Consider the following 56,454-nt stretch of genomic DNA (forward strand, 5'->3'; position numbering starts at 1 on the left):
TCCGAATACCGCGTCAAGCCGGGTGACAGCCTGGGCCGCATCGCCGCCCAGCTCAAGCCGGTCGACGTCTCGCTCGACATGATGCTGGTGGCCCTGTACCGCGCCAATCCGGACGCCTTCATCGGCAACAACATGAACCGCCTCAAGTCGGGCCGCATCCTGTCGGTGCCGTCCGCCGACAGCGTGCAGGGGCTGAACGAAGGCGAAGCGCATGGCGTGGTGGTCGCGCATGCGGCCGACTTCAACGCCTACCGCAACAAGCTGGCCGGCCAGGTCGGCAATGCGGAACCGGTCAAGGCCCCGCAGGCCGGCCAGAGCGCCGGCGGCAAGATCACCGCCAAGGTCGAGGAACGCCCGACCGCCGCCAACGAGTCCCAGGACCAGCTGCGCCTGTCGAAGGCGCCGGCCGCCGGGCTTGCCACCGGCAAGGGGGCGACCACGAGCACCGAGGACACCATCGCCAAGCAGCGCGAGCTGGAAGAAGCCCAGCGCCGCGTGAAGGAACTGGAACGCAACGTCAGCGACCTCGAGCAGCTGGCCACCGTCAAGAGCAAGGGCGGCGCCGAGGCCCAGCAGAACGCCGCCGCATCGGCGCCGGCCGCGCCGGCCCCGGCCCCGGCCCAGGAAGCGCCGCACGACAAGCCGGCGCAGAAGAAGCTGGCGACCATCAAGCCGGCCGCCAAGCCGGCGCCCAAACCCGAGCCGGGCCTGCTCGACTTCATCATGGACAACCTGCCGCTGGTCGGCGGCGGCGCGGCCGTGCTGCTGCTCGGCGGCCTGCTGGCTGCCCAGCGCCGCAAGAAGAAGGTGGTCAAGACCGTCGCCGAACCTTCGGTCATGGGCGTGCCGACCGAACCGGCGCACTCGCTGTTCGCCGAGACCGGCGGCCAGAGCGTCGACACCAGCAACAGCGTGTTCAATTCCAGCTTCGCGCCATCGGCCAGCCAGCTCGATACCAACGAGGTCGATCCGGTGGCCGAAGCCGACGTCTACATCGCCTATGGCCGCGACGCCCAGGCCGAAGAGATCCTGAAGGAAGCCCTGCGCACCCATCCGGAACGCTATCCGGTGCGCCTGAAGCTGCTCGAGATCTACGCCGCCCGCAAGGACCAGCGCGCCTTCGAAACCCAGGCCGGAGAGCTGTACAGCATGACCCGCGGCCAGGGCGAGGAGTGGGCGCAGGCCGCCGCGCTGGGCCTGTCCATCGATCCGCTGAACCCGCTGTACGCGACCGGCGGCGCGCTGGTCGACACCGCCGCGGCGCCGGCCCCGGACGCCCACGTATCGCTGTCGAAGGACTTCGACGATGTCTTCGGCGCCGCCGACCTGACCGCCACCCCGGCGCCGGCGTCGGCCCATGAGCCGATGAGCTTCGAGCAGCACTTCGCCGGCGCGATGGGCACGGCGCAGCCGGCCGCCCAGCCCGACGCCTTCGCCCCGGCCGCCGCACCGGCAGCGGCCGAGGACGAGCACACGCTGGACTTCGACCTCGGCGGCCTGGCCTTCGAACCGGTCCAGGCCGAGGAGCCGAAGCCGGTCCAGGCGCACGACGACGGCCACGTGCTCGACTTCGACATGGGCGGCTTCGATGCCGCACCGGTGGAAGCCGCCGCAGCCGCCACAGCGGCCGAGCCCACCGCGGCTCCGGCGCCGGCCGAGGAGCCGCTCGACTTCTCCTTCGACATGGACTTCGGCGCTCCGGCCGCGAACCCGGTGCCGCAACCGGCAGTCAAGCCGCTCGAGACCGCGGACGACCTGCCGTTCGGCGACTTCGACCTGGGCGACACCATCCCGGGCGCCGCTGCGGCTTCCGAGACCGCCGCCGCGCCGAACAGCGACTTCGACATGGCCAACCTGGCCAAGGAATTCGACCTGCCGCCGCTGCCGGCCGCGCCGGAAGAGACCAGCCCGGCCACCGAGCTGAAGGACCCGCTGTTCGACCTCGACACCATGGACTTCGGCCTGGCCGACGAGGTCAAGCCGGCCGCGGTGGAATCCGCCGCGCCGGTTGCCGACCCGGCGCCCGCGCTGTCGCTGGAAGATGAGCTGTTCGGCCTGTCGGAGCTGTCGAATGAGCTGCCTGCCGCGACCCCGGCCCCGGTCGACACCGCCGAGTACGCGCCGCACGGCATGCTGGAGCCGGCAAAGGTCGAGCCGGCCTTCGACCTCGGCGGCTTCGACCTCGACCTGCCGGGAGAGGCTGCGTCGCCGGAGCTCGGGACGGTGGCGGCGCCGGCCGCGATGTCGGCCGCGCACATGGAGATGGAAACCAAGCTGGACCTGGCCATCGCCTACCAGGAAATCGGCGACAAGGAGGGTGCGCGTGAGCTGCTCGAAGAAGTCATCAAGGGCGGCAGCAGCGAACAGGTCTCCAAGGCCAACGCAATGCGCGCCCAGCTTGTGTGAGGCCTGCTGAGTGACAAGAATTGCCCTGGGTGTCCAGTACATCGGCACCGCCTGGAACGGTTATCAGAAACAGCCTTCGCGCGACACGGTCCAGGACCAGCTGGAGATCGCGCTCGAGAAGTTTGCCTGCACCAAACTCGCCACCACCTGCGCCGGCCGCACCGACGCCGGCGTGCACGCGATCGAGCAGGTCGTCCACTTCGACACGGAACTCGACCGCGCACCGCAATCCTGGGTGCGCGGCACCAACGCCTTCCTGCCGGATTCGATCGTGGTGCGCTGGGCGCACGTGGTCGAGCCCGACGCGGAGGGCCAGGATTTCCACGCGCGCTTCTCGGCCAGGTCCCGCACCTACCACTACGTGCTGTACAACAATCCGAACCCGTCGGCCCTGCTGGCCGGACGCGCCGGCTGGGTGTTCCGCCCGCTGGACGTCGAGCGCATGGTTGACGCCGCGCAGTACCTGATCGGCACCCACGACTTCAGCAGCTTCCGCGCTTCCGGCTGCCAGGCGAATTCGCCGGTCAAGCAGATGCACGAGGTGAACATCGTGCGCCACGGCGACGTCATCGTGTTCACGGTGCGCGCCTCCGCCTTCCTGCATCACATGGTCCGCAACATCGTCGGCTCGCTGATCTACGTGGGCACCGGCCGCAACGAGCCGGCCTGGATGGCCGAGGTCCTGGCCGCCCGCTCGCGCGACGCCGCGGCGCCGACCTTCATGCCGGACGGTTTGTATCTTGCTACAATCGACTACGATCCGAAGTGGGGGTTGCCGCAGGAGGCGACGCCACCTTTGCCCTGGCTCTGAATTTTTCCGACGTTGATAGGTTTTCCATGCAACGTACCCGCATCAAAATCTGCGGCATCACCCGCGAACAAGACCTGCGCGCCGCAGTCGCTGCCGGCGCCGACGCCATCGGTTTCGTCTTCTACCCGAAGAGCCCGCGCTACATCGCGCCCGCGCAGCTGGCCGCGCTGGCGTCCGCCATGCCGCCCTTCGTCAGCGGCGTCGGCCTGTTCGTGAACGCCGGCGTGGAGGAAGTACGCGAAGCCGTCGATGCCGGCCCGATCGCGCTGCTGCAATTCCACGGCGACGAAACCGCCGAGCAGTGCGCGGCGATCGCGGCCGCCGTCAAGCGTCCCTTCGTGCGGGCCTACCGCGTGAAACCTGACACCAGCGCCCTGGATTTGATAGAATCGGAAGCTCAATACCGCGCCGCCAGCGCCTGGTTCTCGGGCCTCCTGCTCGATACCTGGGTCGACGCCTACGGCGGCGCAGGAAAGGTCTTCGATTGGTCTCTTATCCCAAAAGAGCTCGCGCCTCGGGTCGTTTTGAGTGGTGGCTTGAGCGTGCAAAACGTGACTGGCGCGGTGATGCGCGTACGTCCCTTTGCGGTCGACATCAGTAGCGGTGTCGAGGAAAGCAAGGGGATCAAGGATGCCCGCAAGATAGCCGCGTTCGTCGACGCGGTGCGGGCTGCCGATGCATCACCCGAAACGAGCGAGTCACACCATGAAGGAAGCACCTCAAAAGGACAGCGCCAAGGCCCTGTTCAAGACCCCTGAATACCAACTGCCGGACGCCTCCGGCCACTTCGGTCCCTACGGCGGCAGCTTCGTCGCCGAGACCCTCAGCCACGCCCTGGCCGAGCTGAACGACGCCTATGCGCGCTACAGCCAGGATCCGGAATTCCTCGAAGAATTCCGCTACGAGCTGGCGCACTTCGTCGGCCGTCCGTCGCCCGTCTACCATGCGAAGCGCTGGTCGCAGCAGGGCGGCGGTGCACAGATCTTCTTCAAGCGCGAAGACCTGAACCACACCGGCGCCCACAAGATCAACAACGTGATCGGCCAGGCCTTGCTGGCCAGGCGCATGGGCAAGCCGCGCATCATCGCCGAGACCGGCGCCGGCCAGCACGGCGTCGCCACCGCCACCATCTGCGCGCGCTTCGGCCTCGAATGCGTGATCTACATGGGCAGCGAGGACGTCAAGCGCCAGGCCCAGAACGTCTACCGCATGAAGCTGCTGGGCGCGACCGTCGTCCCGGTCGAAAGCGGCTCGAAGACCCTCAAGGACGCGCTCAACGAAGCGATGCGCGACTGGGTCACCAACATCGAGAACACCTTCTACATCATCGGCACCGTGGCCGGGCCGCATCCCTATCCGATGATGGTGCGCGACTTCCAGTCCGTGATCGGCGAGGAATGCCGCGTGCAGATGCCGCAGATGACCGGCCGCCAGCCGGACTACGTGGTCGCCTGCATCGGCGGCGGCTCGAACGCGATGGGCATCTTCTATCCGTATATCGACGAAGCCGGCGTCAAGCTGGTCGGCGTCGAGGCGGCGGGCGAGGGACTCCAGTCCGGCAAGCACGCGGCTTCCCTCAGCGCCGGCTTCCCCGGCGTCCTGCACGGCAACCGCACCTACCTGCTGCAGGACGAGAACGGCCAGATCATCGAGACCCATTCCGTCTCGGCCGGCCTGGATTATCCGGGCGTCGGTCCCGAGCACGCCTGGCTGAAGGACATCGAGCGCGCCCAGTACGTCTCGATCACCGATGAGGAAGCGCTGCAGGCCTTCCACGACTGCTGCCGCATCGAGGGCATCATCCCGGCGCTGGAATCCTCGCACGCGATCGCGTACGCGGCCAAGCTGGCGCCGACGCTCCCTGCCGACCAGATCATCCTGGTGAACCTGTCCGGCCGCGGCGACAAGGACATGCACACGGTCGCGCAACGCGCCGGCCTGAACTTCGGTTGATGGGGAGACGAACATGTCCAGAATCGCACAGACTTTCGACACCCTGAAACAGCAGGGCAGGACCGGCCTCGTCACCTTCGTCACGGCCGGCGACCCAGGTCCCGACCTCACCGTCCCGATCATGCACGCCCTGGTGGCGGGCGGCGCCGACGTGCTGGAACTCGGCGTCCCGTTCTCCGACCCGATGGCCGAAGGCCCGGTGATCCAGCGCGCCTGCGAACGCGCGCTGACCTTCGGCGTCAGCATGAACGACGTCTTTAACTACGTGCTTGAATTCCGCAAGACCGACCAGCGCACGCCGGTGGTCCTGATGGGCTATGCCAACCCGATCGAGCGCATGGGTCCGTCGGAATTCATCCGCCGCGCGAAGGCCGCGGGTGCCGACGGCGCCATCGTGGTCGACTATCCGCCGGAAGAATGCGAAGCCTTCGCCGCCGAGATGAAGGCGAACGGCCTCGACCTGATCTTCCTGCTGGCCCCGACCTCGACGGTCGAGCGCGTGAAGCAGGTGGCGCGCCACGGCAGCGGTTTCAGCTACTACGTCTCGCTGAAGGGTGTGACGGGCGCCGGCGGCATCGACACGGAAGACGTCGCGCGCCGCGTGGCCGCGATCCGCGAGCACGTCAAGCTCCCGATCGGCGTCGGCTTCGGCATCCGCGATGCGGAGACGGCGAAGTCGGTGGCGGCGGTGGCGGACGCGGTGGTGATCGGCAGCCGCATCATTCAGGAGCTGGAGAACACGCCGAAGGAAAAGGGGCCGGCGGCCGTGCAAGCCTTCGTGGCCGGCATCCGCGCCGCGCTCGACGGCAAGTAATCACAAACAGCGTCAAACGGACCGGGGCCACGCGCCCCGGTTTTTCGTTCCGGCTCAGGCATCCCCGCCGGCCGTGAGTTCGCGGGTGCGCAGCCAGAACGCCAGCGCGGCCACGCTGACACCCGCGCCGAGCAGGCACACGCCGCGCCAGCCCGCGCTCGCATAGCTGGCCGTCGAGGCCAGGGCGCCGATTCCGCTTCCAACGGCATAGAACAGCATGTAGGCGCCGACGAGGCGGCTGTGCGCTTCCGGCGAGGCGCGGAAAATCAGGCTCTGGTTGGTGACGTGGATCGCCTGGCCGCCGAGGTCGAGCAGCACGATGCCGGCGATCAGGGCCCACAGCGAGCGGTCCATCCAGGCCAGCGGCAGCCAGGCGGCCGCCAGCAGCAGCAGGGCGGCGGCGCTGGCCGGCCGTTCGTGGCCCCGGTCCGCCAGCCGGCCCGCCCAGATCGCGGCGAGTGCGCCGGCCGCGCCCGCGAGCCCGAAAGCGCCGATGGCCGTGTGCGACAAGCCGTACGGCGGAGCGCTCAGCGGCAAGACGAGGGCGCTCCAGAAGATGTTAAGGACGGCGAACATCAGCAAGGCCAGCATGCCGCGGACCTGGAGTACCCGGTCGCGCCGCAGCAGCGTGAACATGGAGGCGATCAGGCTGCGGTAGCGCATCGTGCTGCGTGCCGCGCCGAGCGCCGGCAAGCCGCGCCACAGCAGGGCCGCCAGCACCAGGGTCAGCGCGGCCGAGAACAGGTAGACGCTGCGCCACCCCGCCAGGTCGCCGATGCCGCCGGCCAGCACGCGCGCCAGCAGCAGGCCGATGAAGACGCCGCCCTGGGCCGTGCCGACGACCCGTCCGCGTTCCTCGTCGGCCGCGGCGCTGGCGGCATAGGAAATCAGCCCTTGCGTCATGGCGGTGCCGAACAGGCCGGTCAGCAGCATCGCCGCCAGCAGGATCGCGCTCGACCTTGCCGTGCCGACGGCGACCAGGGCCGCGGCCAGCATCAGCGCCTGCGCCAGCATCAGGCGGCGCCGCTCGAGCAGGTCGCCCAGCGGGACGAGCAGCAGCAGGGCGAGGGCGCAACCGGCCTGGGTGGCGGTGACGATGCTGCCGATGGCCGCGTCGGGAATGGCGAACTCGCGCGCCAGCGCGTCCAGCAAGGGCTGGGCATAGTAGACGTTGGCCACGCTCAGGCCGGCGGCGCAGGCGAACAGCAGGACGGTGGCGCGCGGCAGGGTGATGTGGGGAAGGGAAGCGCCCATGGGTTTCTCCGAGTCGGGTCAATAACGGATCAATAAGTGGTTTCAAATTGAAACCATTTGCAGTTTAATCGCTATGGTTTTAAAATGCAACCAACATCAACCTTTCCCGGCCACCGAGATGGATAAACCGACTCCAGCCAATCCCGAGCCCTGTCCAGTGGCGCGCTCGGCCGGCATCGTCGCCGACCGCTGGTCGCTGCTGATCGTGCGCGATGCCTTCGACGGCGTGCGGCGCTTCAGCGACTTCCAGCGCAGCCTCGGCATCGCGCGAAATATCCTGTCCGACCGCCTGCACCGCCTGCTCGATGCCGGCATCCTCGCCATGCAGGCCGGCAGCGGCGGCGGCGCGCACCAGGAATACGTGTTGACGGCAAAGGGCCGCAGCTTGTTTCCGGTCGTGGTGGCCTTGCGCCAGTGGGGAGAGCACTACCTGTTCGGCGAAGGGGAGGCGCACTCCGAGCTGGTCGAAAAGAAGACCGGCAAGCCCCTGCGCGCCATGCTGCCCTTGGCCGACGATGGCCACGCGATTTCGGCCGACGAGACCGAGGTGCGCAAGCTGGGGGCGGCCGGCGTGCCGCAGGAACGATGAACAGGCGCAAACGCCTGACCTTCTGGGACGCAAACGAAGACGACGACACCGTCGAGGACTACTACAAGCCCTACGGCGAATACGGCGACGGCAGCTACCAAGCCATCAACCTTGCATAGAAGCTAAGGTCTTACCAGCAAGAATTCGACAAGCCGAACCTGAATCGGTACACTACGCGCAAATTGAGAATTGCCGCAAAGGAGAACACATGAGTTGGTTGGAAAAACTGCTGCCCCCCCGGATCCAGCGCTCCGATGCCGCCAAAAAGCAGACCATGCCCGAGGGCCTGTGGGTCAAGTGCCCGTCGTGCGAATCGGTGCTCTACCGTACCGACCTCGAATCGAACCTGCACGTCTGCCCGAAGTGCAGCCATCACATGCGCATCCGCGCCCGCGAGCGCCTCGACGCGTTGCTGGACGAAGGCGGCCGCTATGAGATCGGCCAGGACGCGCTGCCGGTCGATACCCTGAAGTTCAAGGACAGCAAGAAGTACCCAGACCGTCTCAAGCAGGCCATGGACGCCACCGGCGAGACCGATGCCCTGATCGTGCAGGGCGGTTCGATCATGAGCCTGCCGGTGGTCGTCGCCTGCTTCGAATTCGAATTCATGGGCGGCTCGATGGGTTCCGTGGTCGGCGAGCGTTTCGCCCGCGGCGCCCAGGTGGCCCTGGAGCAGAAAGTGCCTTTCATCTGCATCACCGCCACCGGCGGCGCCCGCATGCAGGAAGGCCTGCTGTCGCTGATGCAGATGGCCAAGACCACCGCGATGCTGACCAAGCTCTCCGAGAAGAAGCTGCCGTTCATCAGCGTGCTGACCGACCCGACCATGGGCGGCGTCTCCGCTTCCTTCGCCTTCATGGGCGACGTCGTGATCGCCGAACCGAGGGCCCTGATCGGCTTTGCCGGCCCGCGCGTGATCGAGAACACCGTGCGCGAAAAGCTGCCGGAAGGCTTCCAGCGCGCCGAGTTCCTGGTGCAGAAGGGCGCCGTCGACATGATCGTCGACCGCCGCAAGATGCGCGAAGAAATCGCCCACCTGCTCGCCCTGCTGCAAAGCCAGCCGGCCGACGTCATCGCCTGATACCTCTCCCAGCGCGGCCGGATAACCCCGGCCGCGCGCCGCACCTTTCCCCGCCATGTCCACATTCCCGACCACCTTGCCCGACTGGCTGGCGCTGCTCGAGTCGCGCCATGCCGAAATCCACATCGACATGGGCCTGGACCGCGTACGCGCCGTCAAGGAGCGCATGCAGCTCGCCTTTTCCTGCCCCGTGATCATGGTGGCCGGCACCAACGGCAAGGGTTCCACCTGCGCCATGCTGGAAGCCATGCTGCTGCAGAGCGGCTACCGTACCGGCCTGTATATCAAGCCGCACTTCCTCGACTTTAACGAGCGCGCCCGCATCAACGGCGAGATGGCCAGCGACGAAGCCCTGGTGTCCGCCTTCGACGTGGTCGAAGCGGCGCGCGGCGACGTCGACCTGACCTATTTCGAGTTCACCACGCTGGCCATCATGCAGCTACTGGCCACCAGCGAGATCGACGTCGCCATCCTCGAAGTCGGCCTCGGTGGACGCCTCGACGCCGTCAACGTGATCGATGCCGACGTCGCCATCGTCACCAGCATCGACATCGACCACAAGGACTACCTGGGCGAGACGCGCGAGGAGATCGGCTTCGAGAAGGCCGGCATCTTCAGGGCGGGCAAGCCGGCGATCTGCAGCGATCCGCAGCCGCCCGCTTCGCTGATCAAGCATGCGGAAGATATCGGTGCCGACCTGTGGCTGATCGGCCGCGACTTCAACTACCAGGGCGACAAGCAGCAGTGGGCCTATGGCGGCCGTTCGCAGCGCCGCAACTCGCTGGCCTATCCGGCCCTGCGCGGCGCCAACCAGCTGCTGAACGCCTCGGCCGCGCTGGCCGCGCTGGAGGTGCTGCGCCTGCGGCTGCCGGTGGGTGCGCAGGAAGTGCGCGCCGGCCTCGCGATGGTCGAGCTGCCGGGCCGCTTCCAGGTGCTGCCGGGCCGTCCGACCACGGTGCTGGACGTGGCCCACAATCCGCACGCCGCGGCGACCCTGGCCCAGAACCTGAGCAATATGGGCTACCACCGCTTCACCTACGCGGTGTTCGGCATCATGCAGGACAAGGACATCGACGCCGTCATCGAACACATGGCGCCCTACGTCGATCACTGGAATGTGGCGGCGCTGCCGTCGCCACGTTCCGCCGACCCCGCGGCGCTGGCGGCAAAGCTGGAGGCGAAGAAGCCGGCGGGCGTCAAACCGGACGAGTTTTCGGTAAAAACTTTCGCCGATCCGGCTGCGGCCTTCCAGGACGCAACGAGCCGGGCCGGACAGGATGATAGAATAGTGGTCTTTGGCTCGTTCTATACCGTGGCTGGCGTGATGGCAGCCCGTAAATCCTCTCTTCATTGACCTGACAACGCATGGGCTTGTTCTCGTTCTTCGGTAAAAACAAGCAAGGCCGCGCTGCCGAGGACAGCGGCCGTTTCTACAGCAAGGACGACGACGCCGCACTCGGCGAACGTGCCCGTTCCAAGCGTGCCTCCAGCGCGGGCGCCGTCGCCGGCAGCACGCGCGGACGCGGCACCGGCAACGACCCTCTGCTGCCCGAGAAGAAGCGCGCACGGCGCCGCCTGGTCGGGGCGATCGCGCTGGCGCTGGCGGCCGCCGTCGGCCTGCCGATGCTGCTCGACTCCCAGCCGAACAAGTCGCTGGCAGGCGACATCGCGATCCAGATCCCGTCCAAGGACAAGGCGGCGCCGCTGCCGGTGCCGGCCGATCCCTCGGCCCCCGCCGCGCAAGCCGGGCCGGCCACCGCGCGCGACAGGACCGTGGCTGCCGTGGCCGCCGAGGACAGCGTCGGCAGGGACGAGGAAATCGTCCAGATGCCGCCGGTGTCGAAATCCGCGCCGAAGCCGGCGCCGAAGCCCGCCGAGCCGCCGAAGCCCGAGCACAAGCCGGAGCCGCCCAAGGCCAGGCCGGAACCGAAGCCCGAGCACAGGCCGGAGCCGAAACCCGAACACAAGCCCGAACCGAAGCCCGAGCACAAGCCGGTCGAGAAGACCGAGAAGGCCGACAAACCGGTCAAGCCGAAGAGCGAAGACAGGCCGAAGCTCGAGGACAAGCCGGTCAAGCCGCGCGACGACGTGCGCGCCCTCGCCATCCTCGAGGGGAAGGGCGCGGACAAGGCCGAGAAGGACAAGCAGCCGGCCGACGCCGGTTCGCAGAAATTCGTGGTGCAGGTCGCCGCGCTGTCGAGCCAGGAAAAGGCCGCCGAGCTGCAGGCGAAACTGCATGGCGCCGGCATCAATTCGCACACCGAAAAGGCCGGCGAACTCATCAAGGTGAAGATCGGCCCGCTCCCCAAGGACGAGGCCGAGAAAGTGCGCGCCAAGCTGGGCCGCATCGGCCTGTCGGGCTTCATGACCCCTGTTTGAAGCCGTGACGATTTTCGATTACATCGTCCTGTTCATCCTGGTCTCGTCGGTCGTCATCAGCACCATGCGCGGGCTGGTGAAGGAAATCCTGTCCCTGGCGGGCTGGGTCGCGGCCTTCGTGGTGGCGAACGCCTTCGGTGCGCAGCTGGCGCCCATGCTACCATCGGTGGTTCCGGGCGAGTCGCTGAGGCTGATCCTTGCTTTCATTGCACTATTCCTGGGCGTACGTGTACTGATGGGCCTGCTGGCCCTGGCGATCGGCGCGCTGATCGAGGCTTCCGGCCTCTCGCTGGCCGACCGCGGACTCGGCGGCCTGTTCGGACTGGGCCGGGGGATTGTAATCGTGCTGGCCGGCGTCATATTGTGTGGGATGACTTCCATTCCCCAACAGGCTTTCTGGAAAAACGCGTTGCTCTCTCCCATGGCGGAAACCGGCGCGCGCACGGTCAAGCCTTTCTTGCCGGCTGCCTTCGCGCAGCACGTGCAGTATTAATTTTTCACTATCAGCTGTTTAGGAGCGCACCATGTGTGGCATCGTCGGCGTCGTCTCGCAAGCCCCCGTCAACCAGTTGCTGTATGACGCATTGCTGCTGCTGCAGCATCGCGGCCAGGATGCGGCCGGTATCGCAACCAACCATAGCAGCATGTTCTCGATGTACAAGGCCAACGGCCTCGTGCGCGACGTGTTCCGCACGCGTAACATGCGCTCGCTGATGGGTAATTCCGGCATCGGCCACTGCCGCTACCCGACCGCCGGCTCCTCCAGCGAAGAGGAAGCGCAGCCGTTCTACGTGAACGCGCCGTTCGGCATCACCCTGGCGCACAACGGCAACCTGACCAACCAGGCCCAGCTCAAGGACGAGCTGTTCCGCATCGACCGCCGCCACGTCAACACCGGTTCCGATTCGGAAGTGCTGCTGAACGTGCTGGCCCACGAAATCCAGACCGCCGCCGACGGCTACTCGCTGGATCCGGACGCCGTCTTCAAGGCGGTTGCCATGGTGCACAAGCGCGTGCGCGGCGCCTATGCCGTGATCGCCCAGATCGCCGGCCACGGCCTGCTGGCCTTCCGCGACCCCTTCGGCATCCGTCCGCTGTGCCTGGGCGTGAACGAGACCGAGAACGGTCCCGAATACCTGGTTGCCAGCGAATCGGTGGCGCTCGAGGGCCTCGGCTTCCGCTTCGTGCGCGACATCGCGCCGGGCGAGGCGGTCTTCATCGACGACGCCAGCCAGCTGCATTCGCGCCAGTGCGCCGAGAACCCGTCGCTGAATCCCTGCGCCTTCGAATACGTCTACCTGGCCCGTCCTGACTCCGTCATCGACGGCGCCTCGGTCTACGCGACCCGCCTGCGCATGGGTGAATACCTGGCCGACAAGATCCGCCAGGAAATCCCGGTCGAGGACATCGACGTCGTGATGCCGATCCCCGATTCCTCGCGTCCGGCCGCGATCCAGCTGGCACTGAAGCTGGGCGTCGAGTACCGTGAAGGCTTCATCAAGAACCGCTACATCGGCCGTACCTTCATCATGCCGGGCCAGGGCATGCGCAAGAAGTCGGTGCGCCAGAAACTGAACGCGATCGCGTCCGAGTTCAAGGACAAGAACGTGCTGCTGGTCGACGACTCGATCGTGCGCGGCACCACCAGCCGCGAGATCGTGCAGATGGCGCGTGAAGCCGGCGCCCGCAAGGTCTTCTTCGCCTCGGCCGCGCCGCCGGTGCTGTACCCGAACGTGTACGGCATCGACATGCCGACCCGCGACGAACTGATCGCCCACGGCCGCACCGTGGAAGAGGTGTGCCGCGAGATCACCGCCGACCGCCTGGTCTACCAGGACATCGAGGCGCTGAAGAAATCGATCATGGACGTGAACCCGGCGCTGACCAGCGTCGAGGCCTCCTGCTTCGACGGCGTCTACATCACCGGCGACATCTCGCCGGAGTACCTGGACCGGCTGGAAAGCCATCGCCACAAGAGCTCGGGCAAGTCGTCCGAGGACCTGGTGCGGACCCAGCTGAATCTGAACCCGCCCGTCGCCGCGGAGTAACAATGTGGACGTGGGCACTCCGTGCCCACGTTCACCATTCGGACACCAATCGATATAGCCCGATCATGAGCGACACGAACAACTACGGCTTCACCACCACCATCCTCCACAACGACCGCCGCAAGACCATCGAGCAGGGCTCGCTGCACAAGCCCATCCACACCTCGGTGGCCTTCGGCTACGGCGATGCGCGCCAGCTGGCCTCGGTCTTCCAGGGCAAGGAACCGGGCTTCCGCTACGGCCGCCAGGGCAACCCGACGGTGTCGGCGCTGGAAGACAAGATCAGCAAGATGGAAGACGGCGTCGCCACCCTGTGCTTCGCCACCGGCATGGCCGCGATCGGCGCGCTGGCCCAGGCGCTGCTGAAGGAAGGCGACCACGTGGTCTCGTCCAGCTTCCTGTTCGGGAATACCAACAGCCTGTGGAACACGGTGGCGGGGCAGGGCACCGAAGTCTCCTTCGTCGATGCCACCGACGTCGCCAACGTCGAGGCGGCGCTGCAGCCCAACACCCGCATGGTGTTCGTCGAGACCATCGCCAATCCGCGCACCCAGATCGCGGATCTGGCGCGCATCGGCGAGCTGTGCCGCGAGCGCGGCATCCTCTACGTGGTCGACAACACCATGACCACGCCCTGGCTGTTCCGCCCGAAGGCGGTGGGCGCCGGCCTGGTGGTCAATTCGCTGACCAAGTCGATCGGCGGCCACGGCATGGCGCTGGGCGGCGCCCTGACGGACACCGGCCTGTACGACTGGAGCGCCTATCCGAACATCGCGCCGAACTTCCGCAAGCAGCCGGCCAAGGCCCAGGGCATGGCCCAGCTGCGCGCCAAATCGCTGCGCGACTTCGGCGCCTCGCTGGCGCCGGAAGCGGCCCACCACATCGCCGTCGGCGCCGAGACCCTGGCGCTGCGCATGGACCGCACCTGCGCCAACGCGCTGGCGCTGGCCAGGATGCTGGAAGCGGATGAGCGCGTCGCCGCCGTCCACTACCCGGGCCTGGCTTCGCACCCCCAGCACGGCATCGCCACCGAGCTGTTCCGTGCCTACGGCTCGCTGTTCAGCTTCGAGCTGAAGGACGGCATCGACTGCTTCGACTACCTGAACCGCCTGCAGATAGCGATCCCGGCCAGCAACCTGGGCGACACCCGCACCCTGGTGATCCCGGTCGCGCACACGATCTTCTTCGAGATGGGGGCGGAGCGCCGCGCCAGCATGGGCATCGCCGAGTCGCTGATCCGGGTGTCGGTGGGCATCGAGGATACGGCCGACCTGCTGGCCGACTTCGGCAACGCGCTGGCCGGCTGAGCCCGGCATTTTATCCATAGCGAATTGTCATAATACAAAGGCAAGTCTATGATCGGCCTCACCAATCATTTGGAGAGAGACGATGAAACGACTTGCTTTTGCAGTGCTGATGCTGGCCGCCGGGATGGCCTGGGCCGACGATCTCGGCGATGCCGAAAAAGCCTTGCGCGCCAAGGAATACGACAAGGCCTTGCCGATCTACACGAAGCTGGCGAATGCCGGCAATGCCGAAGCGCAGTTCCGCCTGGGCGAGATGTACTGGTATGGCGACGGCACGGCGGTCGACATGGGCAAGTCGCAGGCCTGGCTGCAGAAGGCGGCCGCCTCCGGCCACGGCGGCGCGAAGGAGTCGCTGGCGGTGCTCAAGGAGCGCGAACAGCGTGCCGGCGACCTGGCTTACTGGACCGGCTACAAGGGCGATGACCTGGTGACCGGCAAATACGCCTGCCCGATGCCGAAGATCCCGCAGGTGTCGAAGACGAATGAGGAAATCAACCGGGTCAGCGCCGAGATCGCCCAATGGGAAACCTGCTACAACGACTTCGTGGCCGGCGTGAACCAGGCGCCGCCGGGCGTCAAGCGCATCCCGGCCGACATCCTCAAGCTGATGAGCCCGCACGAAGCCGAGCAGGCCGCCTCCCGCATCGATGACGTCACGGTGGCCGTGGTCACCCGCCGCCAGGCCGAGGCGCTGAACTTCACCTCGGAGCGCGACGCCTGGTACACGGCAACCCAGTCCTTCGTGGCGGAATCGAATGCCAAGAGCGAGGCGAACAAGCGCCAGCTCGACGTCGAGAACCGGCGCGCGGCCGACGCCAGCAACGAATACAACCGCAGGGTCACGCAGGGCGCCACCTTTGCCAAGCCTGCTTCGACCGGCAAATAGGCGGGGGCAACAAGCAAGGCTTGTTGAGCTGGCAGGGCTGTGGGGGTATGATAAATTTCTTTTTCACAGCCTTGCTTCACAGCTCTTTTCCATGAAGACACTCCTGTTATGCGTCGCACTGCTGGCGGCCGGTACCGTCCGTGCCGACGAGCTGGCCGATGCGGACGCCCTGTTCGCCAAGAAGGCCTATCCAGAAGCCCTGCAGAAGTACACCAAACTGGCGAATGCCGGCAACGTCACGGCCCAGCAGCATCTCGGCGAAATGTATTTTTACGGCGAAGCCGGCGCCGTCGACATGGACAAGGCCGCCGGCTGGTTCCGCAAGGCGGCCGCCAAGGGCAATGCCGTCGCCATCGCCTCGCTCGAGATGATGAAGCAGCGCGAGGTCCGCCGCGCCGACATCGACTACTGGATGACGAAATACGACGGCTCCGACGTCCGCACCGACGAGTACCGCTGCCCGGCGCCGCGCTTCCCGGCGGTCTCGCGCCAGACCGAGGAGATCGACCGCTACAGCGCGAAGATGAAGGCCTGGCAGGATTGCTACAACCGCTACGCCGAACACCTGAATGCCGTCACCCCGCTGAACAAGCGGATTCCCGAGGACGTCCGTAAATTGATGACCAAGGCCGAATACGAGACGGCAAGCAAGCACCTCGACGCGGTGCAGGAAGGGCTGTCGGAGGACGCCAGGATCAGCGCCAGGATGGTCGTGGCCGACTTCACGGTGTGGCGCGACGCCACCGACGCCTATGTCAGCCAGCACAACGAAATCGTCAAGAGCGGGCCGACGCCCGAGCGCGAGAAGGACCTGGAAGCGCGCAAGAACAACTATAACGGCGCAGGCACGAAGTAAGCCGTCCGCCGAATGAAGAACGCCCCGCCGGCGCAAGCCGGGCGGGGCGTTTTATTTTGCCAAGTGGCAAAACTTAGTGCAGGATCAGTGCCACGATCGCAGCAGGCCGACGGCCAGGCCTTCGAGCGCGAACTCGTCGGTGTGCGGATCGACCGTGATGACGGAGAAGTCCGGGTTTTCCGGCAGCAGTTCGATGGTGCCGCCGCTCTTGCGGTAGCGCTTGACGGTGACTTCATCGCCGATGCGGGCGACCACGATCTGGCCGTTCTTGGCCGAATCCACTTTCTTGACGGCCAGGAAGTCGCCATCGCAGATGCCGGCGTCGCGCATCGACCAGCCCTTGACCTTCAGCAGGAAGTCGGGCTTGCTCGAAAACATGGCCGGGTCGACCGAGTAGGTGGCCTCGACGTGTTCCTGGGCCAGGATCGGCGAACCGGCGGCGACGCGGCCGACCAGCGGCAGCGACATCAGCAGGGCGGCCGGGACTGCCGGTACCGGCGCGGCATCGGCTGCGGCGCCGACCAGGCGGATGCCGCGCGAAGTGCCGGGAGAAATTTCGATCGCGCCCTTGCGCGCCAGGGCTTGCAGGTGTTCTTCGGCCGCATTGGCCGAGCGGAAACCCAGCTCCTGCGCGATTTCGGCGCGGGTCGGCGGGAAACCGGTGTTGTCGATCGCTTCCTTGATCAGGTTGAGGATCTGTTCTTGCCGTGCGGTGAGCTTGAGCATGTCAAAGATTAATTCGTAGGTGAGCGGTAGTGCGGGGCGAACCCGATACCCTGTATTTTTGTACAGTATTGCGCCGGACGCAAGGGGAATCCGTGCGATTTGCCGGTTTTTTTTGCCTGCCGGGCACAGCCGATACCCATGCGGCGAACCGGGCCGCCGAGCGGCCGTAAAACGGCGATTGAGCTCTTGACGTTTTTACGGTTATAATGTCGGGCTTTCCCTTCCCACACTCGTCTTGACGCCGAGGTGGGCATTTGTTTAAACGTCCTTAAGGAGTGTTGCATGCGTCATTATGAAATCGTGTTTATCGTCCACCCGGACCAGAGCGAGCAGGTTCCGGCGATGATCGAGCGCTACAAGACCACGGTCACCTCGCGCGGCGGTAACATCCACCGCGTCGAAGACTGGGGCCGCCGTCAAATGGCTTACCAGATCCAGAAGCTGCCGAAGGCACACTACATCTGCATGAACATCGAGTGCGACAACGAGACCCTGGTCGAGCTGGAAACCGCATTCAAATTCAATGATGCCGTGCTGCGTCACCTGACCGTCAAGATGAAGAAGGCCGAAACCGCGCCGTCGCCGATGATGAAATCGGTGCAGCGCGAAGACGCAGCCAAGAGCCATCGCGCCGAGCAGGCAGCTGCTCCGGCCGCAGCCGCTTAATTCTTAATCTTAAGAAAGAAGCGCGCAAGGGCAGTGAACGAGCTGTTGCTGGTCGCAAGCATCGCGGAACGCGATGCCCTGCGCTATACCCCGGCCGGCATCCCGATCGTCAGCGGCATCCTGCAACATGGATCGCAGCAGGTGGAAGCGGGGATTGCCAGGCAGGTCGAATTCGAGATGTCCGCGCTGGCCGCGGGCGATGTTTCGAAGCGATTTGCCGACGCCGAACTCGGTGCGGTCTACGAGTTTCGCGGGTTCATGGCCAGGAAGAACCGCAACAGCAAAGCCCTGGTGTTTCACATCATTGATTTCATTTAGATAGATACAGGAGCCTAAAATGGCATTCGGTAAAAAATTCGACAAAAACAAAGCCAAGGAAAAACTGAAGCGCAAACAGCAGAACCCGCTGTTCAAGCGCAAGAAGTTCTGCCGCTTCACCGCTGCAGGCGTGGAACAGGTTGACTACAAAGACGTCGACACCCTGAAGGATTTCGTCCAGGAAAACGGCAAGATCATGCCGGCACGCCTGACCGGTACCAAGGCGCACTACCAGCGCCAAGTGGACACCGCCATCAAGCGCGCCCGCTACCTGGCCCTGCTGCCGTACACCGACCTGCACAACGCTTAATCGTCGGTCACGACACGTATACTGGAGAATAATATGCAAGTCATCCTGCTGGAAAAAGTCGTCAACGTCGGCAACCTGGGCGACGTCGTCAAGGTCAAGGACGGTTACGCACGTAACTTCCTGATCCCGCAAAAGAAAGCCCGCCGTGCAACCGAATCGGCCGTGGCCGAGTTCGAAGTCAAGCGCGCCGAACTGGAAAAAGCAGCCGCCGAGAAACTGGCAGCCGCTCAAGGCCAGGGCGACAAGCTGAACGGCATGACCATCACCATCGCCCAGAAAGCTGGCGTGGACGGCCGTCTGTTCGGTTCCGTGACCAACTTCGACATCGCTGAAGCCCTGAGCAAGCAAGGTTTCGCCGTCGAAAAGGCCAACGTGCGCATGCCGACCGGCCCGCTGAAGACCACCGGCGAGCACCCGGTTGCCGTCGCCCTGCACACCGACGTCGTCGTTGACGTGACGGTTGCCGTGGTTGGCGAAGCTGCCTAAGCAATAGCTGTTGCAAGAATGAAAAAGCCGGGTTCGCCCGGCTTTTTTTATGCGTGAAAAATCACCAATGATTTCAGTCGGCAGTGCGGAAACGGTATAATGTCGGCCATGAACACCCCAGCAGACCCGCAGATCGAGTCGCTCCGCATTCCCCCGCATTCCATCGAAGCAGAACAGTCCGTCATCGGCGGCCTGCTGCGCGATAACGCGGCGTGGGACCGCATTGCCGATTTCATGCATGCGGAGGACTTTTACCGCTACGACCACCGGATCATCTTCGAACAGATGGTCCGCCTGATCAATGCTGGCAAACCTGCCGACGTGATCACCGTGTACGAGTCGCTCGTCCAGCTCGGCAAGGCCGAGGAAGTGGGCGGGCTGCAGTACCTCAACGCCATGGCGCAAAATACGCCATCCGCTGCCAACATCCGCCGATACGCCGAGATCGTCCGCGACCGCGGCGTGCTGCGCCAGCTCATCACCGTGGCCGACGAAGTCTCGGCCAAGGCCTTCAATCCCCAGGGCGCCGAGGTCAAGCAGATCCTCGACGAAGCCGAATCGCGCATCTTCGCGATCGCCGAGCAGGGCGCCCGCGGCGCCCAGGGCTGGCTGCCGGTGCAGCCGCTGCTGACCCAGGTGGTCGAGCGCATCGACGAACTCTACTCGCGCGAAAACCAGGGCGAGATCACCGGCGTCCCGACCGGCTTCATCGACCTCGACAAGATGACCTCCGGCCTGCAGCCGGGCGACCTGGTCATCGTCGCCGGCCGTCCCTCGATGGGCAAGACGGCGTTCTCGGTCAACATCGGCGAGGCCGTCGCGGTCGAGGCCGGCCTGCCGGTCGCGATCTTCTCGATGGAGATGGGCGGCACCCAGCTCGCCATGCGTATGCTGGGCTCGATCGGCCAGCTCGACCAGCACCGCCTGCGTACCGGCAAGCTGATCGACGAGGACTGGCCGCGCCTGACGCATGCGATCCAGAAGATGAACGACGCCCAGATCTTCATCGACGAGACGCCGGCGCTGAATCCGATCGAGATGCGCGCCCGTGCGCGCCGCCTGGCGCGCCAATGTGGCAAGCTCGGCCTGATCATCGTCGACTACCTGCAGCTGATGCAGGGTTCGAAGCCGGGCGACAACCGTGCTTCGGAAATTTCTGAAATTTCGCGTAGCCTGAAGGGCCTGGCCAAGGAGCTGGGCTGTCCGGTGATCGCACTGTCCCAGCTGAACCGATCGCTGGAACAACGCCCGAACAAGCGTCCGGTCATGTCCGACCTGCGCGAATCGGGCGCTATCGAGCAGGACGCGGACGTCATCATCTTCCTGTACCGCGACGAAGTCTATAACCCGGACTCGCCCGACAAAGGTACCGCCGAGATCATTATCGGCAAACAGCGTAACGGCCCGATCGGGGCGGTGCGACTGACCTGGATGGGTATGTATACCAAGTTCGGGAATTACAGCGGCAGTCTGTCCATCTACCAGGGCGACTAAGCCGGTAACGACTGCGGCGCGACCTGTGCCGCAGCCCTTGAAGTTCCAAGAGATTTACAACGGAGAACCTATGTTTGGACGCCTGATGCCCACTGAGGGCAAATTTTTCGACCTCTTCAACCAGCACGCGGCCCTGTGCGTGAAGGGTGCACAAGAAATGGTCGGCCTGATGACCAACTTCGACGACCTGGAAAACCGCACCCACGCCGTGGAGAGCATCGAAAAACAGGCGGACAAGATCACCTACGCTTGCGTCGACCTGCTGCACAAGACCTTCATCACGCCGCTGGACCGTGACGACATCCACAAGCTGATCACCCGCATGGACGACATCCTCGACATGATGGAGGACGCCGCCCAGACCATCTCGCTGTACGACCTGCACGCCGTGACGCCGGAAGCCAAGCGCCTGGCCGAGCTGTGCCTGGCCTGCTGCGAAAAGGTCCAGCAGGCCGTCGGCATGCTGCACAACATGGACAACGCCCAGAAGATGGTCGCGATCTGCGAAGAGATCGACCGCCTGGAATCGGACGCCGACCACGTGATGCGCGCCGCGATGTCCAAGCTGTTCCGCGACGAACCGGACGTCCGCAACCTGATCAAGATGAAGGCGATCTACGAGATCCTGGAAACCGTCACCGACCGCTGCGAGGATGTTGCCAACATCATCGAAGGCATCATCGTCGAAAACGCGTAAGCCAAGAACAATAAGAACAATATGGATCATCTTCATATCAGCATTTACGTGCTGGGCCTGCTCGTCCTTTTAGCGCTGGTCTTCGACTTCATGAACGGCTTCCACGATGCCGCCAACGCGATCGCGACGGTGGTGTCGACCGGGGTGCTGAAACCCCAGACGGCGGTCGCGATGTCCGCGCTGTTCAACTTCGTCGCCATCTTCACCGTCGGCGTGCACGTGGCATCGACGGTGGGCAAGGGCACGGTCGACCCGAACATCGTGGACCAGTACGTGATCTTCGGCGCTCTGGTCGGGGCGATCGTCTGGAACGTCATCACCTGGTACTACGGCATCCCGTCCTCGTCCTCGCACGCCCTGATCGGCGGCCTGGTGGGCGCGGCCGTGGCCAAGTCGGGCACCGGCGCCCTGGTCGGCGGCGGCCTGCTCAAGACCGTCACCTGGATCATCCTGTCGCCGCTGCTGGGCTTCCTGCTCGGCTCGATCGTGATGCTGGCGGTGTCCTGGATCTTCGTGAAGACGCCGCCGCGCAAGGTCGACACCTGGTTCCGCCGCCTGCAGCTGGTCTCGGCCGCGGCCTACAGCCTCGGCCACGGCGGCAACGACGCCCAGAAGACCATCGGCATCATCTGGATGCTGCTGATCGCGGCCGGCGCCTCGCAGGCCAGCGATGCGGTGCCGCCGCTGTGGGTGATCATCTGCTGCTATACGGCGATCTCGCTGGGCACCCTGTTCGGCGGCTGGCGCATCGTCAAGACCATGGGCCAGAAGATCACCAAGCTCAAGCCGGTCGGCGGCTTCTGCGCGGAATCGGGCGGCGCCATCACCCTGTTCCTCGCCAGCGCCATCGGCGTGCCGGTGTCGACCACCCACACCATCACCGGCGCCATCGTCGGCGTCGGCTCGGCGCAGAAGGCGTCGGCGGTGCGCTGGGGCGTGGCCGGCAACATCGTGTGGGCCTGGGTCTTCACGATTCCGGCATCGGCCTTCATGGCGGCGATTGCGTGGTGGATCGGTACCCACATCCTGTAACGCGTGCATCGTTTTGGATGAGAAGGGCGGGATGCGAATCCCGCCCTTTTTTTGTGGGCGCTGTTCGCGCCAATGAAAAGGGCCGGGAGTGACGAACTCCTGGCCCTTCGCTTCAGCCCGCCCGTAGTTCAGTTCCGCGGCATGTTCAGGGCGTCGCCGCCCAGCGTGCGCAATTTTTCCAGGTCGTCCTTGTTGGCGGTCTTGATGGCGCTGGTGCGATCGACGTTACGGCGCGCGATCGAGCTGCCGGTCGGGACGTAGGTCTCTTCCGGTCCGCTGCGCTGGTCGCTTGCACTGTCTTGCGTTTCGGTCGCACAGCCGGCCAGCAGGGCCGAGCAGGTCGCGGCCAGCAGGATCAGGTACTTCATATAGTCTCTCTCCTTGTGTTGGTACTTCGGTTGAAAAAGCGCTTGGGTTCCGTCACAACGCGACCTCCAGTCCCTCGCGGGGCAGGGCGCCGGCGAACACGGTTTCCAGTTCGTCGTCGCTGCGGCCCGGGGGAGGGGATCGATCCCCGCACGCCCCAGAATCGGAATTTCATAAGCTTCCCTGGTTTTCTCTGTCTTGTTTTTACTGCATGAGCATCGGGGAATGATAGCCCCAACGAAGGGGGGACGTAAAAAAGCCTGCGGGCCTTTCGGCGCACAGGCTTTTGCTTGACGAAGGATCGAAACTTACAGCACGTCGCTGGCGTGATCCGCCAGGCGCGAGCGTTCGCCGCGCGCCAGGGTCACGTGGCCGCCGTGGCTCCAGCCCTTGAAGCGGTCGACCACATAGGTCAGGCCGCTCGAGCCTTCGGTCAGGTAAGGCGTGTCGATCTGGGCGATGTTGCCGAGGCAGAGGATCTTGGTGCCCGGGCCGGCGCGCGTGACCAGGGTCTTCATCTGCTTGGGCGTCAGGTTCTGCGCCTCGTCGATGATGAGGAACTTGTTCACGAAGGTACGGCCGCGCATGAAGTTGAGCGACTTGATCTTGATGCGCGAACGGATCAGGTCCTGGGTCGCGGCGCGGCCCCAGTCGCCGGCGTCGCCGTCGCCTTTCATCAGCACTTCGAGGTTGTCGTCGAAGGCGCCCATCCACGGCGACATCTTCTCTTCCTCGGTACCCGGCAGGAAGCCGATGTCCTCGCCCACCGGCACCGTCACGCGGGTGACGATGATCTCGTTGTAGACCTTGGTCTCCAGCACCTGGGCCAGGCCCGCCGCCAGCGCCAGCAGGGTCTTGCCGGTGCCGGCCTGGCCGAGCAGGGTGACGAAGTCGACCTCGGGGTTCATGAGCAGGTTCAGCGCGAAGTTCTGCTCGCGGTTGCGCGCCGTGATGCCCCACACGTTGTTCTTGTTGTGGCTGTAGTCGCGCAGGGTCTGGAACACGGCGGTCTTGCCGTTGATTTCCTTGACCTGGCCCTGGAAGGGGGCTTCGCCGTTGTTCGGTTCGAAGAACACGAACTGGTTCACCATCAGCGAGGGGATGAAGGGGCCGGTGACGCGGTAGTAGGTCGACGAATTGCCGCCCTTGATCTCCTGCCAGGACTCCATGTTCTTGCCGTGCTTGGTCCAGAAGTCGTCCGGCAGCTGGACGATGCCCGAGTACAGCAGGTCGGTGTCTTCCAGCACGTGGTCATTGAAGTAGTCCTCGGCGGCCAGGCCCAGGGCGCGCGCCTTGATGCGCATGTTGATGTCTTTCGACACCAGCACGATGGCGCGGCCCGACTGGTCGGCTTCCAGCGCGCGCACCACGCCCAGGATCTGGTTGTCGGCCTTGCCGGACGGGAGGCCTTCCGGCAGGCTGGCGGCGTTCAGGCGGGTCTGGAAGTAGAGGCGACCGCGCGCATCCTTGTTGCCCAGCTTGGCCAGCGGGATGCCTTTCTCGATGGCGTCGTCGTCGGTGTTGGCGATCAGGGCGTCCAGGGTGCGCGATACCTGGCGTGCGTTGCGCGCGACTTCCGACATGCCCTTCTTGTGGTTGTCGAGCTCCTCGAGCGTCATCATCGGCAGGTAGACGTCGTGCTCCTCGAAGCGGAACAGCGAGGTCGGGTCGTGCATCAGCACATTGGTGTCGAGCACGAACATCTTGGTGCTGCCTGCGCTGTCGGCCTTGCGGCTGGCCGAGGACTTGACGTTGACCTCGACCGGCTTGTGCTTGGCCGGATGCGGTTCGTTCATGTCGGTCTCGCGCAGCTTCGCGGCGGTGCCGTTCTTGCCGCTCTTGTCTTCGCGGGGAGGCGCGGGCAGCTTGGCCGGCGCGGCCGGCGGCGTCGTCTCGCGTGCCGGCGCTTCGGCCAGCAGCGCAGCCTTCGACTTGCGCGCACGGGTGGTCTTGGCCGGGACTGCCTGGCCGCTGATCAGGTCTTCGACCGGGTCGTTCTCCGCCTTCGCGGCTGCGCGGACAGGCGATTTGCCGGGTTCGGCCTTCGGGTAATCTTTTGCCAGCAGAATCGTCGCCGGCTTGCTTGGAATTTTCGGTAGTGGCATCAGGTTCTCAATCGATATGAAGTCGGAAAAAATGCGCCGCGCGGACGTGTGCGCCGCCGGGCCGGACAGATGCAACTATGGGGGGAGCTGCGAGGCCCCGGCCGCTCATCAATGGGAGCGCGGCCGGCGGCCAGATTGGAATGATGCGTTGAGGTAAAACTGGGACTCAAAATAGGCAAACGTAATGGCTACAAGTTAATAATACCGGAGCCATCCGTCGACAGGCGCTTGAAGAAGCGTGCAGTAGCTTATTCGAGCTCCTGGGGCTGGCTCTTCAGGAATTCCAGCACTTCCGCCACGTGATCATTGACTTTCACGCCACGCCATTCTTTCACCACTTTGCCGTTAGCGTCAATGACAAACGTACTGCGCTCGACCCCCCGTACCTTCTTACCGTACATGTTTTTCATCTTCATGACATCGAACTGCGTGCAGACCGCTTCTTCGGGGTCGGAGATCAGTTCGAAGGGCAGGCCGAGCTTGGCCTTGAAGTTCTCGTGGGAACGCAGCGAATCGCGGCTGATGCCGTAGACGGCGGCGCCCAGCGCGGTGATCTCGTCGTGGTGGTCGCGGAAGTTCATGGCTTCCGTCGTGCAGCCGGGGGTATTGTCCTTTGGATAGAAATACAGCACCGTGAACTTTGCCGGGCGACCCTGCAGCTCGAAGGTCTGGTCGCCGGTCATGGCGGCAGTGAAGTTGGCCAAGGGTTCGGTAGCTGTTGCGGATGGGCTTTCGGCCACGGGGTTCTCCTGTCAGGAACAATGAGCGCGGCGCGAAAGCCGCGGCTCAGGTATTGGTATCGAGGACGATCAGCTCTCCTGACCGGCCCGGTAGTTCTCCCCACTGAACTGGATATTCGGGCAGCGGGGTATGTTTTATCTTCTCATAATAGTCGGCCATTGAGGCAAGCTGATAGCCTTGAGCTTTCCAACCTGATAACAGCTGCTCGAAGATGGGGGCGAGTTTCTGTCCTTCAAGCTCGGCGTGCAGGGTATACACGTGATCGCGGCGGTTTTCCGCCGTCAGCTTGAGGATGTGGGCGGCGATGTTCTGCGTCGTCAGCTCGGCACCGTCCACTTCGCGTCCCAGCAGCTCGTCCAGCGTCGGCAGGGTGGTCGGCATCTGGATGTGGCGCATGCCGGCGAAGCGGTAGGGGCCGGCCTGCGGGTCGGCCAGCGCGCCATTCTCGAGCAGCATGGCGCGGCCGTCGGAGGCATAGGCATAGCCCTGGGCGTCGTGGCGCCTGAAAGCGTGCACGTTCATCTGCCAGCCGGCCGCGCCATGGGTATGCGGCGCCTCGCCGAACACCTGGGCGTAGCGCTGCTCGCTCTTCTGCATCATGCGATCGGTCCACTGCGCATCCCTGGCGCGGACATTGTCCTGCCACAGCACGTGGTCCCAGGTATGGATGCCGCATTCGAAGCCGGCATCGCGCGCGGCGCGCATCTCCGCCGCGCCCTTGACGCCGATGTCAGGACCGGGCAGCAGCACGCCGTACATCAGGGTCTTGAAGCCGTAGTGTTCGACCACCGAAGTGCGCGAGACCTTCTGGAAGAAGCCGGGACGCAGGGCGCGCCGCATGGCCCAGCCGGTATGGTCGGGCCCCAGCGAGAACAGGAAGGTCGCGCCGGCGGCGTGCCGGCCCAGCATGGCTACCAGGTGGGGCACGCCTTCCAGGGTGCCGCGGTAGGTGTCGACGTCGATCTTGAGGACGAGCAGAGGAGCCAAGTCGATTCCCCGCCGCTTAGTCCATCAGCGCCTGGGCGGCGCCGACCTGGCCGCGGTAGGCATCGAAGATGCCGCGCAGGGCGTCCGCCATGKTGGTGGTCGGCGCCCAGTCCAGGTCCTGCATCGTGTTCTCGATCTTCGGCACGCGGTTCTGCACGTCCTGGTAGCCGGCGCCGTAGTAGGCGCCCGAGCTGGTCTCGACGATCTGCACCTTTTGCGCGCCGGCCGCGTATTCCGGRTAYTCGGCGGCCAGCTCGAGCATCATGCCGGCCAGGTCGCGGATCGAATAATTGTTGGCCGGGTTGCCGATGTTGTAGATCTGGCCGCTGGCCTTGCCGTCCTTGTTCTCGATGATCTTCATGAGGGCCTCGATGCCGTCRTCGATATAGGTGAAGGCGCGCTTCTGGTGGCCGCCGTCGACCAGCGAGATGGTCTCGCCGCGCACGATGTGGCCGAAGAACTGGGTCAGCACGCGCGACGAGCCTTCCTTCGGCGTGTGGATCGAGTCCAGGCCGGCGCCGACCCAGTTGAAGGGGCGGAACAGGGTGAAATTCAAACCTTCCATGCCGTAGCCCCAGATCACGCGGTCCATCAGCTGTTTCGAGCAGGCGTAGATCCAGCGCGGCTTGTTGATCGGGCCGTAGACCAGCTCCGAGTTCTCCGGATCGAACTCCTCGTCGTGGCACATGCCGTACACTTCCGAGGTCGAGGGGAACACCAGGTGCTTGTTGTACTTGGCGGCCGAGCGCACGATCGGCAGGTTGGCTTCGAAGTCGAGCTCGAAGACCTTGAGCGGCTGCTTGACGTAGGTCGACGGCGTGGCGATGGCGACCAGCGGCAGGATCACGTCGCACTTCTTGACGTGGTACTCGACCCATTCCTTGTTGATCGTGATGTCGCCTTCGAAGAAGTGCATGCGCGACTTGTATTCTTCATTCGCGAGCAGCTCCGTGATGCGGTCGGTGCTCATGTCCATGCCGTAGACTTCCCAGTCGGTGGTCTCGAGGATGCGCTTGGACAGGTGGTGGCCGATGAAGCCGTTGACGCCGAGGATGAGGACTTTTTTCATGATGTATGTGGGTATGCGTTATTCGGCGGACAGTTGGGCCTTCAGTTCGGCCGGCGAGATGCGCAGGCCGTCGGCCAGCAGGCTGTGGATGGCGATCGCGCGGCCGTCGCCGCAGACGCCGAGGATGGCATTATCCACCACCGCCAGCCCGGGCGGCAAACCCAGGGCCTGGATGTCGCCGCGGTAGGGGCGGGCGCGCTCGATCACGTAGCGGCGCGGGCCGATGTCCGTGAACGCGCCGGGGTAGGGCGGGGCCACCGCGCGGTGCAGGTTATAGACCTGGCCGGCAGGCTGCGACCAGTCGATGCGGCCGTCTTCCGGCTTGCGGCCGCCGAAGTAGCCGCCCTTGGTCAGATCGTTGGGCGTGCGCGGCGCGGTCCCGGCCAGCAGCTGCGGGAGCACATTGTAGAGCGCCAGCTCGGCCGCCACCGTCACCTTGCCGAACACCTCGAAGGCGGTATCGTCGGGCAGGATGGGCACGGCTTGCTGGGACACGATGGCGCCGGCATCCGGCTTGACGGTCATCTCGTGCAGCGAAGCGCCGGTTTCGAGCGCGCCGTGCAGCACCGCCCAATTGGTCGGCGCGCGGCCGCGGTAGGCCGGCAGCAGCGAGCCGTGCATATTGTAGGCCGGCGCCACATCGAGGATGGCCTGCGGCAGCATGTGGCGGTAGTAGAAGCTGAACATCAGGTCCGGCTGCACCGCTGTCACCCGCTCCAGCAGCGCCGGCGACTTCGCATCGTCCGGGGTGATGAAGGGAATGCCTTCGATCTCGCACAGCGATTGCACGGACTCGAACCAGATGTTCTCGGTGGCGCTGTCCTGGTGGGTGACGACCAGGGCGACGTCGACGCCGCCGGCGAGCAGGACTTTCAGGCAGCGTACGCCGACGTTGTGGTAGGCGAAGACGACTGCGCGTTTGGGGGCTTGGGTCATATGTTTATGTATCTATTCGCCGATAACAGATGAACCGTCATCCCCGCCTTCGCGGGAATGACGGCGATGCTGGAGCTAACGCCAGGAATTCAGCGCACCAACTGCCGCTTCTCCGCCGCCTCGACTTCGGCTCCGGCCGGCATGCCCTGCAGGATGGTCTGCACCACATACCGCGGCCGCGCACGCACCTGCTGGTAGATCCGGCCGACGTATTCGCCCACCAGGCCGATGCCGAACAGGATCACGCCCATGAAGAAGAAGGCGATCGCGAACAGGGTGAACACGCCTTCGGCTTCGGCGCCGAGGACGAAGCGGCGGACCAGCAGGAACACCACCAGCAGCGCCGACAGCAGCGACATCGTGATGCCCAGCATCGAGAAGAACTGCAGCGGCACCAGCGAGAAGCCAGTCATCAGGTCGAAGTTCAGGCGGATCAGGCTGTACAGCGAATACTTCGATTCGCCGGCCGCGCGCTCCTCGTGCTCGACCACGATCTCGGTCGGCTTGCGCGAGAATTTATAGGCCAGCGCCGGCACGAAGGTGTTCACTTCGGCGCACTGGTTGACCAGGTCGATCACGTTGCGGCCGTAGGCGCGCAGCATGTTGCCCTGGTCGGTGATGTGGATGTTGGTGATCTTCTCGCGCAGGCGGTTCATCATCTTCGAGGCCACCGTGCGCCAGGCCGAATCCTGGCGCTTGCGGCGGATCGAGCCGACGTAGTCATAGCCCTCGCGCATCTTGGCCACCAGCTTGTGGATCTCTTCCGGCGGATTCTGCAGGTCGGCGTCGAGCGTGATGACGATCTCGCCGCGGGTCTGCTCGAAGCCGGCCAGGATCGCCATGTGCTGGCCGTAGTTGCCGTTGAAGAGGACCACGCGGGTCACGTCGGGACGCTGGCGGTACTGCTCGGCCAGGATCGACACCGAGTTGTCGCGGCTGCCGTCGTTGACGAAGACGATCTCGTAGGGCAGGCCCAGCTTGTCCATCGCCGGGTACAGGCGCGCGAACAGGTTGGCCAGGCCGGCTTCCTCGTTATAGACCGGGATGACGATCGACAGTTCCGGTTTCACGCCCGCCACCGTCATTTTGCCAGCACCGATTTGACGGCCGCCACCGCGCGCTCGACGTCGGCGATGGTCATGGCGTTGAACATCGGCAGGGTCACGGTCAGGCGGCCGATCTTCTCGGATACCGGGAACATGCCTTCCTTGAAGCCGCGCTCGCGGTACATCGTGAACAGGTGGATCGGCGCGTAGTGGTAGCCGGTGCCGATATTGTGTTCCTTCTGCATGCGCGTCATGAAGTCGGCGCGGGTGCCCGGACCGTGGTCCGGCAGGATGATCTGGAACAGGTGCCAGTTGCTGCTGCCGAAGGCCTTGACCGGCAGCTGGGCGCCGTATTTTTCCTCGAAATCGTCGCCGAAGCAGTCGAAGTAGTGCCGGGCCAGCGCCGCGCGATGGGCGGTCAGCTTGTCCAGGTTCTTCATCTGGCCCAGGCCGATGGTGGCCATGATGTCGCTCATGTTGTACTTGCCGCCGAGGACGTCGACGTCGATGCCGTCCACGCCGCTGCGGGTCACGCCCTGCAGGCGGTATTTCTCGGCCAGGCGCGCTTCCTCGAGATCGTTCAGCACCAGGCAGCCGCCTTCGCCGGTGGTGATGTTCTTGTTGGCCTGGAAGCTGAAGGAAACGAAGTCGCCGAAGGAGCCGATGCGCTTGCCCTTCCACAGCGAGCCGATGGCCTGGGCGGCATCCTCGACCACGCGCAGATTATGTTTTTTCGCGATCTCGTACATGCGGTCCATGTCGACCGGCAGGCCGGACAGGTAGACCGGGATGATGGCCCTGGTACGCGGGGTGATCGCCGCTTCCAGCTTGTCGAGGTCGATGTTGCGGGTGACCGGATCGATGTCCGCGAACACCGGGGTGGCGCCAACTTCGATGATGACGTTGGCGGTGGCCGGCCAGGAGATCGGGGTGGTGATCACCTCGTCGCCCGGGCCCACGCCGGCGATGCGCAGCGCGATCTCCATGGTGCAGGTGCCGGAGTTGAAGGTGCGTACCGGACGGCCGCCGAAATACTCGGACAGCAGGGCCTCGAAAGCCTGGTTCTTGGGACCGGTGGTGATCCAGCCGGAGCGCAGCACCTCGCCGACGGCGGTGATGGTGTCCTCGTCGATGGTGGGCCGGGAAAAGGGCAGGAAGGGCAGCTCGGCAGTCATGGGAAGCTCGATCGAATTGTTATTGGTAAAAATGCGGTTGTCATTCTATCAGCCGGCCGGGCCGGCCGATGCTCAGGAACGCGCCAGCAGGGCGACGCCGACCATGATCACGCCGATGGCCAGCAGGCGCTGCGGCGAGATGGTCTCGCCCAGGAACATCCAGGCCCCCAGCGCCGCCACCACATAGCCCAGCGAGAGCATCGGGTAGGCGATGGTCACGTCGGTGCGCGACAGGCCCATGATCCACACCACCAGCGAGAGGGCGTAGCAGGCCAGGCCGGCCAGGATCGGCAGCTGGGACGCGACCCGGATGAAGGTCTCGAAGGCGTTGCTCACCGTGAGGTGGATGGCGCCGCCCAGGGCGTTGGTGCCGGCCTTGAGCAGCACCTGGGCGCAGGCGTTCAGCAGCACGCCGGAAATGATGAAGGCGAAGGTAGTGAGGTTCATGTTCAGAAGTTGGCGATCACGGTGCGGCGCGAATCGGCGGCGACGATGCGCAGCGGTACGCCCTGGCGCTGCAGGTCGGCGGCGATCTCGGGACGGGTGATGGCGACGCTCCGGATACCGGCCGCCGCCTCGGCACGCCATTGCTGTACGAAGGCCGGGATGGTCGGGATCGAGAGCTGCGGCTGCTGTTCGAGGCCGAAGGTGAATTCGTCCCAGTAGTCGACCAGGGTCACCGTGCGCTTGAGGTAGAAGGTCAGCGACTGTTCGTAGAGGCCGACCGAATAGACGCGGGTGGCCGGATTGGTGGCGCCGGCCGCCGCCAGGGCCGGCATCAGGTTGGTGCCGGCGCGTACCTTGCCGATCGGCTCGAAGCCCGCCAGCAGCAGCTGGGTGCCGGCGAAACCGGCGATCGCCAGCACCAGCACGGTCAGGTCGCGCTGCATCTGGCGCGCGTACAGCATCGACAGGGCGCCGCCGATCAGCAGCACCAGGCCGGCCGCCAGCACCCAGGGCTGGTAGGCCGCGTACAGCACGTCCTCGCCCGGATGGCGCGCCAGGCGCAGCATGAAGGGCACGAAGCCGAGCAGGCCGGCGCCGAACAGGGCGGTCAGGCCGGCGGTCAGCATGCGGCTGCGGCGGGTGCCGACGTCCAGGTAGATCGCCACCAGCATGGCCACCGCCGGGAACACCGGCACGATGTAGCCGGGCAGCTTGGAATTCGACTTGGTGAAGAACAGGATGATGAAGGCGGTCCAGACCAGCAGCATCAGGCGCGGCTTGAAGCGGGTCGGCTCCTGTTGACGCCTGGCGCCCAGGATCAGGCTCTGCACCAGCACGCCGATCCAGGGCAGGCTGCCCACGGCCAGCAGGACGAAGAAAACGTACCAGGCGGCTTCGCGGTGGTGCTCCTTCTTCAGGAAGCGGTCGAAGTGCTCGTGGATGAAGAAGAAGTGCGGCTGTTCCGGATTCTTCAGGCCGACCAGCACGAACCAGGGCGCGGCGATCAGGAAGAACAGCAGCAGGCCCTTGACCGGGTGCAGGCGGGTCCAGATCTTCCAGTCGCGCGAAAACAGGGTGTAGAACACCAGCACGCCGCCCGGCAGGACGAGGCCGATCAGGCCCTTCGCCAGCACCGACAGGGCCATCCCGGCCCAGCACAGCAGCATCCAGTTGCGCTGCTCGCTCGGCGTGGCGTCGTCGCGCTGGGCCACCAGCAGGGCGCACAGGGCGATCGTCATCATGGCGGACAGGCTCATGTCGACCGAATTGACCTGGCTGCAGATCACCCAGTAGAGCGAGGAACCCAGCACCAGCGCGGCGTAGAAGCCGATGCGGGCGCCGAACACGCGCATGCCGGCATAGCCGGTCAGGCCGACGCCGAGCAGGCCGCACAGGCCGGTCCAGAGACGCGCCTGCCAGTCGCCGAGCCCGAAGAGCTCGAAGGTGAGGGCGTTCATCCAGGTCTGCAGCGGCGGCTTTTCGAAATACTTGATGCCGTTCAGGCGGGTGGTGATCCAGTCGCCGCTGGCGAACATCTCGCGCGCCATCTCGGCATAGCGCCCTTCATCGGGTGGCACCAGCGTACGCGCCCTCAGCACGCCGAGCAGGACGGCGGCGAAAGCGATGAACAGGGTCCAGACGAGGGTCTTGTTCTTGTGGAGTTCTTTCATTCGATGATCAACGCCAGCGTCACCTTGCGCCCTTCTCCCATCAGGATGTTATAGGTGCGGCAGGCGGCATGGCTGTCCATGCTTTCCACGCCCACGTGCTGCTTCGACAGGCTGGCGATCAGGCGCGGATGCACGAAACGCTGGCGCTCGCCGGTGCCCAGCACGACCACGTCGGGCTTGTCGGCGGCGATCTCTTCGAAATGTTCGGCGGTGAGGTCTTCGAACCGGGTCACGTTCCAGGGACGCGGCGGCGTCTCGGGCATCACCAGCACGCTGTAGTCGTAGCGCTGGGCATTGATTTCGACGCCGGATTGGTCGTAGCCGGTAACGGTCTGGTATTTTTCGGTATTGCTGGAATGTAGCTTCATGGGAAAGCCGTGAGTGTGCGTGCCATAAAAACAATCGATGCGCGGGAGCGCGCAAGCCGCGTATTGTAATTGGTTTTTCCACTACGCCAGCGGCGAGGTTGCTTAATCCTTCCTTATTGGGCAGAATGGGATTTTTCGCATTGCAACAAACTACATTGCCAGGGTGATATTTTGCGACCGATTCTGAAATCGAACAAGCTGGATGACGTATGCTACGAAATCCGCGGGCCCGCGCTGGAAAAGGCGCGCCAGATGGAGGACGACGGCCACAAGATCATCAAGCTGAACATCGGTAACCTGGCCGTATTCGGTTTCGATCCGCCGGACGAGATCGTGCAGGACATGATCCGCAATATGCCGAGCGCGGCCGGCTATACCGACTCGAAGGGCATGTTCGCGCCGCGCAAGGCCGTCATGCACTACACCCAGGAAAAGAACATCACCGGGGTGAAGATCGACGACATCTACCTGGGCAATGGCGCTTCCGAACTGATCGTGATGGCGATGCAGGGCCTGCTGAACAGCGGCGACGAAGTGCTGGTGCCGGCGCCCGACTATCCGCTGTGGACGGCGGCGGTCAGCCTGGCCGGCGGCAACCCGGTGCACTACATCTGCGACGAGCAGGCCGGCTGGATGCCGGACATTGCCGACATGCGCAAGAAGATCACGCCGAACACGCGCGCGATCGTCGTCATCAACCCGAACAACCCGACCGGTGCGCTGTATTCGCGCGACGTGCTGCTGGAAATCGTCGAGCTGGCGCGCCAGCACGGCCTGATCATCTACGCCGACGAGATCTACGACAAGACCCTCTACGACGCCGAGGAACACGTCTCGCTGGCCTCGCTGGCCGACGACGTGCTGTTCGTGACCCTGAACGGCCTGTCCAAGAACTACCGTTCCTGCGGCTACCGCGCCGGCTGGATGGTGGTGTCCGGCGAAAAACGCCATGCCAGGGATTACATCGAAGGCCTGAACATGCTGGCCTCGATGCGCCTGTGCGCCAATGCGCCGGGCCAGTACGCGATCCAGACCGCGCTCGGCGGCTACCAGAGCATCGCCGACCTGGTGGCCCCCGGCGGCCGCCTGGCGCGCCAGCGCGACCTCGCGCACCAACTCCTTACCGACATTCCCGGGGTGTCCTGCGTCAAGCCAAAAGCGGCGCTGTACATGTTCCCCCGCCTCGACCCGAAGATCTACCCGATCGCTGACGACCAGCAATTTATCTGCGAGCTGCTGTCCGAGGAAAAAGTCCTGCTGGTGCAAGGCACCGGCTTCAACTGGATCGCCCCGGATCACTTCCGGCTGGTATTCCTGCCCAATTCCGACGACCTGACCGACGCGTGCGGCCGCATTGCGCGCTTCCTCGACGGCTACCGGCGCCGCTACGCGCGCTGAGAACGACAGAGTAGATAGAACAGTATATGAAACCCATCAAAGCAGGCTTGTTAGGCATCGGCACCGTCGGCGCCGGTACCTGGCACGTGCTCCAGCGTAACCAGGAAGAAATCCGCCGCCGCGCAGGCCGCGGCATCGAAGTGGCCATGGTGGCCGCCCGCAATCTCGAGCGCGCCCGCCGTATCGTCGGCGAAGACGTGGAAGTCGTCGCCGACCCCTTCGCGGTCGTCAACAATCCCGAGATCGACATCGTCGTCGAACTGATCGGCGGCTATGAACTGGCGCGCGAACTGGTGCTGCAGGCGATCGCCAACGGCAAGCATGTGGTGACCGCCAACAAGGCCCTGCTGGCCATGCACGGCAACGAGATCTTCGAGGCCGCCCATGCCAAGGGCGTGATGGTGGCGTTCGAGGCGGCCGTGGCCGGCGGCGTGCCGATCATCAAGGCCCTGCGCGAAGGCCTGTCCGCCAACCGCATCGAATCGGTGGCCGGCATCATCAACGGCACCACCAACTTCATCCTGTCCGAGATGCGCGACAAGGGCCTGGACTTCGAGACCGTGCTGAAGCAGGCCCAGGAGCTGGGCTATGCGGAAGCCGACCCGACCTTCGACATCGAGGGCGTCGACGCGGCCCACAAGCTGACCATCATGGCCGCGATCGCCTTCGGCATTCCGATGCAGTTCGCCGGCAGCCACGTCGAGGGCATCAGCCAGCTGCAGGCGGTCGACATCCGCTACGCCGAACAGCTGGGCTACCGCATCAAGCTGCTCGGCATCACCCGCCGCACCGTGGTCGACGGCGCCGAGGGCATCGAGCTGCGCGTGCACCCGACCCTGATCCCGTCGACGCGCCTGATCGCCAACGTCGAAGGCGCGATGAACGCGGTGCTGGTGAAGGCCGACGCGGTCGGCACCACGCTCTACTACGGCAAGGGCGCCGGCGCCGAGCCGACCGCTTCCGCCGTGATCGCCGACCTGGTCGACGTGACCCGCCTGGCGACCGCGGATCCGTATTCGCGCGTGCCGCACCTGGCCTTCCACCCGGGCGAGCTGGCCGACCTGCCGATCCTGCCGATGGAAGAGATCCGCACCGCCTACTACCTGCGCGTCTACGTGCAGGACCAGCTGGGCGTGATGGCCGACCTGACCCGCATCCTGGCCGAAGCCGGCATCTCGATCGACGCCGTGCTGCAGAAGGAGCCGGGCGAGAAGGCCCGCACCGACATCGTCATCATCACCCACCAGACCCGCGAAAAATACGTCAATGCCGCGATCGAGAAATTCGAGCAGATGTCGACGGTGGTGGGCAAGGTGGTCCGCATCCGCCTCGAAACCCTGGGCTGAAAGGCTCAGCGCGTCAGTCCCGGCCCCTCGGCATGACTGGGGGGCCGGCTCCAGCAGCTGAAGAAGTCGTCGGCGAATTCGTCGACGCAGCGGGGCGCTTCCTCCCGGCCCTCGAGCGGGGCCGTGGTGAGGGCGAGCAGGTCCTGCTCGATCTGGTCGAACAGCGCATCGGCGGCGCCGTACTCGTGGTAGAGGTGACGGGTCGTATCCATGCGCGCATTCTACCCGCGCTGCACTGCACAAAAAGCCCGTGCTTCAGGGAAGCTTGTGCCCGCTCAAATCCACCAAGTTTTGCCGTTTCGCATGCTTGGCTATGCGCAATATGCCTTGCCAAACATTTAACTTAGAACAAGGTCGTCCACAGGCGTGATTGCCGGCGTGGCGGCGAACAGCACGCAGACTTTCAGGCCGCGGCCGCTGTCGGCGCGCTGCATGGCCAGCCTGGCGCCATGCAGGCCGGCGATGTCGCGCACGATCGCCAGGCCCAGTCCGGTGCCGCCGGGATTGGTTTCCAGCGCCGCCTGGGCGCGGTAGAAGGGCATGAAGACCTTGTCGTATTCGGCCTCGTCGATGCCCGGGCCGCTGTCCTGCACTTCCAGCAGCACGCCGTCCGCCACGCGACGTACGCGCAGCAGCACGCTGCCGCCCGGCGGCGTGTAGCGGATCGCATTGTCGGCCAGGTTGGTCAGCAGTTCGTGCAACAGCAGTTCCTGGCCCTGCACCGTGGTTCTTTCCTCGTCTTCGGCTTCGAGCGCCAGGTCGATGTTCTTCTGCACCGCCGGCAGGGCCAGTTCGAGGCCGACCTGCTGCGCCAGCGCCGCCAGCGAGACCGGGCGGTTGTCGGCGCCGCCGTTGCCGTGTTCGAGCCTGGCCAGGGTCAGCAAGCGGTTCGCCAGGTGGACCGTGGAATCGGTGGTGGCCGCCATCGAGCGCACGATCGCGCGCAGGGCGGCCGGATCGTCTTCGCGCAGCGCCAGCTCGGCCTGGGTCTTGAGCACCGTGAGCGGGGTGCGCAGCTGGTGCGAGGCATCGCCGATGAAGCGCCGCTGGCTGGCAATCAATCCCTGCATGCGCGCCATGGTGCCGTTCATCGCCGCCACCAGCGGCCGCACTTCGCGGTGCACCAGCGCGGCGTCGACGTCCGACAGGTCGGACACCGCGCGATTCTCGACCACCTGCTTCAGGCGCATCAGCGGCTGCAGCACCAGGCGCACCGCGAACCACACCAGCGTCGCCACCGCCAGCACCAGCAGGGCCTGGCGCAGCAGGGTGTTCAGGAGGATGCGGCGCGACAGCGCGCGGCGCGCGTCGAGGGTCTCGCCGACCTGGATCAGGGCGATGCCGCGCATCGAATCGTCGTACACCGGCTGCAGCAGGGCGGCGATGCGCAGCGGTTCGCCGTTGTAGTCGGCGTGGTAGAAGCGCACCAGGGCCGGATACAGTTCCGAACGCGGCACGTTCTTCGGCACCGGCGGCAGGTCGTCGTAGCCGGACACGGTCTCGCCGTGCAGGCCGCCGACCCGGTAGTAGATGCGGCCCAGGGTATCGGTCTCGAAGCTGTCCAGCGCCACGTAGGGCACGTCGGCCACCACCTTGCCGTCATGGACCGAGACCCGCTCGGCCAGCGCGCGCGTCGAGGCCAGCAGCGAGCGGTCGTAGGCCATGTCGGCGGCATCCAGGGCATCGCGGTAGAGCGAAACGGCGTTGATCGCCACCAGCGCCACCAGCGGCACGATCAGCCAGCGCAGCAGCTGGCTGCGCAGGCTGCCGAGCGGCTTGGCCGCCGTGGCGGGACGGCGGACCGCGCCGGCCAGCCGGCGGAGCAGGGAAGGCAGCCGCGCGGCGTGCATCGCTCAGGCCGGCCGCTCTTGCAGCAGGTAGCCGATGCCGCGCAGGGTGACGATGGCGGCGCCGCCCTCCGGATGGCGGTCGAGCTTCTTGCGGATGCGGTGGATGTAGAGCTCGATGGCGTCGAGGTTGGCGTCGTCGTCGAGCGCGAACACGGCGTCGAACAGCTTTTCCTTCGACAGCGCGCAGCCGCTGCGCGCGATCAGCGTCTCCAGCAGCGCGTGCTCGCGCGGGGTCAGCTGCAGCGGCTCGCCGCAGTAACTGAACATGCGCGCCACGGTATCGAAGCTGAGCTGCCCGCAGCGGTGCACCAGGGCTTCGTTGCCGACGCTGCGGCGCAGCAGGGCCTTGACCCGCGCTTCCAGCTCGGCCAGTTCGAAAGGCTTGGCCAGGTAGTCGTCGGCGCCCAGGTTCAGGCCTTGCACCCGTTCTTCCAGGCCGCCGCGCGCGGTCAGGATCATGACCGGCGTGCGTCCGCGCTGGCCGCCGCGGGCGCGCAGGCGGCGCAGCACTTCCAGCCCGTCCATCTTCGGCAGGGTCAGGTCCAGGATCACCAGGGCGTAGTCCTGGGTATGGAGCAGGGCGTCGGCATCGGCGCCGGTGGTGGCGCATTCGACGGTGAGTTTGGCATCGCGCAGCGCCTTGGATACCCAATGGGACAGCTCGACGTGGTCTTCGACTAACAGGATTCGCATTTTTTTAGTGTAAGCGGAAACCGCCGGCCGCGGATAGTGGGCAGCTTTCAGCAGCTTTCAGCAGCTTTCGGCGACTGAAAGCTGATTGAAAGCTGGGCCCGCATATAGTTGGCTCCAACAAGTAGTTACAAAAAAGAATTTTTACAACCGGAGACACCATGAAGAAGTCGGCCCTCGCGCTCGCCGTCCTGGCAGCACTTTCCCTGAACACCCAAGCCCAAGCCCAATCCAACGTCCAGGTCTATGGCCTGATGGACGCCGGCGTCGAGTACGTGACCAATGCCGGGCCGAACGGCGGCAGCATGACCCGCGTGGTCTCGGGCGGCAAGAACACCTCGCGCTGGGGCTTCCGCGGCACCGAAGACCTGGGCGGCGGCCTGAAAGCCGTGTTCAACCTGGAGGGCGGCGTCCTGATGGATACCGGCGCCCAGGATGGCACCCTGTTCAAGCGCCAGGCCAACGTCGGCCTGGAAGGCAGCTTCGGCCGCGTCGTGATCGGCCGTTCCTTCACCACGACCTATGACCTGGTGATCAAGTTCGACCCGCTCGGCTTCGCGCCCAACTATTCCTGGGCCACCAGCGGCAACGCCACCGGCCCGTCGAAGTACGGCATGACGACCGCCTTCGACAACCTGATCAAGTACACCGGCCAGACCGGCGGCTTCACCTACGGCGCCACGATCGGCCTGGGCGAGCAGGCGGGCAGCCAGGCGGACGGGCGCAAGTACGCGGTCGGCGGTTCCTGGTTCGGCGGCGGCTTTGGCGTGATGGCGTCCTACGAGCAGGTCAACGGCAACACCGTGGTCGCCACCGGCAACCGCGACAAGACCACCGCCTACCACCTGGGCGCCGACTACAAGTCCGGCCAGTGGCGCTACGTGGCCGGCATGCGCGGCTACAAGCTGGAGTCGGGCAAGGCCGCGACCCCGGACGTGCGCGGCGACACCTACTGGGGCGGCATCACCTACAACGTGCAGGCCTGGACCCTGACCGGCGCCGTCTACCACGTCAACACCAAGGAGCTGCCGGCCGCCAAGGACGCCGATCCGACCATGCTGGTGGCGCGCGCGATGTATGCGCTGTCCAAGCGTACCGACCTGTACATGGTCGCCGCCCACGCCAAGGCCGACCATGGCCAGCTGGTGGGCCTGTCGCGCGACGATCCGGGCTTCGGTTCGACCCAGAACGGCTTCACGGCCGGCATCCAGCACCGCTTCTGATCGCCGCCGGCCATCCGCGCCAGTATCATGCGATTCATGAAGACACTCAGAATCCTGATCGCCGCGGCCCTGGTTAACGCCTTGGCTGCGGCAGCCATCCCGGCAATTGCCGCCGATGCCGAATGCGTGGTGCCGTCCAAGCCGGGCGGCGCCATGGACATCACCTGCAAGCTGGCCCAGAAAGCCCTGCAGGCGAGGCCGAACGCACCGAAGCTGAAGCTGAGCTATATGCCGGGAGGGATCGGCGCGGTGGCCTGGCACACGATGGAATCCCAGCGTCGCGCGGAACCCGACACCCTGGTCGCGTTCTCGGGCGGCTCGCTGCTCAACCTTGCGCAAGGCAAGTTCGGCAAGGCCACCGCGGGCGACGTCCGCTGGGTCGCGGCCCTTGGCGCCGACTACGGCATGATCGCGGTGCGCGCCGATTCGCCCTACCACAAGCTGGGCGACCTGGTCGACGCCCTGAAGAGCGACCCGGCCAAGGTCCTGATCGGCATGTCCGGCACCATCGGCAGCCAGGACTGGATCAAGATGGCGCTGCTGGCGCGCCAGGCCGGGGTCGACCCCAGGCAGCTGCGCTTCGTCGCCCTGGAAGGCGGCGGCGAAGAGTTTACCGCCATGCAAGCCGACTACGTGCAGGTGATCTCGGGCGACACTTCCGAGGCCACGCTGTACGTCGACCCGCGCAAGATACGCGTGCTGGCGGTGCTGGCCGACCATCGCCTGCCGGGCGTGCTGGCCAACGTGCCGACCGCGCGCGAGCAGGGCTACGACGTGGTCTGGCCCATCATCCGCGGCCTGTGGATGGGGCCGGGCGTGCCGGAGGCCGATTACCGGCGCTGGGTCCACGCCTTCGAGCATATCGAGGCCGACCCGGCATTCGCGAAGATGCGCGCCGAGGCCGGCCTGCATCCCTTCTCGCTGACCGGCGATGCGCTGAGCAACTATATCAAACAGGCTGTAGCCGACTATAACCGGCAGGCCAGGCAGTTCAACCTGGTCCGCTGATCAGACCAATAAATCAAGGAGACGACATGCATTTCACGAAGACCCTCATCGCCGCCGCCGTAACCATGCTGGCGGCTCCGCTGGCCCTGGCCCAGGTGCCGGCCGGCTATCCCGCCAACTACCAGCAGATCGTCGACGGCGCCAAGAAGGAAGCCAAGCTGGTGATCTACGGCGCCACCGACAGCAAGGCCGCCGCTCCGCTGATCAAGGATTTCAATGCCCTGTATCCGGGCATCTCGGTCGAGTACAACGACATGAACTCGACCGAAGTGTACAACCGCTTCATCTCCGAGAACGCGGCCGGCGGCGACACCGCCGACGTGCTGTGGTCCTCGGCGATGGACCTGCAGATGAAGCTGGCCGCCGGCGGCTACGCAATGCAGTACAAATCGGTCGAAGCGTCCAAGATCCCGGGCTGGGCCGTGTGGAAGGACACCGCCTACGGCACCACCTTCGAGCCGGCCGCCTTCGTCTACAACAAGCGCCTGGTGAGCGAAGCGGAAGTCCCGCATACCCATGCCGAATTCGTGAGCCTCATCAGCAAGCCGAAGTTCCAGGACAAGGTCACCACCTACGACATCGAGAAGTCCGGCGTCGGCTTCATGTTCATGACCCAGGACGAGCATGACTTCCCGCAGTTCAAGCAGCTGGAGCAGGCCTTCGGCACCGCCAAGGTGCGCGTGCAATCCTCGACCGGCACCATGCTGGAGCGTATCTCGTCGGGCGAGAACCTGATCGGCTACAACGTGCTGGGTTCCTACGCCCTGGTGCGCGCCAAGACCGATCCTTCGCTGGGCGTGGTGCTGCCGAAGGACTACACCCTGGTGATTTCGCGCGTCCACTTCATCAACAAGTCGGCCAAGCACCCGAACGCCGCCAAGCTGTGGACCGACTACCTGCTGTCGCAGCGCGGCCAGACCGTGGTCGCCAACGGCGCCAAGCTGTACGCGATCCGCGCCGACGTCACCGGCGAAACCACTTCGAGCGACCTGATCAAGATGGTCGGCGAGAAGAACATCAAGCCGCTGCCGGTCAACCCGAGCGTCGCGGAATACCTGGATCCGGCGATCCGCATGGCCTTCCTGAAAGAGTGGAAAGCCACCGCCGGCAAGAAGTAAGTGCCGAAGGCGGGGCGCGGCTGCGCTCCGCCTGCCGGGCAGTGCCACGCGCACTGCCCCGTCATACCGGTTTCACCCTCCCGATCGGATATCACCATGCCTACCTTTTCCCTGCCGGGCGCACGCCTGAAGTCCGGCGCCGCGCATGACGCTGCGGCCGCGCGCAAACCGCGCCTGAACTGGACCCGCGCCATCGTCGTCCTGCTCACCTGCCTGGCGATCTTCCTGCCCCTGTTCCTGGTGTTCTACCAGAGCGTACTGTCGGCACCTTTCTTCATGCCCGACAAGGTGCTCGGGCTGGACGCCTTCCGCTTCATCTTCGACGACGCCGATTTCTGGCTGGCCTTCAAGAACGGCATGCTGCTGGCCTCGGGCCTGGCCGCCATTGCCGTGCCGCTGGGCGGCATGCTGGCCTTCCTGATGGTGCGCACCGACCTGCCGGGCCGCAGCTGGATCGCGCCGGTGCTGCTGGTGCCGATCTTCGTGTCGCCGATGGTGATGGGCTTCGGCTATGTGGTGTCGATGGGACCGGTCGGTTTCTACACCACCTGGGTGCACCAGCTGCTGGGCATCGTGCCGTGGAACGTGTATTCCTTTACGTCGATCGTCGTGATCGCCGGCCTGACCCACGTGCCGCACGTCTACCTGTACGCATCGTCGGCGCTGAAGAGCCTGGGCTCGGACGTCGAGGAAGCCGCGCGTGTCTCCGGCGCCTCGCCGTGGCAGGTGATGTTCAACGTCTCGCTGCCGATGATCATGCCGGCCCTGGCCTATGCCGGCGTGCTGGTGTTCTTCCTCGGCTTCGAAGTGTTCGGCCTGGTGCTGGTGCTGGGCGACCCGGAAGGCCACCTGGTGCTCGCCACCTACCTGTATAAACTGACCAACAAGCTGGGTACCCCGTCCTACCACCTGATGGCGGCGGTGGCCGTGTGCCTGGTGGCGGTGACGATGCCGCTGGTGATGCTGCAGCGCTGGCTGCTGAAGTCCGCCAACAAATACGTGTCGATCAAGGGCAAGGGCGCGCGCCAGAAGCCGCTCCCGCTGGGCAAATGGAAATGGGTGGCGCTGGCCGTACTCGGCGCCTGGATCCTGGTCACCGTGGTGCTGCCGCTGTCCGGCATCGTGCTGCGCTCCTTCGTCCAGTACTGGGGCGAGGGCGTGAAGCTGTCCGACGTCCTGACCCTGCAGCACTTCCGCGACATCTGGGAACAGCCGTCGCTGGTGCGCGGCATCGTCAACACCATCCTGATCGGCGTGATCGGCGGCGGCCTGGCCGTGCTGTGCTACACCGCGATCGCCCTGGCCATGCACCGCAAGCCGGACGGCGTGACCCGCCTGCTCGACTACAGCGTGCTGGTGCCGCGTGCGGTGCCGGGCCTGCTGGCCGGCCTGTCCTTCCTGTGGGTCTTCCTGTTCGTGCCGAGCTGGCTGGACGGCTTCCTGCACCACTTCGACAACGACGTCGCGCGCTGGCTGTCCGAACACTTCATCCCGGCGCTGCGCCAGGTCCGCTCCACCATCTTCGCGCTGTGGCTGGCCTATTCGGTGGTGTGGCTGGCCTACGGCATGCGCCTGATCTCGACCTCGCTACTGCAGGTGGGGCCGGAGCTGGAAGAGGCGGCCCGCTCGGCCGGCGCCAGCCGCGGCCGCGTCACCCGCGACGTCACCATCCCGCTGATCAAGTTCGGCATGCTGGGCGGCTGGCTGATGGTGTTCCTGATCTTCGAACGCGAATACTCGACCGGCGTCTACCTGCTGTCGCCGGGCACCGAAGTGATCGGCGCGATGCTGGTGTCGCTGTGGGCCGGCGGCTCGACCGACCTGGTGGCGGCGCTGTCCTTCATCAACATCACGCTCGTGGCCATCGGCCTGGGCATTGCGCTGCGCTTCGGCGTCAAGCTGCACAACTAAGCACCATGACTAACGAATTGCGAGACCTCACCATGAACGTTTTGACCGTCAACGACCTGCACCTCGACTACGGCAGCGGCGCCACCGCCAACCCGATCCTGAAAGGCGTGTCGATGCACCTGCAGCGCGGCGAAGTGGTGGCCCTGCTGGGCCCCTCGGGCAGCGGCAAGACCACGCTGCTGCGCGCCGTCGCCGGCCTGGAAAGCCCGAAGGCCGGCACCATCGACATCGGCGAGCGCCGCGTCTTCGACGGCAGCAAGAAGCTGGAGCTGCCGGCCGAGGCGCGCAACCTGGGCCTGGTGTTCCAGTCCTATGCGCTGTGGCCGCACAAGACCGTGTTCGACAACGTCGCCTACGGCCTCAAGCTGCGCAAGACCCCGGCGCGCGAGATCGAGGCGACGGTGAACGAAGTGCTGTCCCAGCTCGGCCTCGGCCACCTGGGCGCGCGCTTCCCGCACCAGCTGTCCGGCGGCCAGCAGCAGCGCGTGGCGATCGCCCGCGCCCTGGTCTACAACCCGCCCGTGATCCTGCTGGACGAACCGCTGTCGAACCTGGACGCCAAGCTGCGCGAGGAAGCGCGCGCCTTCCTGCGCGAACTGATCGTGCGCCTGGGCCTGTCGGCCCTGATGGTGACCCACGACCAGGCCGAGGCGATGGCCATCTCGGACCGCATCCTGCTGCTGAACAACGGCAAGATTGAACAGCAGGGCACGCCGCAATCGATGTACGAGTCGCCCGACACCCTGTTCACCGCCGAGTTCATGGGCAGTAACAACCGCCTGCCGGCGCGCGTGGTGTCCCGCAACGGCGGGGCGGCCCGCCTGCAGGTCGAAGGCATGGCCCTGAATGCCACCGCGCGCGGCGCCGGCAGCGAGTCGGCCGCGGGTGACGCCGATTCGGCGGCCCTGATCCGCGTCGAAGAAGTGCGCATTGGCCGCCAGCCGGTCGAGAACGGCATCCAGTTGCCGCTGTCGACCTGCATGTACCTGGGCGACCGCTGGGAGTGCCTGTTCAAGCAGGGTTCGTCCAGCGTGCGCGCCTATTCCAAGCACCGCATCGACCCGGGCCAGTACTGGCTCGAGATGCCGGCCGAAAAGCTGTGGGTGTTCTAAAAGGTAGGCTGCGGACGCATTTGCAGGCCTTCCTGCCGGCGCTGCTGTTAGCCTTCGGCGCAGCCGAAGCCTGCATCGCGCTCGACACCCCGCTGCCGTGGATGATCGGGCCGCTGTTCTCGACCGCGCTGGCCTGCATGCTGGGCGCCCGTCTCGGCGCCCCGGTGCAGGCGCGCGAGGCGGGGCAGTGGGCGATCGGCACCGCGCTCGGCCTCTACTTCAGTGCCCCGGTGCTGGCCGCGCTTGGCCGCAACCTGCCGTGGATCGCGCTGGCGGTGGCCTTCGCGATCTGCCTGGGCATGCTGGGAGGCAGCCTGCTGCGCCGCCTGTCCGGCAGCGACGAAGCGACCGCCTTCTTCGCGATGGCGGTCGGCGGCGCGTCCGAGATGGCGGTGCAGGGCGAGCGCCACGGCGCCGTGGTCGAGCGCGTCGCCGCCGCCCACAGCCTGCGCATCATGATGGTGGTCGGCACGATTCCCTTCGCAGTGCGCTGGTGGAGCAGCCATGGCTGGGGCGCGGGGCTCGACATGTTCGTGCCGCTGGCCGCCAGCGTCCACCTCGGCGGGTTGCTGGTGCTGATCGCGCTGACCTCCGCCGCCGCGCTGCTGCTCAAGCGCCTGCAGGTGCCGAACGCCTGGGTGATCGGCCCGCTGCTGGTGGCGCTGCTGCTGACCGCGGCCGGCATCCAGCTGTCACGCCTGCCCGAATGGATGATCCGTGCCGGCCAGCTCTTCATCGGCGTCTCGCTCGGCACCCGTTTTACGCCGCGTTTCGTGCACACTGCGCCGCGCTACCTGGCCAGCGTGGCCCTGTGCACCCTCTGTACCATGCTGCTGGCCGCGGTATTCGCCCTGTGCCTGGCCGAGGTGACGGACCTGCATCCGGGCACCATGCTGCTGGCGACTTCGCCGGGCGGGATCGCCGAGATGTCGCTGACGGCGCGCGTGCTGCACCTGGGCGTGCCGGTGGTGACGGCCTTCCACGTATCGCGCATGGTGGTCGTGGTGCTGGCGATCGGACCGCTGTACCGGACCTGGGCGCGCTTGCGTGGGGTTCCCATGAGTGGCGTTTGATGCTGCTTCATGTGGGTGGTGTCGCGTTCTTCTGGTGGGTTGGTATCGATTTTCGCGACTAACTCTGGTGTTTGGCAACATCATGTATTCAAGTCCGGTGTTGTACGGTAGATTACGCATCTCTCACAACACCGCGACCCGACCGCATGAGCCACTCCAGCCATCCCAGCCAATTCGCTTTGCTGACCCAGCGCCGGTTCGGGCCCTTCTTCTGGACCCAGTTCCTCGGCGCCTTCAACGACAACCTGTTCAAGACCGCGCTGCTGGTCGTGCTGACCTATGACGCGCTGTCCTGGACCACGCTGGCGCCGGCCATCCTCAACAACCTGATCCCCGGCCTGTTCATCCTGCCTTACGTCGTGTTCTCGGCGACCGCCGGCCAGATCGCCGACAAGGTCGAGAAGGGCAGGCTGGCGCGCTGGGTCAAGCTGCTCGAGATCGGCATCATGGCGCTGGCGGCGGTCGGCTGGTGGACGCATACGCTGTGGCTCCTGATCGCGGCAGTGGCCGGCATGGGCGTGCACTCGACCCTGTTCGGCCCCGTCAAATATGCCTACCTGCCGCAGCACCTGAAGCCGGAAGAGCTGGTGGGCGGCAATGGCGTGATCGAGATGGGTACTTTCGTCGGCATCCTGCTGGGCGAGGTGATGGGCGCGGTGCTGGCCGGCCACGGCACCCTGGGCATCCACCTGGTGGCGATCGGCACGCTGCTGGTGGCCGTGCTGGGCCTGGCCACCAGCTGGCGCATTCCCGCATCGCCGGCGCCGGCGCCGGACCTCGTCATCAGCCGCAACCCGATCGCCGAGTCGCTGCGCAATATCGGCTACTCGCGCCAGAACCGCACCGTGTTCCTGTCCATGCTCGGCAATTCCTGGTTCTGGTTCTACGGCGCGCTGGTGCTGTCGCAGTTCCCGCTGTACGCCAAGGACTACCTGCACGGCGACCACAGCGTGTTCGTGCTGCTGCTGACCATCTTTTCGCTGGGGATCGGCGCCGGCTCGCTGCTGTGCGAGAAGCTCTCGGGCCGCAAGGTCGAGATCGGCCTGGTGCCCTTCGGCGCAATCGGCCTGTCGCTGTTCGGCATCGACCTCTACTTCGCCAGCCTGGGCTACACGAATACCGCGACGGTGGACTTCATCGGCCTGCTGCACCAGGCCGGCACGCTGCGCATCCTGGTCGACGTGCTGCTGCTGGGCGTGTTCGGCGGCTTCTTCATCGTGCCGCTGTTCGCCCTGATCCAGACCCGCTGCGACCCCAAGCACGTCTCGCGCACCATCGCCGGCATGAACATCCTGAACGCGCTGTTCATGGTGGCTGCGGCCGGCGTCGCCGTGTTCCTGTTCAAGCAGGGCTTCTCGATTCCCCAGATGTTCCTGACCACGGCGCTGCTGAACGCGGTGGTGGCCATCTACATTTTCTCGCTGGTGCCGGAATTCCTGATGCGCTTCCTGGCCTGGCTGCTGATCCACACCATCCACCGCGTCTCGACCGTGGACACCGACCGCATCCCGGAAGATGGCGCGGCGGTCCTGGTCTGCAACCACGTGAGCTACGTCGACGCCATCGTGATCATGGCCGCCAGCCCGCGCCCGATCCGCTTCGTGATGGACCACCGCATCTTCAGGACGCCGCTGCTGGGCTTCATCTTCCGCACCGCGAAGGCGATCCCGATCGCACCAGCCAAGGAAGACCCCTGGCTGATGGAGAAGGCCTTCGTCGACATCGCCCAGGCCCTGCACGAGGGCGAGTTGGTCTGCATTTTCCCGGAAGGCAAACTGACGCGGGACGGCGAGATCGGCGAGTTCCGCGGCGGCGTCGCCAAGATCATCGAGCGCAGCAAGGTGCCGGTGATCCCGATGGCCCTGCGCGGGCTGTGGGGCAGCCTGTTCTCGCGCGACCCGTCGAACGTGTTCGAGCGCTCGTTCTCGCGCGGCTGGCGTTCACGGCTGGCGCTGGCGGTGGGCCGGCCGGTGCCGCCGCAGGAGGTGACGCCGGAGGGGCTGTACGACGAGGTGCTGGCCTTGCGCGGCGAGTGGAAATAGATGCTGTGTGACAAAAAGCTTAACCCTTGCGTCGGGCTCTGATATAATTGCAGGCCGAGTCGGGGCGTAGCGCAGCCTGGTAGCGTACCTGCATGGGGTGCAGGTGGTCGGAGGTTCGAATCCTCTCGCCCCGACCAATAGAATTGATGAGATAGGCCAGCTTTCGAGCTGGCCTGTTTCGTTTTTGGCGGGATTATCCCTACAACTTACCCTTATGGATTCGTTTTCTAGTGCTGGCTTACCTGGGCCTCGGCGCTGATCCGTCCCCTGTTGCCGACATTCGATTTCGGTCGAGTTTCAGAGCGCAAACTGTCGCGCCAATACTTCAAATGCCGCTTCACAACGTAGCGTAATACATCTCTGATGTCGCAGTTAGGAAAATGCGTTTGAAGCCGTGTGAGGGCAAACTGTCTCGGACCATCGAAACAAGCTTTTCCCATTCGTGAGGTGCGAAGATCGTGATCAATGCACAGTCGACGATCAAAGTTGTATCGGCGGGATAGTGGCCATCCGCCATTTTCGAGACCTTTGGCGCGATGGCTTTTAGAATGATGGAGCACATATCGAAAATATACGATTCGTTATGATATGCAGTTGGTTTGGATTCGATGCGTCGTTTTCCTGCCGTATCTTTAACCCGCGTAATTCCATCCAGTCCAAAGCATGCCCCATCGGCGTTGAGTAATTCACGAGATAAGTGCTCGTTCACGTGAACCGCTTGAGTGACTTCTAGCGTGCCTTCTGATGGCCACCAACCGCGGTCTACCGCTGTGCCAGTTGATTGCACCTTGGCGTCAAAATGTTGGGACCCGTGCATCCAGCGTACCGAGAGGTATCGTCCTTGACTATAGAATGTTTGGATATAGCGGCAGATTGGCAAAATCTCTTCTATAAGTTGCTTAATATAGCCTTTGCGCTCGCGTAGCGTATGGCCATCGTCTGGCAGCGTGACAATTTCATCAAACCGTGCATAAGCGAGTTTGCAGAACTCTAGACCATCAATTGATTGATCGTGGAAGATCTTAAGCGCTGGAGGAACTTCAAAAGGCTTGACCATATAGCTCTTTGTCGTAAGGTGAATCTGGTTGTCGTGGGCAGGCACCACAAATTTTAGCAAGTGCATCGCTTGCCCTATATTTTTTTGTGGCCACACAGCAGTATTGCTTCTCCAAAAAAAGCGGGCCTAAACTTTAGCCCTCAATACAGTCCCCCTTACTGGCCGTATCCAGCCACGGCGCGCACGCCCTGTTGATCTACCACCAACCGCCGGTTGACGGTAGATAAGTTGCTGTAAGCCAGCAACGGGAAACTTCTCCATCACCCCACGATGGAGAAACCGATGCAACGATCCCTTCTAATTGCCCTGGTGCTGTCGGCCGGCTGCGCCGCGGCCGCGCGCCCTCTGGGCGTCTTTCCCTGGCACCTGTCCGGCAACGATTTTGTGGCGCAGGTGGCCGGTCAGCCAGGCGTGGACAAGTGGAAGCAGAGCGCGGACGCGGCCTACCGGCAGCGCTACGCGGAGGGTTATCAGGCCGGGGTGGTCGACGCCACCCAAGGGCGGCTATGGTGCGCGCCGCCGGGCACGAAGCCGTCCGAGGTGGACGATCGGATCTGGAGCGAGTTGCGCCAGCGTGCCGGCACCATGCCGCGCAGCGCCGCCGCCGAGCTGGTGCGCCTGTATGCCGCCCACTTCCCTTGCCCGGCCGGGAGCTAGCCATGCGAGCGATTCCGTTTGCAGTGCTGATGAAGGCGTATCCCCGCAAGCGCGACATCGACCACGATGCGCTGTTTCGCCTGCTGGGATGGGATGACCTCATCAAGAACCCGACCTATGCAAATACCTGCGCGATCCGGGTCAGTCTTGCCCTGCTGCGCTCTGGCGTCCACATTCCCGGCGGCCGTCTCCAGGTCAAGATCGGGACGCACAAGGGGACGATGATCGAGCCCGGGCAGGCCAGGTTGTCGATGATCCTGTCCAGGCCGACCATGCTGGGCGCTCCCGAGAAGCTCAGCGGCGGCCCGGCGATTGGCGAAGGGATCGGCCAACGCAGCGGCATCGTGTCCTTCTTCCGCTTGATCCCCGGCATCTACGAAGGCGGCCACATCGACATCGTTTCGCCGCTGTTCGGCGGGGCCAGGGCGCTGGCTTGCGGGACCGATTGCTACTGGACGAGCAAAGAAGTGTGGTTCTGGCCGCTGAAGTAGGGGCCGGGAATCAATGAGACAGGCCAGCCGTCGGGCTGGCCTTTTTCGCTTCCGGAATAACCGGCGTAGACCATGCTAGGATGCCCTTTCACGCAAAGGACCCGCCATGGAAACCCAAGACGCCAACACCGCCGTGTATCGCGACCACACGATCGTCATCCATTCCTCCGGCAAACCTGGCGACGCCCTGACGGACGCCTTCATGATCCTGGAGCCGACCACGAACCCGATGTTCACGCGAACCCTGCACGAACACCCTCACGACCAGGTCAAGACCTACGCCACGGAAGCCGAAGCAAGAGATGCTGCAATGAAGCTGGCGCGCGACTGGATCGATGCCCGCTTGGACAGGCATCCCCAATAGGATCGCAAAGCGCGCGCCGCTGCCTGCTACGCCTTCTCGCTCGAACTCCGATACGCCCAGGTGTAGAGCGCCGGCAGGATCAGCAGGGTCAGCGCCGTCGACGACAGGATGCCGCCGATGACCACCGTCGCCAACGGCCGCTGCACCTCGGCCCCGGTGCTGGTCGCCAGCGCCATCGGCAGGAAGCCCAGCGAGGCCACCAGCGCCGTCATCAGCACCGCCCGCAGCCTCACCTGCGCGCCTTCGCGCATCGCCTGCTCGGGCCCATGTCCCTGCTCGCGCAGCGAGCGCACGAAGGAGATCATCACCAACCCGTTCAGCACCGCGACCCCGGACAGCGCGATGAAGCCGACCGCGGCCGAAATCGACAGCGGCAGGCCGCGCAGCCACAGCGCCAGCACGCCGCCGCTCATGGCAAACGGGATCCCGCTGAACACCAGCAGGCCATCCTTGACGCTGTTGAACATCAGGTAGAGCAGGATGAACACCAGCGCCAGCGCAGCCGGGATCACGATGGCCAGGCGTTGCGAGGCCGCTTGCAGGTTCTCGAACTGGCCTCCTAGACCAAGCCACACGCCCGGCGGCGGCTTCACGGTGCCCAGACGAGACCGAAGCTCGCCGACGAACGATCCCAGGTCGCGCCCGCGCACGTTGGCGGTGACGACGATGCGGCGCTTGCCGTTCTCGCGGCTGATCTGGTTCGCCTCCGGCACGAAGCTCAGGGTCGCGATCTCGGACAGCGGAATGCTGGCCGATCGCCCATCCCGGGCCGGCAGCGCGATCGGCAGCTGGCGCAGGCTGTCGATATCGTTGCGTGTTCCTTCCGCCAGCCGCACGGTGATGGCGAAGCGGCGGTCGCCTTCGAACACCATGCCGACGTCGCGTCCGCCCACCAGGGTGCCGAAGGCTTCCTGGACGTCGGCCACGTTCAGGCCGTAGCGCGCGGCCTTGATGCGGTCCACCGTCAGGGTCAGGGCCGGCAGTCCGTCGAGCTGCTCCATCTTGACCTCGGCCGCGCCGCCCACCTTGCCCAGTACCTGGGCGACCTGCTGGGCGGTGGCCGTCATCGCCGCGGTGTCGTCGCCGAAGACCTTGACCGCGACGTCGCTGCGTACGCCGGAAATGAGTTCGTTGAAGCGCAGCTGGATCGGCTGCGAGAACTCGTAGTTATTCCCCGGGACCGCGTTGGCGGCCTCCGCGATCGCCGCCACCAGTTCCGCGTGCGACTTGCGCGGCTTCGGCCACGCCTTTTCCGGCCGCAGGATGATGTAGCTGTCGGCGGCGTTCGGCGGCATCGGGTCGGTCGCCACTTCCGACGTGCCGATGCGCGCGAACATGCGCTCGATTTCCGGGAACTGCTTCAGCAGGCTGGCTTCGAGATGCTGCTGCATCTGCACCGACTGCTGCAGGCTGGTGCCGGGAATGCGCATGGTCAGCACCGCCAGGTCGCCTTCGTTCAGGTTGGGCGCGAATTCGGTGCCCAGCCGGGTCGCCAGCAAACCGCTCAGCAGCACGCTCAAGGCAGCGAAGGTCAGCGCCACCGGCCGGTTGCGCAGGATCCAGTCGAGCAGCGGCCGATACCAGTCCCTGGCCTTGGCCGTCAGCCTGTTTTCGTGCCCGCCCGCGTGCTTGCCGACGAAGAGGGCGACCGCGGCCGGCACGAAGGTCACGGACAGCAGCATCGCTGCCGCCAGCGCCATCACCACCGTGATCGCCATCGGATGGAACATCTTCCCTTCGACGCCGGACAGGGCGAAGATCGGCAGGTAGACCGTCATGATGATCAGCTGGCCGAACAGCAGCGGACGGCGGGCCTCGGCCGCCGCGGCCGCAACGATGGCGAAGCGCTCCTCGCGTGTCGGGTCGCGGCCGGCGGCATCGCGGGCCAGGCCCAGGCGGCGGATGCAGTTCTCGACGATGACCACGGCGCCGTCGACGATGATGCCGAAGTCGAGGGCGCCCAGGCTCATCAGGTTGGCGCTGACGCCGGCCTTGACCATGCCGGTGAAGACCATCAGCATCGACAGCGGAATCACCAGCGCCGTCACCAGGGCGGCGCGCAGGTTGCCGAGGAAAAGGAAGAGGATGGCGACCACCAGCAGGGCGCCCTCGACCAGGTTCTTGCGCACCGTGGCGATGGCCTTGTTGACCAGCACCGAGCGGTCGTAGACGGGCAGGGCCTGCACGCCTGGCGGCAGCGAGCGGCTGACGTCCGCCAGCTTGCGGCGCGCGCTTTCCGCCACTGCGCGGCTGTTCTCGCCGATCAGCATGAAGACGGCGCCGAGCACGACTTCGCGCCCGTTCTCGGTGGCCGCGCCGGTGCGCAGCTCGCGTCCGGGGATGACGTCGGCGACGTCGCGCACGCGGATCGGCGCGCCCTGCACGACGTCGAGCACGATGTTGCGGATCTCTTCGAGGGTCTTCACCTGGCCCGGCGTGCGCACCACGAACTGCTCGCCGCCGCGTTCGATGTAGCCGGCGCCGGCGCTGACTTTTCCATTGCTATTGTTGCGGTCGATGGCATCGACCAGCGCGCCCAGCGACAGGCCGTGGGCCGATAGTTTCGCCATGTCGGGCGCCACCTGGTATTCCTTCAGGTAGCCGCCGATGGTGTTGACCTCGGTGACGCCGGCCACGCCGCGCAGCTGCGGCGCCACGATCCAGTCCTGGATCTCGCGCAGGTCGGCCGGCGTATAGGGGCTGCCGTCCGGCTTGCGGGCCTCGTCGGTGGCTTCGACGGTCCAGTAGAAGATCTCGCCCAGGCCGGTGGCGGTCGGCCCCATCGCCGGTTCGACGCCGGCCGGCAGCGCGGCTTTCGCCTGCTGCAGCCTTTCGCTGACGAGCTGGCGCGCGAAATAGATGTCGGTGCCTTCCTTGAACACCACGGTCACCTGCGACAGCCCGTACTTCGACAGCGACCGGGTCTGCTCGAGCCTGGGCAGGCCGTTCATCGCGGTCTCGATGGGGAAGGTGATGCGCTGCTCGACTTCGAGCGGCGAGTAGCCGGCGGCGCCGGTGTTGATCTGGACCTGGACGTTGGTGATGTCCGGGACCGCGTCGATCGGCAGGCGCTGGTAGTTGTAGACGCCCAGGCCGGCCAGGCCGAGCACGGCGAACAGGATCAGCCAGCGCCTGGTGATGGCGAATTCGATGAGTTTCTGGAACATGTGGCCTCGCTCAGTCGTCGTGTTCGGCTTCGGCCTTGCCGAGGTCCGCCTTGAGCAGGAAGCTGCCGCCTGCCGCGTAGCCGGCGCCGGCCTGCAGGCCCTTCACGATCTCGGTGCGCTTGCCGTCCGAGCGTCCGAGCGTGACGTCCTGGGCGCGGAAGCCGGCGGCGGTCCGCACGAACACGACGTCGTGCTCGTGGATGGTCTGGATGGCGTCGCTGGCGACCGTCACCGCGGCGTTCGCCGGCGTGCCGAGCAGGTCGACCGTGGCCAGCATGCCCGGGCGCAGCTTCAGTCCGCGGTTGGGCAGCGTGATCCTGGCGGTGGCCATGCGCGTGGCCTCGCCGAGCACCGGGCCGACGAAGGACACGGCGCCGTCGAGCGTCTCGCCCAGGCCGTTGACGCTGACCTTGGCCGGCATGCCGGTGCCGACCTGCGCCAGGCTGTCGGCGGGGACGGCCGCTTCGATCCATACCTGCGAGAGGTCGGCGATGGTTAGCAGCGGCTTGCCGCCATCGACGGCTTGCCCGGCGACGGCCGGCTTCTCGATCACCACGCCGTCCAGCGGCGCGCGCACGGTGACGATGCTCGACACGCCGGCGTCCGCCGTGATGCCGAGCGCCTGCAGCCGCTGGCGCGCGGCCTGGGCGGCGATGTCGGCTTCCTTCAGCGCCGACTGCGCGGCGTCGAGGTCCTGGCGCGCGGAGATGCCTTCTTCCCACAGGGTCTTCTCGCGCTGCCAGGTGGTCCTGGCCAGCTTCACGCGCTCCAGCGCGCTGCCCAATTCGGCGCGCCACTGGGCCACCGTCGGGCTCCGGATGGTGGCCAGCGCCTGGCCGCGCCTGACTGCGGCGCCGGGCGATACCAGCACCGACTGCACGATGCCTTCGGCCGGCGCGGCGAGGGCCACGCTGCGTTCGGCGTCCATGCGGATCTGGGCCGGCAGGTGCAGGCGCTCGCGGATCGTGGACGGCCCGGCGGACTCGATGGCGATGCCGTTGGCCTTGATCTGCGCCTCCGTCATCGCCACGCTGCGCTCGTCGGCACCATGTTCCGCTTGCGTATTCTCGTCCGGATGGCGGTCGTCATGGCCGTGCGAGTCCTGGTGGCCGGCGTGTGCTCCGACGGCCTGCGCGGCGGGCGAGGAAGGCTGCCGCCACAGCAGCAGGGCGGCAAGGATGGCGGCGATCGCGCACATGGCGCCGATCGCCAGTGTCTGTTTCTTTGTCATGGCTGATGTTCGCTATTCTCTATTCGTTGGATTCGGCGGGGCCGGCGATGCGCTCGATCTCGGCCAGGGCGCGCCAGGCCTCGAGGGTGCTGTTCAAGCGGCGCGACTGCGACTGGAACCAGGTGCGCTGCGCATCCAGCACGTCGAGGAAGGAAAACTTGCCGTGTTCGAAGCCCTTCAAGGTCAGCTCGTAGGCCGACAGCGCTTGCGGGACCACGTCCTGCCGCAGCAGCGCGGCCTCGCTCCGTGCTGCCTCGTAGCGCGCATGCGCGGCCGCGAGCGCCGCCGCGGTGGCGGTTTCGGCGGCGGCCAGTTCGTCCCTGGCCCGGTCGCTGCGCCGCAGGGCCGCGCGCAGCGCATCCTCGTTGCGGTTGAACAGCGGCAGGGGCAGGGACAGGCCGAGCACCGCCTGGCGCCGGCCGGCCTGCTCGTCGCGCTGGGTGCCGACCGAGACCGTGAGGTCGGGGATGCGGGCCGCGCGCTCCACCTGCGCCTGGGCTTCCTGCACCGCCAACTGGCCGCGCGCGCGGCGGATGCTGCCGGCCTCGCCGGCGCGCGCCCGCAGTGCCGCCAGCGGCTCGGGTGCGGGAGGTTCGTCCGGCGCCTGCGCGAGGACGAGGGCATCGGCCGGCTGGCCTGTGAGCCCTGACAGCCTGGCTTTGGCGACGGCCAGCGCGGCGGCCGCCTGCTGCAGCTCGGCGGCGGCATCGAGCGCGGCCAGGCGCGCCTTGGTCTCGTCGATCGGCGAGACCTTGCCGGCGGCGACCCGCTTGCCGGCGACCTCGGCGCTGCGGCGCGCGAGCGCGGCCAGGGCCTCGGCCAGTTCCTTTCTGCGCTCCGCGACCACGGCTTCGTGGAAGCCGGCGATGACGTCGGCGCGGGCGTCCAGGCGCCGGGTTCTCAGCTCGCTGTCGGCCTGTTGCAGGGCGCCCCGGGCCAGGGCGATGCGGGCCTGGCGCTTGCCGCCCAGTTCGAGCGGCTGGTTGAGCTGGACGGTGGTGGTGCGCTTGCCGGCCTCCTGGCCTTCGCGCAGGACCTGCAGCTCGGGATTCGGCAGGCGGCTGGCCTGGGCGCCGGCGGCTTCGGCGGCCGCAAGTTCATGGCCGGCCGCGCGCACGCCGGGCTGGGCGAGCGCCAGCCGGATCGCGGCCGGCAGGTCGATGGGGGCGATGCCGGACGCCGCCGTCCGCACCGGTTCGGCAGCGCCGCAGCGCCACGCCAGTGCGGATACGACGACCAGCACCGCCAGTCGTTTCGATGGGGTGTTCATTCGTGCTCCTGAAGATGGATGATTTCAGGCGCGCGTGAGCGTACGAGCCCTGTGGCTCGACGTGTGGGGAATCCGCGCGCTGGTTAAGCGGCGGAGGGCCACTTCGGCCGTTCGAGACGGTCCGCCGGCGGCGAGGTCGGGAAGAGCGGGATGAAGGCGACGGCCTGGCTTGCATGCGGCCCGGCGGGCGTCACGAGCAGGTCGGTCGGGATGCAGGAACTGTGGCCGAAGCTGCAGGCCGCGCAGTGAGGGTCGGACACGCCGGAGGCATCGTCGCCGGCCACGAAGGCGAATGCGGCCCGGGCTTCGCCGGCGCCTCGATCGTCGCTGTGGTGGGTCACGCCGGTGGAAGTCGTCACGCAGCACTTGTCCGCCACCGCCAGCGCAAGCTGGAATGGATAGACGAGCAACAGGATGATGAGG

Annotated in this window: 55 protein-coding genes and 1 tRNA gene (1 of these 56 only partly in view); 35 read left to right on the forward strand and 21 right to left on the reverse strand. The window is 65.7% G+C overall.

What is annotated here, in order from left to right:
• The 5 genes from AC1DOQ_RS19215 to trpA form a co-directional block, all read left to right on the forward strand.
• Positions 1–2,406 (forward strand): motility hub landmark protein FimV (locus AC1DOQ_RS19215; RefSeq protein WP_477367810.1); only part of this gene is annotated, 2,406 nt, incomplete at its 5' end.
• Positions 2,407–2,416: 10 nt separating this feature from the next.
• Positions 2,417–3,217: a tRNA pseudouridine(38-40) synthase TruA gene (truA, locus tag AC1DOQ_RS19220; RefSeq protein ID WP_477367812.1), complete on the forward strand. Its 801-nt coding sequence runs from the start codon at positions 2,417–2,419 to the stop codon at positions 3,215–3,217.
• A 26-nt stretch (positions 3,218–3,243) separates the two neighbouring features.
• Entirely contained in the window at positions 3,244–3,975 is a 732-nt protein-coding gene (locus AC1DOQ_RS19225; protein ID WP_477367815.1) for a phosphoribosylanthranilate isomerase, read from the forward strand.
• The gene (gene trpB / locus AC1DOQ_RS19230; protein ID WP_477367817.1) at positions 3,923–5,170 is read left to right on the forward strand and encodes a tryptophan synthase subunit beta; all 1,248 of its coding nucleotides are present in this window, start codon (positions 3,923–3,925) and stop codon (positions 5,168–5,170) included. The genes AC1DOQ_RS19225 and trpB overlap by 53 nt, the downstream gene beginning before the upstream one ends.
• A 13-nt stretch (positions 5,171–5,183) precedes the next feature.
• Positions 5,184–5,984 (forward strand): tryptophan synthase subunit alpha, encoded by an 801-nt coding sequence (gene trpA / locus AC1DOQ_RS19235; RefSeq protein WP_477367820.1) that lies wholly within the window; start codon positions 5,184–5,186, stop codon positions 5,982–5,984.
• A 54-nt stretch (positions 5,985–6,038) separates the two neighbouring features.
• Here the strand turns inward: trpA and AC1DOQ_RS19240 are convergent, their stop codons facing one another.
• The gene (locus tag AC1DOQ_RS19240; RefSeq protein ID WP_477367823.1) at positions 6,039–7,238 is read right to left on the reverse strand and encodes an MFS transporter; all 1,200 of its coding nucleotides are present in this window, start codon (positions 7,236–7,238) and stop codon (positions 6,039–6,041) included.
• Positions 7,239–7,356: 118 nt separating this feature from the next.
• Between AC1DOQ_RS19240 and AC1DOQ_RS19245 the strand changes: the two genes are divergently transcribed.
• The 10 genes from AC1DOQ_RS19245 to AC1DOQ_RS19290 all read left to right on the forward strand — a co-directional run bounded on the left by AC1DOQ_RS19245 (position 7,357) and on the right by AC1DOQ_RS19290 (position 16,384).
• Entirely contained in the window at positions 7,357–7,827 is a 471-nt protein-coding gene (locus AC1DOQ_RS19245) for a winged helix-turn-helix transcriptional regulator (RefSeq protein ID WP_477367825.1), read from the forward strand.
• Positions 7,824–7,946: a hypothetical protein gene (locus AC1DOQ_RS19250; protein ID WP_477367828.1), complete on the forward strand. Its 123-nt coding sequence runs from the start codon at positions 7,824–7,826 to the stop codon at positions 7,944–7,946. Before AC1DOQ_RS19245 ends, AC1DOQ_RS19250 begins: the two co-directional genes overlap by 4 nt.
• An 89-nt stretch (positions 7,947–8,035) precedes the next feature.
• Entirely contained in the window at positions 8,036–8,908 is an 873-nt protein-coding gene (gene accD / locus AC1DOQ_RS19255) for an acetyl-CoA carboxylase, carboxyltransferase subunit beta (RefSeq protein ID WP_477367831.1), read from the forward strand.
• Positions 8,909–8,963: 55 nt separating this feature from the next.
• Positions 8,964–10,262, forward strand: a complete 1,299-nt coding sequence (gene folC, locus AC1DOQ_RS19260; RefSeq protein ID WP_477367834.1) for a bifunctional tetrahydrofolate synthase/dihydrofolate synthase — start codon at positions 8,964–8,966, stop codon at positions 10,260–10,262.
• Positions 10,263–10,273: 11 nt separating this feature from the next.
• Entirely contained in the window at positions 10,274–11,287 is a 1,014-nt protein-coding gene (locus tag AC1DOQ_RS19265; RefSeq protein ID WP_477367836.1) for an SPOR domain-containing protein, read from the forward strand.
• A 4-nt stretch (positions 11,288–11,291) separates the two neighbouring features.
• Positions 11,292–11,780, forward strand: coding sequence for a CvpA family protein (locus AC1DOQ_RS19270; RefSeq protein ID WP_477367839.1), 489 nt, complete (start codon positions 11,292–11,294; stop codon positions 11,778–11,780).
• 31 nt (positions 11,781–11,811) lie between these two features.
• Entirely contained in the window at positions 11,812–13,335 is a 1,524-nt protein-coding gene (purF, locus tag AC1DOQ_RS19275) for an amidophosphoribosyltransferase (RefSeq protein WP_477367842.1), read from the forward strand.
• A gap of 65 nt (positions 13,336–13,400) precedes the next feature.
• Complete coding sequence (locus tag AC1DOQ_RS19280; RefSeq protein ID WP_477367845.1) at positions 13,401–14,642, forward strand: cystathionine gamma-synthase family protein; 1,242 nt, start codon at positions 13,401–13,403, stop codon at positions 14,640–14,642.
• Between the two features lie 82 nt (positions 14,643–14,724).
• A complete protein-coding gene (locus AC1DOQ_RS19285) occupies positions 14,725–15,528 on the forward strand; it encodes a tetratricopeptide repeat protein (RefSeq protein ID WP_477367847.1) in 804 nt (267 codons plus the stop codon).
• A gap of 91 nt (positions 15,529–15,619) precedes the next feature.
• The gene (locus tag AC1DOQ_RS19290; RefSeq protein ID WP_477367850.1) at positions 15,620–16,384 is read left to right on the forward strand and encodes a tetratricopeptide repeat protein; all 765 of its coding nucleotides are present in this window, start codon (positions 15,620–15,622) and stop codon (positions 16,382–16,384) included.
• Positions 16,385–16,468: 84 nt separating this feature from the next.
• On the opposite strand, the gene lexA is transcribed toward AC1DOQ_RS19290, so the two are convergent.
• Positions 16,469–17,110, reverse strand: a complete 642-nt coding sequence (gene lexA / locus AC1DOQ_RS19295) for a transcriptional repressor LexA (RefSeq protein ID WP_477367853.1) — start codon at positions 17,108–17,110, stop codon at positions 16,469–16,471.
• 282 nt (positions 17,111–17,392) lie between these two features.
• Here lexA and rpsF point away from each other — a divergent pair, with 282 nt between their 5' ends.
• The 7 genes from rpsF (at position 17,393) to AC1DOQ_RS19330 (ending at position 22,113) form a co-directional block, all read left to right on the forward strand.
• On the forward strand, positions 17,393–17,776 hold the full coding sequence (gene rpsF, locus AC1DOQ_RS19300; RefSeq protein ID WP_036232978.1) for a 30S ribosomal protein S6: 384 nt from the start codon (positions 17,393–17,395) through the stop codon (positions 17,774–17,776).
• A gap of 33 nt (positions 17,777–17,809) precedes the next feature.
• Positions 17,810–18,094: a primosomal replication protein N gene (priB, locus tag AC1DOQ_RS19305; RefSeq protein ID WP_477367856.1), complete on the forward strand. Its 285-nt coding sequence runs from the start codon at positions 17,810–17,812 to the stop codon at positions 18,092–18,094.
• A gap of 19 nt (positions 18,095–18,113) precedes the next feature.
• The gene (gene rpsR / locus AC1DOQ_RS19310; RefSeq protein WP_036249492.1) at positions 18,114–18,404 is read left to right on the forward strand and encodes a 30S ribosomal protein S18; all 291 of its coding nucleotides are present in this window, start codon (positions 18,114–18,116) and stop codon (positions 18,402–18,404) included.
• Positions 18,405–18,437: 33 nt separating this feature from the next.
• On the forward strand, positions 18,438–18,890 hold the full coding sequence (gene rplI, locus AC1DOQ_RS19315; RefSeq protein WP_442124761.1) for a 50S ribosomal protein L9: 453 nt from the start codon (positions 18,438–18,440) through the stop codon (positions 18,888–18,890).
• 108 nt (positions 18,891–18,998) lie between these two features.
• Positions 18,999–20,384, forward strand: coding sequence for a replicative DNA helicase (locus tag AC1DOQ_RS19320; protein WP_047823886.1), 1,386 nt, complete (start codon positions 18,999–19,001; stop codon positions 20,382–20,384).
• A 70-nt stretch (positions 20,385–20,454) separates the two neighbouring features.
• Positions 20,455–21,081 carry a DUF47 domain-containing protein gene (locus AC1DOQ_RS19325; protein ID WP_047823888.1) on the forward strand — a complete coding sequence of 209 codons (627 nt, stop codon included), beginning with the start codon at positions 20,455–20,457 and terminating at the stop codon, positions 21,079–21,081.
• A 21-nt stretch (positions 21,082–21,102) separates the two neighbouring features.
• Entirely contained in the window at positions 21,103–22,113 is a 1,011-nt protein-coding gene (locus tag AC1DOQ_RS19330; protein ID WP_477367859.1) for an inorganic phosphate transporter, read from the forward strand.
• A gap of 128 nt (positions 22,114–22,241) precedes the next feature.
• Here the strand turns inward: AC1DOQ_RS19330 and AC1DOQ_RS19335 are convergent, their stop codons facing one another.
• The 11 genes from AC1DOQ_RS19335 to AC1DOQ_RS19385 all read right to left on the reverse strand — a co-directional run bounded on the left by AC1DOQ_RS19335 (position 22,242) and on the right by AC1DOQ_RS19385 (position 33,023).
• Positions 22,242–22,481: a hypothetical protein gene (locus tag AC1DOQ_RS19335; RefSeq protein ID WP_477367862.1), complete on the reverse strand. Its 240-nt coding sequence runs from the start codon at positions 22,479–22,481 to the stop codon at positions 22,242–22,244.
• A gap of 306 nt (positions 22,482–22,787) precedes the next feature.
• Positions 22,788–24,584, reverse strand: a complete 1,797-nt coding sequence (locus tag AC1DOQ_RS19340; protein WP_477367865.1) for a PhoH family protein — start codon at positions 24,582–24,584, stop codon at positions 22,788–22,790.
• 248 nt (positions 24,585–24,832) lie between these two features.
• On the reverse strand, positions 24,833–25,324 hold the full coding sequence (locus AC1DOQ_RS19345; protein ID WP_477367868.1) for a peroxiredoxin: 492 nt from the start codon (positions 25,322–25,324) through the stop codon (positions 24,833–24,835).
• 46 nt (positions 25,325–25,370) lie between these two features.
• Positions 25,371–26,312, reverse strand: a complete 942-nt coding sequence (locus AC1DOQ_RS19350; protein WP_477367871.1) for a polysaccharide deacetylase family protein — start codon at positions 26,310–26,312, stop codon at positions 25,371–25,373.
• Positions 26,313–26,328: 16 nt separating this feature from the next.
• Positions 26,329–27,381, reverse strand: coding sequence for a bifunctional UDP-4-keto-pentose/UDP-xylose synthase (locus tag AC1DOQ_RS19355; protein ID WP_477367874.1), 1,053 nt, complete (start codon positions 27,379–27,381; stop codon positions 26,329–26,331).
• Positions 27,382–27,399: 18 nt separating this feature from the next.
• Positions 27,400–28,317: a formyltransferase gene (locus tag AC1DOQ_RS19360; RefSeq protein ID WP_477367877.1), complete on the reverse strand. Its 918-nt coding sequence runs from the start codon at positions 28,315–28,317 to the stop codon at positions 27,400–27,402.
• 89 nt (positions 28,318–28,406) lie between these two features.
• Positions 28,407–29,387, reverse strand: a complete 981-nt coding sequence (locus AC1DOQ_RS19365) for a glycosyltransferase (protein ID WP_477367879.1) — start codon at positions 29,385–29,387, stop codon at positions 28,407–28,409.
• 11 nt (positions 29,388–29,398) lie between these two features.
• Positions 29,399–30,538 (reverse strand): DegT/DnrJ/EryC1/StrS family aminotransferase, encoded by a 1,140-nt coding sequence (locus AC1DOQ_RS19370; RefSeq protein ID WP_477367882.1) that lies wholly within the window; start codon positions 30,536–30,538, stop codon positions 29,399–29,401.
• Positions 30,539–30,610: 72 nt separating this feature from the next.
• On the reverse strand, positions 30,611–30,985 hold the full coding sequence (locus AC1DOQ_RS19375; RefSeq protein ID WP_477367884.1) for an EamA family transporter: 375 nt from the start codon (positions 30,983–30,985) through the stop codon (positions 30,611–30,613).
• Positions 30,986–30,987: 2 nt separating this feature from the next.
• Positions 30,988–32,655: a glycosyltransferase family 39 protein gene (locus tag AC1DOQ_RS19380; protein WP_477367887.1), complete on the reverse strand. Its 1,668-nt coding sequence runs from the start codon at positions 32,653–32,655 to the stop codon at positions 30,988–30,990.
• On the reverse strand, positions 32,652–33,023 hold the full coding sequence (locus AC1DOQ_RS19385) for an Mth938-like domain-containing protein (protein ID WP_477367890.1): 372 nt from the start codon (positions 33,021–33,023) through the stop codon (positions 32,652–32,654). Before AC1DOQ_RS19385 ends, AC1DOQ_RS19380 begins: the two co-directional genes overlap by 4 nt.
• Before the next feature lie 171 nt (positions 33,024–33,194).
• On the opposite strand from AC1DOQ_RS19385, the gene AC1DOQ_RS19390 reads away from it, so the two are divergent.
• On the forward strand, positions 33,195–34,421 hold the full coding sequence (locus AC1DOQ_RS19390; protein ID WP_477367893.1) for a pyridoxal phosphate-dependent aminotransferase: 1,227 nt from the start codon (positions 33,195–33,197) through the stop codon (positions 34,419–34,421).
• A gap of 26 nt (positions 34,422–34,447) precedes the next feature.
• On the forward strand, positions 34,448–35,767 hold the full coding sequence (locus AC1DOQ_RS19395; protein WP_477367896.1) for a homoserine dehydrogenase: 1,320 nt from the start codon (positions 34,448–34,450) through the stop codon (positions 35,765–35,767).
• 5 nt (positions 35,768–35,772) lie between these two features.
• On the opposite strand, the gene AC1DOQ_RS19400 is transcribed toward AC1DOQ_RS19395, so the two are convergent.
• The 3 genes from AC1DOQ_RS19400 to AC1DOQ_RS19410 all read right to left on the reverse strand — a co-directional run bounded on the left by AC1DOQ_RS19400 (position 35,773) and on the right by AC1DOQ_RS19410 (position 38,310).
• A complete protein-coding gene (locus tag AC1DOQ_RS19400; RefSeq protein WP_477367899.1) occupies positions 35,773–35,979 on the reverse strand; it encodes a hypothetical protein in 207 nt (68 codons plus the stop codon).
• Positions 35,980–36,105: 126 nt separating this feature from the next.
• Positions 36,106–37,617, reverse strand: coding sequence for a sensor histidine kinase (locus AC1DOQ_RS19405; RefSeq protein ID WP_477367902.1), 1,512 nt, complete (start codon positions 37,615–37,617; stop codon positions 36,106–36,108).
• A 3-nt stretch (positions 37,618–37,620) separates the two neighbouring features.
• Complete coding sequence (locus AC1DOQ_RS19410) at positions 37,621–38,310, reverse strand: response regulator (RefSeq protein WP_477367904.1); 690 nt, start codon at positions 38,308–38,310, stop codon at positions 37,621–37,623.
• 158 nt (positions 38,311–38,468) lie between these two features.
• Here AC1DOQ_RS19410 and AC1DOQ_RS19415 point away from each other — a divergent pair, with 158 nt between their 5' ends.
• The 8 genes from AC1DOQ_RS19415 to AC1DOQ_RS19450 all read left to right on the forward strand — a co-directional run bounded on the left by AC1DOQ_RS19415 (position 38,469) and on the right by AC1DOQ_RS19450 (position 47,931).
• Positions 38,469–39,530 carry a porin gene (locus AC1DOQ_RS19415; protein ID WP_477367907.1) on the forward strand — a complete coding sequence of 354 codons (1,062 nt, stop codon included), beginning with the start codon at positions 38,469–38,471 and terminating at the stop codon, positions 39,528–39,530.
• Positions 39,531–39,566: 36 nt separating this feature from the next.
• On the forward strand, positions 39,567–40,538 hold the full coding sequence (locus AC1DOQ_RS19420; RefSeq protein ID WP_477367910.1) for a tripartite tricarboxylate transporter substrate binding protein: 972 nt from the start codon (positions 39,567–39,569) through the stop codon (positions 40,536–40,538).
• A 26-nt stretch (positions 40,539–40,564) separates the two neighbouring features.
• Entirely contained in the window at positions 40,565–41,656 is a 1,092-nt protein-coding gene (locus AC1DOQ_RS19425) for an ABC transporter substrate-binding protein (RefSeq protein ID WP_477367913.1), read from the forward strand.
• Between the two features lie 96 nt (positions 41,657–41,752).
• Entirely contained in the window at positions 41,753–43,567 is a 1,815-nt protein-coding gene (locus AC1DOQ_RS19430) for an ABC transporter permease (RefSeq protein WP_477367916.1), read from the forward strand.
• A gap of 32 nt (positions 43,568–43,599) precedes the next feature.
• On the forward strand, positions 43,600–44,679 hold the full coding sequence (locus AC1DOQ_RS19435; RefSeq protein ID WP_477367919.1) for an ABC transporter ATP-binding protein: 1,080 nt from the start codon (positions 43,600–43,602) through the stop codon (positions 44,677–44,679).
• A gap of 20 nt (positions 44,680–44,699) precedes the next feature.
• A complete protein-coding gene (locus tag AC1DOQ_RS19440) occupies positions 44,700–45,752 on the forward strand; it encodes an AbrB family transcriptional regulator (RefSeq protein WP_477367922.1) in 1,053 nt (350 codons plus the stop codon).
• Positions 45,753–45,898: 146 nt separating this feature from the next.
• Entirely contained in the window at positions 45,899–47,794 is a 1,896-nt protein-coding gene (locus tag AC1DOQ_RS19445) for an MFS transporter (RefSeq protein WP_477367925.1), read from the forward strand.
• A 60-nt stretch (positions 47,795–47,854) separates the two neighbouring features.
• Positions 47,855–47,931, forward strand: a tRNA-Pro gene (locus AC1DOQ_RS19450).
• 200 nt (positions 47,932–48,131) lie between these two features.
• Here the strand turns inward: AC1DOQ_RS19450 and AC1DOQ_RS19455 are convergent.
• A complete protein-coding gene (locus AC1DOQ_RS19455; protein WP_477367928.1) occupies positions 48,132–48,947 on the reverse strand; it encodes a hypothetical protein in 816 nt (271 codons plus the stop codon).
• Positions 48,948–49,133: 186 nt separating this feature from the next.
• Here AC1DOQ_RS19455 and AC1DOQ_RS19460 point away from each other — a divergent pair, with 186 nt between their 5' ends.
• The 3 genes from AC1DOQ_RS19460 (at position 49,134) to AC1DOQ_RS19470 (ending at position 50,363) form a co-directional block, all read left to right on the forward strand.
• Positions 49,134–49,508, forward strand: coding sequence for a Rap1a/Tai family immunity protein (locus AC1DOQ_RS19460; RefSeq protein WP_477367931.1), 375 nt, complete (start codon positions 49,134–49,136; stop codon positions 49,506–49,508).
• Positions 49,509–49,510: 2 nt separating this feature from the next.
• Positions 49,511–49,999 carry a T6SS effector amidase Tae4 family protein gene (locus AC1DOQ_RS19465; protein ID WP_477367934.1) on the forward strand — a complete coding sequence of 163 codons (489 nt, stop codon included), beginning with the start codon at positions 49,511–49,513 and terminating at the stop codon, positions 49,997–49,999.
• Positions 50,000–50,105: 106 nt separating this feature from the next.
• Entirely contained in the window at positions 50,106–50,363 is a 258-nt protein-coding gene (locus AC1DOQ_RS19470) for a hypothetical protein (RefSeq protein WP_477367937.1), read from the forward strand.
• Positions 50,364–50,389: 26 nt separating this feature from the next.
• Here AC1DOQ_RS19470 and AC1DOQ_RS19475 read toward each other — a convergent pair whose 3' ends face one another.
• From AC1DOQ_RS19475 to AC1DOQ_RS19490, 4 genes are all read right to left on the reverse strand, one after another.
• On the reverse strand, positions 50,390–53,530 hold the full coding sequence (locus tag AC1DOQ_RS19475) for an efflux RND transporter permease subunit (protein WP_477367940.1): 3,141 nt from the start codon (positions 53,528–53,530) through the stop codon (positions 50,390–50,392).
• A gap of 10 nt (positions 53,531–53,540) precedes the next feature.
• Positions 53,541–54,761: an efflux RND transporter periplasmic adaptor subunit gene (locus AC1DOQ_RS19480; RefSeq protein WP_477367943.1), complete on the reverse strand. Its 1,221-nt coding sequence runs from the start codon at positions 54,759–54,761 to the stop codon at positions 53,541–53,543.
• Between the two features lie 19 nt (positions 54,762–54,780).
• Positions 54,781–56,031 carry a TolC family protein gene (locus AC1DOQ_RS19485; RefSeq protein WP_477367946.1) on the reverse strand — a complete coding sequence of 417 codons (1,251 nt, stop codon included), beginning with the start codon at positions 56,029–56,031 and terminating at the stop codon, positions 54,781–54,783.
• A gap of 83 nt (positions 56,032–56,114) precedes the next feature.
• Positions 56,115–56,454 carry the 3' portion of a hypothetical protein gene (locus tag AC1DOQ_RS19490; RefSeq protein WP_477367949.1) on the reverse strand. 14 nt of this gene lie beyond the right edge of the window, so only the last 340 of its 354 coding nucleotides appear in the window; the start codon falls outside the window, past its right edge; it ends in the stop codon at positions 56,115–56,117.

The sequence above is a fragment of the Massilia sp. 01N417 genome (assembly GCF_056399645.1).

Excerpts from the sequence above, each read along its gene's own strand:
- AC1DOQ_RS19225 (WP_477367815.1), top strand. The coding sequence starts at position 3,244 with ATGCAACGTACCCGCATCAAAATCTGCGGCATCACCCGCGAACAAGAC.
- trpB (WP_477367817.1), top strand. The coding sequence starts at position 3,923 with ATGAAGGAAGCACCTCAAAAGGACAGCGCCAAGGCCCTGTTCAAGACC.
- trpA (WP_477367820.1), top strand. The coding sequence starts at position 5,184 with ATGTCCAGAATCGCACAGACTTTCGACACCCTGAAACAGCAGGGCAGG.
- AC1DOQ_RS19240 (WP_477367823.1), bottom strand. The coding sequence starts at position 7,238 with ATGGGCGCTTCCCTTCCCCACATCACCCTGCCGCGCGCCACCGTCCTG.
- AC1DOQ_RS19245 (WP_477367825.1), top strand. The coding sequence starts at position 7,357 with ATGGATAAACCGACTCCAGCCAATCCCGAGCCCTGTCCAGTGGCGCGC.
- AC1DOQ_RS19250 (WP_477367828.1), top strand. The coding sequence starts at position 7,824 with ATGAACAGGCGCAAACGCCTGACCTTCTGGGACGCAAACGAAGACGAC.
- accD (WP_477367831.1), top strand. The coding sequence starts at position 8,036 with ATGAGTTGGTTGGAAAAACTGCTGCCCCCCCGGATCCAGCGCTCCGAT.
- folC (WP_477367834.1), top strand. The coding sequence starts at position 8,964 with ATGTCCACATTCCCGACCACCTTGCCCGACTGGCTGGCGCTGCTCGAG.
- AC1DOQ_RS19265 (WP_477367836.1), top strand. The coding sequence starts at position 10,274 with ATGGGCTTGTTCTCGTTCTTCGGTAAAAACAAGCAAGGCCGCGCTGCC.
- purF (WP_477367842.1), top strand. The coding sequence starts at position 11,812 with ATGTGTGGCATCGTCGGCGTCGTCTCGCAAGCCCCCGTCAACCAGTTG.
- AC1DOQ_RS19280 (WP_477367845.1), top strand. The coding sequence starts at position 13,401 with ATGAGCGACACGAACAACTACGGCTTCACCACCACCATCCTCCACAAC.
- AC1DOQ_RS19285 (WP_477367847.1), top strand. The coding sequence starts at position 14,725 with ATGAAACGACTTGCTTTTGCAGTGCTGATGCTGGCCGCCGGGATGGCC.
- AC1DOQ_RS19290 (WP_477367850.1), top strand. The coding sequence starts at position 15,620 with ATGAAGACACTCCTGTTATGCGTCGCACTGCTGGCGGCCGGTACCGTC.
- lexA (WP_477367853.1), bottom strand. The coding sequence starts at position 17,110 with ATGCTCAAGCTCACCGCACGGCAAGAACAGATCCTCAACCTGATCAAG.
- rpsF (WP_036232978.1), top strand. The coding sequence starts at position 17,393 with ATGCGTCATTATGAAATCGTGTTTATCGTCCACCCGGACCAGAGCGAG.
- rpsR (WP_036249492.1), top strand. The coding sequence starts at position 18,114 with ATGGCATTCGGTAAAAAATTCGACAAAAACAAAGCCAAGGAAAAACTG.
- rplI (WP_442124761.1), top strand. The coding sequence starts at position 18,438 with ATGCAAGTCATCCTGCTGGAAAAAGTCGTCAACGTCGGCAACCTGGGC.
- AC1DOQ_RS19320 (WP_047823886.1), top strand. The coding sequence starts at position 18,999 with ATGAACACCCCAGCAGACCCGCAGATCGAGTCGCTCCGCATTCCCCCG.
- AC1DOQ_RS19325 (WP_047823888.1), top strand. The coding sequence starts at position 20,455 with ATGTTTGGACGCCTGATGCCCACTGAGGGCAAATTTTTCGACCTCTTC.
- AC1DOQ_RS19330 (WP_477367859.1), top strand. The coding sequence starts at position 21,103 with ATGGATCATCTTCATATCAGCATTTACGTGCTGGGCCTGCTCGTCCTT.
- AC1DOQ_RS19335 (WP_477367862.1), bottom strand. The coding sequence starts at position 22,481 with ATGAAGTACCTGATCCTGCTGGCCGCGACCTGCTCGGCCCTGCTGGCC.
- AC1DOQ_RS19340 (WP_477367865.1), bottom strand. The coding sequence starts at position 24,584 with ATGCCACTACCGAAAATTCCAAGCAAGCCGGCGACGATTCTGCTGGCA.
- AC1DOQ_RS19360 (WP_477367877.1), bottom strand. The coding sequence starts at position 28,317 with ATGACCCAAGCCCCCAAACGCGCAGTCGTCTTCGCCTACCACAACGTC.
- AC1DOQ_RS19370 (WP_477367882.1), bottom strand. The coding sequence starts at position 30,538 with ATGACTGCCGAGCTGCCCTTCCTGCCCTTTTCCCGGCCCACCATCGAC.
- AC1DOQ_RS19375 (WP_477367884.1), bottom strand. The coding sequence starts at position 30,985 with ATGAACCTCACTACCTTCGCCTTCATCATTTCCGGCGTGCTGCTGAAC.
- AC1DOQ_RS19380 (WP_477367887.1), bottom strand. The coding sequence starts at position 32,655 with ATGAAAGAACTCCACAAGAACAAGACCCTCGTCTGGACCCTGTTCATC.
- AC1DOQ_RS19385 (WP_477367890.1), bottom strand. The coding sequence starts at position 33,023 with ATGAAGCTACATTCCAGCAATACCGAAAAATACCAGACCGTTACCGGC.
- AC1DOQ_RS19395 (WP_477367896.1), top strand. The coding sequence starts at position 34,448 with ATGAAACCCATCAAAGCAGGCTTGTTAGGCATCGGCACCGTCGGCGCC.
- AC1DOQ_RS19400 (WP_477367899.1), bottom strand. The coding sequence starts at position 35,979 with ATGGATACGACCCGTCACCTCTACCACGAGTACGGCGCCGCCGATGCG.
- AC1DOQ_RS19405 (WP_477367902.1), bottom strand. The coding sequence starts at position 37,617 with ATGCACGCCGCGCGGCTGCCTTCCCTGCTCCGCCGGCTGGCCGGCGCG.
- AC1DOQ_RS19410 (WP_477367904.1), bottom strand. The coding sequence starts at position 38,310 with ATGCGAATCCTGTTAGTCGAAGACCACGTCGAGCTGTCCCATTGGGTA.
- AC1DOQ_RS19415 (WP_477367907.1), top strand. The coding sequence starts at position 38,469 with ATGAAGAAGTCGGCCCTCGCGCTCGCCGTCCTGGCAGCACTTTCCCTG.
- AC1DOQ_RS19420 (WP_477367910.1), top strand. The coding sequence starts at position 39,567 with ATGAAGACACTCAGAATCCTGATCGCCGCGGCCCTGGTTAACGCCTTG.
- AC1DOQ_RS19425 (WP_477367913.1), top strand. The coding sequence starts at position 40,565 with ATGCATTTCACGAAGACCCTCATCGCCGCCGCCGTAACCATGCTGGCG.
- AC1DOQ_RS19430 (WP_477367916.1), top strand. The coding sequence starts at position 41,753 with ATGCCTACCTTTTCCCTGCCGGGCGCACGCCTGAAGTCCGGCGCCGCG.
- AC1DOQ_RS19435 (WP_477367919.1), top strand. The coding sequence starts at position 43,600 with ATGAACGTTTTGACCGTCAACGACCTGCACCTCGACTACGGCAGCGGC.
- AC1DOQ_RS19445 (WP_477367925.1), top strand. The coding sequence starts at position 45,899 with ATGAGCCACTCCAGCCATCCCAGCCAATTCGCTTTGCTGACCCAGCGC.
- AC1DOQ_RS19460 (WP_477367931.1), top strand. The coding sequence starts at position 49,134 with ATGCAACGATCCCTTCTAATTGCCCTGGTGCTGTCGGCCGGCTGCGCC.
- AC1DOQ_RS19465 (WP_477367934.1), top strand. The coding sequence starts at position 49,511 with ATGCGAGCGATTCCGTTTGCAGTGCTGATGAAGGCGTATCCCCGCAAG.
- AC1DOQ_RS19470 (WP_477367937.1), top strand. The coding sequence starts at position 50,106 with ATGGAAACCCAAGACGCCAACACCGCCGTGTATCGCGACCACACGATC.
- AC1DOQ_RS19475 (WP_477367940.1), bottom strand. The coding sequence starts at position 53,530 with ATGTTCCAGAAACTCATCGAATTCGCCATCACCAGGCGCTGGCTGATC.
- AC1DOQ_RS19480 (WP_477367943.1), bottom strand. The coding sequence starts at position 54,761 with ATGACAAAGAAACAGACACTGGCGATCGGCGCCATGTGCGCGATCGCC.
- AC1DOQ_RS19485 (WP_477367946.1), bottom strand. The coding sequence starts at position 56,031 with ATGAACACCCCATCGAAACGACTGGCGGTGCTGGTCGTCGTATCCGCA.